Here is a 57,671-nt window from a genome sequence, read left to right as displayed (position 1 = left end):
TTTGCAAGTGGTCTGGTTTAAATACACCAAGAGGCGCTACGGCGCGGGTCAGCGTTTACTCAAGATGGCGCCGCTCCATCATCATTTTGAATTGTCTGGTTGGCGCGAAACTCAGGTCGTAGTGCGTTTTTGGATTATTACGTTGATGCTGATTTTAATCGGCCTCTCTACGCTCAAATTGCGGTAAAGAAAGGGTAACAATGTTTGGCGATTTTCGACAACCGGCGGTATTGGTGCTAGGGCTGGGCGCTTCGGGCTTGGCCTTGGCGCGCTGGTGCGCGCGCTATGGTTGCCGGGTACGGATCGCTGATACCCGGGCCGCGCCGCCTAAACTCGCGGCGCTCAAAGAAGAGCAGATCGAGGCGGAATTGATTTGCGGCGAAGTCACGCCGGCCTTACTCGATGGCATTGAATTAATTGCGCTTAGCCCAGGAATTTCACCCTCGCATGCGGAGTTTGCAACGCTACTTGAGGCGGCGCGGGCGCGTGGTCTGCCGCTGTGGGGCGAGCTCGAATTTTTTGCGCAGGCGCTGCGCGCGCTGACGACAGAGGCTTATCGCCCGAAAATCATCGCCATTACCGGCACCAATGGCAAAACCACGACGACCGCGCTTACAGGTTTATTGTGCGAACGAGCTGGCCGCAACGTGAGCCTGGCCGGCAATATTGGCCCACCGTTGCTTGAGCGATTAGCGGCTGCTCTCAACGCTGATCTATTACCCGAAATTTGGGTGCTGGAACTCTCAAGTTTTCAGTTAACCAGCGCTTACACATTTGCGCCAGATGCCGCTGCAATACTCAATATCACGCAAGATCACCTGGATTGGCATCCGAGCTTTGAGCACTATGCTGCCGCTAAAGGCCGTATCTTTGGCGCTCATACAGTGCGTATTTTGAATCGTGACGATGCGAGCACGATGGCGCTAGCGCAAAGTTCTGGCTGGATAAGCGAAGAGACTGAGAAAAATCGGTGTAGCGCAAAGCCCCAAACTGCTGGCGTGCTGACCTTTGGACTAGATGCGCCGCATAGCAGTGGCGATTATGGCCTACTGCACGAGAGCGGCATGACTTGGTTGGCGGTGGCTGAATCTACGGCGGAGCATGGCGCGCCGAGATCTGCACGGGCGCGCCGCGCGGAGCTCGAAACTGAGATTGTGGTCAAAAAATTAATGCCGGTTGAAGCGCTGCGGATTCGCGGTTTTCATAATGCAGCGAATGCACTGGCTGCGCTGGCTTTATGTCGCGCGCTTGAGCTGCCTCTCGCAAGCCTGATGCACGGCCTGCGTGAATATCGCGGCGAGCCGCATCGGGTTGAGGCGATTTGCGCTTTAAACGGAGTTGAGTTTATTGACGACAGTAAGGGAACGAATGTCGGCGCTACAGTGGCTGCGCTCAATGGTTTAGCGCGCCAGGTTGTATTAATTCTAGGTGGGGATGGCAAAGGACAAGATTTTGCGCCGCTGGCGGCCCCCGTTGCGCGTTGGTGCCGGGCCGTGATGTTGATTGGTCGCGATGCGCCGCGTCTACGTCAGGCGTTGGCTGAGACAGGTGTGCCACTTACCGAATATGCAACTCTAATCGAGGCCACGCAGGCTGCCGCTAGCGTGGCGCAAACGGGTGAGATCGTCCTACTGTCGCCCGCTTGCGCCAGTTTTGATATGTTTCGCGACTACCGCCATAGGGCCCAAGTATTTCGGCAAGCCGTCGCAGAGTTAGCCGGCGCTTGCGGAGTCGCTCTATGAAGATGCTTGAATATGATGCGCCGTTAATGTGGGTCGTGATTGCGCTACTGGGGCTGGGATTGGTGATGGTGTACTCGGCGTCGATTGTGATGCCAGATGCGCCGAAATACGCGTCTTATCAAGCGAGTCATTTCTTATTGCGGCATGTCATATCGTTGTTGTTGGGGGGAATCGCTGCATTTTGCGTATTTTGGGCACCGCTTAAACTTTGGGATCGGTTTGCCTCTAAGTTGTTTTTGCTCGCCTTGTTTTTGCTCGTGATTGTGCTGATTCCTCCGTTTGGCAAGGGCGTGAACGGTGCACATCGCTGGCTTGCGCTGGGGCCACTCAATCTCCAACCGTCCGAGATTATGAAGCTCGCGGTGACGGTCTATGCCGCGAATTACACGGTGCGCAAACAAGAGTTAATGCATAGCTTAGGCCAGGGATTTTTGCCTATGGCGTTGGCGGTGAGCTGTATCGGAGCGTTGTTGTTGCTTGAGCCGGATATGGGTGCTTTTATGGTCATCGCGGTGATTGCGATGGGAGTGCTTTTTCTGGGCGGGGTGAATGGTAAGTGGTTTGGCGGGATTGCGTTAACCGTAGTGGGCACTTTTACGTTGTTGATTTGGCTATCGCCTTGGCGGCGTGAACGCATTTTTGCCTACCTGAATCCATGGGATGACCGATATGTGCAGGGTAAAGCTTACCAATTGACACATTCGTTGATTGCTTTCGGCCGTGGCGAATGGTTTGGCGTTGGGTTAGGTGGCAGCGTTGAAAAGCTCAATTACTTACCCGAAGCCCATACGGATTTTATCCTTGCGGTGATTGGCGAGGAGTTTGGTTTTCTGGGTGTATTGATCGTGATTGCACTGTTTTATTGGATGGTGCGGCGCGCTTTTGAAATAGGCCGTCAAGCGTTGGTGCTAGATCGAGTATTTGCGGGGTTAACCGCCAAAGGCATTGGCTTATGGCTAGGGGCCCAAGCTTTTATCAATATGGGAGTGAATTTGGGTTTACTGCCAACTAAAGGCTTAACGCTGCCTCTCGTGAGCTATGGCGGCTCAGGTATTTTGCTAAATTGTATTGCGCTTGCGTTACTGATGCGAGTCGACTATGAAAATCGTTTCTTAATGCGCGGAGGAAAAATATGAGTAATACGCGCACCCTGCTGATTGTGGCGGGAGGCACTGGGGGGCATGTGTTTCCAGGGCTAGCTGTGGCCCATCGGATGCGCCGTCATGGTTGGCATGTTATCTGGCTTGGCAATCCAGCGGGGATGGAGGCAGCGCTGGTGCCTAAACACGGTATTCCAATTGAATTCGTGCACTTTAGCGGACTACGCGGCAAGGGTTTGCTCACCAAACTCACGTTGCCTTTTAATTTGCTGCGCGCGGCTTGGCAAAGTTTGCGCGTGTTAACCAAAGTAAAACCGACGGTAGTGCTTGGGATGGGCGGCTACATTAGCTTTCCAGCGGGCATGATGGCTGTGCTTAGCGGCCGTCCGTTTATTTTGCATGAACAAAACTCAATTCCTGGCTTGGCTAATCGTATGCTCGCCAAGATTGCGCGGCGGGTGTTAGTGGCGTTTCCAGAGGTCTTGCCGCGCGCCGAATGGACCGGCAATCCGCTGCGCGATGCGCTGATTGGCTTGCCTGAGCCAGCGCAACGTTACGCGCAGCGTAGCGGGCCTTTGCGTTTGCTCGTGGTAGGCGGCAGCTTAGGCGCGGCGGCGTTGAATGAGGTTGTGCCGCGTGCCTTAAGCGCTTTAGCGCCACACGAGAGGCCGCATGTTGTGCATCAAGCCGGCGTGCGGCAGATTGAAGCTTTGCGGGCTAATTATGCCGCCGCAGGCTTGCATGATCAGGCGCAAATTGAGTTGATGCCGTTTATTGAGGATATGGCGCAAGCTTATGCCCAAGCCGATTTAGTCATTTGCCGCGCCGGCGCGATGACGATTGCTGAAATTGCGGCGGTAGGAGTTGCCGCACTGTTGGTGCCGTTTCCACATGCAGTCGATGATCACCAAACAACGAATGCGGCTTTCTTAGCCAACCGTGAGGCGGCTCTAATGATCCAGCAGCGCGACTTGTCGGCCGCCAAGCTGGCGCTTTGGCTTAAAACCCAAACCCGTGAAGCGCTCTGTCAAATGGCGGGGCGTGCGCGTTTGCTGGCTAAGTCAGATGCGGCTGAGCAAGTGAGCCAAATTTGTTTAGCGGTGGCTGAGCGCAAGCGAGGGCAGCCATGAAGCATGTCGTCAAAAATCTGCATTTTGTTGGCATCGGTGGTTCGGGCATGAGCGGTATTGCCGAAGTGCTGTTAAATCTAGGGTATTGCGTTAGTGGTTCAGACTTAAACCAAACTGCGGTCACGGATCGGTTGGCGGCTTTGGGGGCGCACATCGTCTTCGGCCATCAGGAGGCCCATATTGGAGACGCTAACGCGGTAGTAGTGTCAAGCGCGGTGCGAGCCGATAACCCGGAAGTGCTGGCGGCCCGTCAACGGGGCATTCCAGTGGTGCCACGCGCCGCGATGCTGGCCGAATTGATGCGCTTAAAGCAAGGCATCGCGATCGCTGGCACGCATGGCAAAACCACCACCACGAGTTTAGTTGCAAGCGTCTTGGCGCAAGGTGGGCTTGACCCAACCTTTGTGATTGGCGGGCGTTTAAATAGCGCGGGCGCGAATGCGCGGCTTGGGAGCGGAGATTTTATTGTAGCTGAGGCGGATGAATCAGACGCTTCTTTCTTGAATCTGTTTCCGGTGATTGAAGTGATCACCAATATTGACGCAGACCATATGGAAGCATATGGGCATGATTTTGTGAACCTGAAGCAAGCTTTTATCGAATTTACACAGCGTTTGCCATTTTACGGGATTGCGGTGGTATGTATTGACGATCTGCATGTGCGTGACATTCTGCCGGCGGTGACGAAGCCTGTGGTGCGTTATGGGTTGTCGGAGCAAGCGCAGATCCGTGCGGTGGATATTTGCGCCGATGCGGGCCGCATGCGCTTTACGGTGTTGCGTGAAGACGCAGCGCCATTGGCGATCGAGTTGAATCTGCCGGGTATACATAATGTGCGCAACGCTTTAGCGGCGATTGCAATCGCTACCGAGTTGGAGGTCGCCGATGAGGCGATTTGCCAAGCGCTGGCGCAGTTTTCTGGCGTAGACCGCCGCTTTCAGCGCTACGGAGAAATACCGCTGAGCAGCGGCGGCAGTTATACCTTGATTGACGATTATGGTCACCATCCGGTCGAAATGGCGGCCACGCTTGAGGCGGCCCGTAACGCTTTTGTTGGGCGACGGCTCGTGCTGGCCTTTCAGCCGCACCGTTTTACACGTACCCGCGATTGCTTTGATGATTTCGTGCAAGTGTTGTGCAGCGTGGATGCGCTGATTCTAAGTGAAGTTTATCCAGCGGGCGAAGCGCCTATTGCTGCTGCCGATGGGCAGGCGTTGGTGCGCGCGATTCGCGCGCGAAGCAAGCTGGAACCTGTATTTACCACGGCCGTCGAAGCGTTGCCCGAGGCGATTACCCGCCTGGCGCAAAACGGCGATGTCGTGATTACGATGGGCGCTGGCTCAATGGGCCGCGTTCCGGTGTGGCTGACGCAGTCGCGTACTGAAATTGAATGCATGGGATAGGGTAACAATGGATCCGAAAATATTTGGCAAAGTCGCCGTGTTATATGGTGGCACGTCCGCAGAACGTGACGTGTCATTGAATTCTGGTGGGGCCGTATTGGCTGCGCTGCGCGCGCGCGGCGTCGATGCTTGGCCCTTCGATCCTCGCGAGCGGTCGCTGTTTGCTCTCAAAGAAGAGGGCTTTACACGCGTGGTCAACATGCTGCATGGGGGCGATGGCGAGAATGGTGCGCTCCAAGGCGCGCTGCAATATCTAGGCATTCCATATACCGGCTCCGGGGTGCTGGGTTGCGCATTAGCCATGGATAAAGTGCGCAGCAAATCGATCTGGCGGGACAACGGCATTCCTACGCCACCGTTTGCAGTTGTGATGCGCGGCGAAAACTATGCAGTGCGGGCGCAAGAAATCGTTACCCAACTGGGTTTGCCGATTTTCGTGAAAGCCGCTCATGAGGGTTCAAGCATTGCTATTGTTAAAGTAAAAACAGCAGATCGCTTGGCGGCGGCCTTGGAAGAAGTGGCGCGCCATGAGTCCGTTGTCTTGGCTGAAAAAGGTATCGAAGGGGGCGGGGAATATACGGTATCGATTGTCGAAGGTCTTGATTTGCCGATCATAAAAATCATACCTGCTGGAGAATTTTATGATTACCACGCCAAATATATTGCTGAAGACACTCAATATATTATTCCTTGCGGGCTCGCCGGCGCTGAGGAAAAACGTTTGCAAAAACTTGCCCTACATGCTTTCAAAGTGCTCGGCTGCAACGGTTGGGGACGCCTGGACTTCATGCTTGACGCCAATCGCCAAGCTTGGTTTTTAGAGGTGAATACGGCCCCAGGTATGACGAGCCATTCGCTGGTGCCCAAATCTGCCGCTGCGCTCGGGCTCAGTTATGAAGACTTGGTGTGGCGCATCCTCTCTTTGACGTTGGCTTAAAGAGACCTGCTCAGGATGTGGCACAACCTTCGTCAACTTAACTTACTGGCTAACTTGCTTGGCGCATGTGGAGTGTTGATATTGTTGGTGAGTCTAGCGTCTTGGTTAAATCGGCAGCCGGTTTTTGCGCTGCGCGCTTTGCGGATTGAAGGTGCGACTAGCCACTTCAATCTGCAAGGGGCGCGCGCCATTATGAGTCAATTGCGGGGCAATTTTTTTACCCTGGATTTGGATACTACGCGCGCCGCTTTTGAGTCTATGCCCTGGGTGCGTCACGCCAGCGTGCGGCGGATTTGGCCTAACCAGCTAACCGTCACGCTCGATGAATATACGCCGCTTGGCACGTGGGGCAATGATTGGCTGGTCAGTACGCAAGGTGAGCGTTTCAGCGCTAATCTGGCAGAAGCTGGCGACGATTTACCGGTCTTTAATGGGCCACCAGGCAGTGAACGACAAGTGGTTGCGCGCTATCACGATTTCAAGCGTTGGCTGGCGCCGCTGGGGACACGCGTGCAAGAGGTCACCTTATCGCCCCGCTATGCGTGGAGCGTTGAACTGACGAATGGCATGCGCATTGAATTGGGGCGTGAGCTTAGTGAAAATTTGCATGAGGACACGCTGGCTCAACGCTGCAACCGTTTGGTGGCTGCTTGGCAATACCTCACCCAACAATGGGGCACGCAGATTGAATATGTTGACTTGCGCTATCCAAATGGCTTTGCGGTGCGTGTGGCGGGGCTGCAATTTGCGCCGCCTGGGGAATAATCGTGCTGCTTAAATCGGCTGGATCTTTGATTATTACTGCTTTAATTTGACTTTATGAAAGATTATCAAGACCTATTAGTTGCACTCGATATTGGCACCTCGAAGGTGGTTGCCGTGGTTGCTGAGCAAAAGGGCGAGGGCCGCTACGAAGTGATTGGTCTTGGCCAAAGCGACTCGAAAGGGCTTAAAAAAGGCGTCGTAGTCAATATTGAAGCTACCGTACAGTCTATTCAGCGCGCCCTAGAAGAAGCCGAACTCATGGCTGATTGCAAAATCACGAATGTGTTCACAGGTATTGCCGGCAGCCATATCCGCAGTTTTAATTCAAGCGGAATGGTGGCGATTAAAGATAAGGAAGTGACGCCGGCCGATGTTTCGCGCGTGATCGAAACCGCGAAAGCCATCAATATCCCGACCGATCAGCAAGTACTGCATATCCTCACCCAGGAATTCATTATCGATGGGCAAGAAGATGTGCGAGAACCCATTGGCATGAGCGGGATTCGGTTAGAGGTCAAGGTGCATATCGTGACAGGCGCGGTCTCAGCGGCGCAAAACATCGTCAAATGCGTGCGCCGTTGCGGGCTTGAAGTGAATGATCTGGTACTGCAACCTTTAGCGTCAAGCCTTGCCGTGCTGACTGAGGATGAGAGAGAGCTAGGCGTAGCGTTAGTGGATATTGGCGGTGGCACGACGGATATCGCTATTTTTGCGGAAGGCGCAATCCGGCACACAGCGGTGATTCCAATTGCGGGCGACCAAATCACCAGCGATATTGCTATGGCTTTACGCACGCCTACGCCAGATGCAGAAGACATTAAGGTGCATCACGGTATTGCTAAGCAAGTATTGGCGGATCCAAATGAAATGCTTGAAGTGCCTGGGCTTGGTGAACGTGGTCCGCGCATGTTGTCGCGACAGGCGCTAGCGGCAGTCATCGAGCCGCGCATTGAAGAGCTTTTTTCACTTGTGCAGCAGGTCGTGCGCGAGTCGGGTTATGAAGAATTATTGTCTTCCGGCGTGGTGTTAACCGGTGGCGCAGCGCTGATGCCTGGCATGATCGAATTGGGCGAGGATATTTTCTTAAAACCGGTCAGAGTGGGCGTTCCGCACTATATAGGTGGGTTGGCTGATGTCGTGCGCAGCCCACGTTACGCAACCGCGATGGGGCTTTTGCTCGAAGGCCATGCCCAGCGCAGTAGGGGTCGTAAGGCTGCGGTGCGCGCCGGCTCGGCGGCGCAAATTTGGGCACGCATGAAAGAATGGTTTTTACGCAGTTTTTAAAAAATGAACAGGGAAGAGTGGGGATGTAGATGCAACAGCGAGGCGGTGGTTTGAACTACTTTTAAGCATCGAAAAGCCAGTAGGAATTTAAGGTTTAAATTAATTTAATTTTGTTGGAGAGTTACCATGGAATTTGAAATGCTGGAAACAGAAACCAGTGGCACCATCATTAAGGTGGTTGGCGTTGGCGGGGCTGGCGGCAATGCGGTACAGCACATGATTAATCGCGGTGTGCAAGGAGTCGATTTTTTGTGCATGAACACAGACGCGCAAGCTCTGATGCGCTCACAAGCTGCGCATGTGATTCAACTGGGTAAAACAGGCTTAGGCGCTGGAGCTAAACCTGAAGTCGGACAAGCTTCCGCCGAAGAAGCGCGCGAGCGCATCGTCGATTGTTTGCGCGGCGCCCATATGGTGTTTATTACCGCTGGCATGGGCGGGGGTACGGGCACAGGCGCGGCGCCAGTGGTGGCGCAAATCGCTAAAGAAATGGGGATTTTGACAGTCGGTGTAGTCTCGAAGCCCTTTGAGTTTGAAGGGGGCAAACGGATGCGAATTGCTGAAGCAGGCTCGCAAGCCCTTGAAGCGGCAGTCGATTCATTAATCGTCGTGCTGAATGACAAATTATTTGAAGTCATGGGCGATGAAGCTGAAATGGATAAATGCTTTCAATGCGCGGATGACGTACTGCATAACGCTGTCGCGGGCATTGCTGAAATCATCAATGTCGAAGGCTTAGTCAACGTTGACTTTGAAGATGTAAAAACCGTCATGGGCGAACAAGGCAAGGCGATGATGGGCACCGCTACGGTAACTGGCATCGATCGCGCCCGCGTGGCGGCGGAACAGGCTGTGGCGAGTCCATTGCTAGAAGGGGTCGATTTGTCGGGCGCGCGCGGCGTGCTCGTCAATATCACGGCGAGCCGTTCATTACGCTTGTCTGAAACGCGCGAAGTCATGAATACAATCAAAAGCTATGCGGCTGAAGATGCAACGGTCATTTTTGGCACGGTTTATGATGACGCAATGGGCGACGCGCTGCGCGTAACCGTAGTGGCGACGGGCTTAGGTCGGGCGCACAAAAAAGTGCAAGCGGTACCCATGGCCCTATTAAGAACCGGAACGGATAATGCGCCAATGAACTCGGTGCATACTCCATTGTCGAACACCACCGATTATGGCGCATTGGATACCCCGGCTGTTTGGCGCAGCTCGCGTGAAACGGCATCTGCGCATGTCAGCGCGCTAGAGAAAAAAGGTGTGGATCGATACGATATTCCAGCCTTTTTGCGTAATCAAGCGGATTGACGCGCGGCGCTGACGCTTATCACGCTGTTCGCCCTAGCTACACAAAAAGCCAACTAGCGCCCGCACTAGTTTGCTTTTTGTAACAGGGCGCAACAGTTTGATAAAAGTAAATGAGCTGAATTGAGTATAATTCAGTCTATTGGTTCAATGTTTTCGATTATAAATATTAAATATGCTCAAGCAGCGCACAATCAAATCAATTGTCAAAACCGTTGGCATCGGATTGCATTCTGGTCGGAAGGTCGAGCTTACGCTCCGTCCTGCTGCAGCTCATACGGGTATCGTGTTTACGCGCATTGATCTGACGCCGCCAGTTGAAATCCAAGCCTCTGCATCTAGTATCGGCGATACCAGACTTGCCTCCGTGCTGCAAAAAGAGGGTGCGCGCATCTCAACTATTGAGCATCTGATGTCTGCTTGTGCCGGGCTTGGCATTGATAATCTTTACGTAGACGTGACCGCCGAAGAAATTCCAATTATGGATGGCAGCGCTGCTTCTTTTATCTTTTTATTGCAGTCCGCTGGTATTGAAGAGCAAAACGCGGCCAAGAAATTTATCAAAATTAAACGGCGCGTTGAGGTGCGCGACGGCGATAAATTTGCCTGTTTCGATCCATACTTTGGTTTTAAGCTCAAATTTACGATCGATTTTCACCATCCTGCCGTTGACAAAACAGGCCAGGAACTCGTGGTTGATTTTGCTGACACCTCCTATGTGCGCGAAATAGCGCGCGCGCGGACTTTTGGCTTTGCACATGAAGTTGAAGCGATGCGCGAATTAGGTTTAGCGCGAGGCGGTAGTATGGATAACGCGATTGTGCTCGATGAATATCGCATCTTAAATAACGATGGATTACGTTATGAAGACGAATTCGTGAAGCACAAAATGCTGGATGCGATTGGGGATTTATACGTAGCGGGCCACCCATTGTTGGCCTCTTATGCGGCGTATAAGTCAGGGCACAAGCTTAACAATGCATTATTGCGCGAACTCTTCGCGCATGAAGATGCTTATGAGATTGTGACCTTTGAGGATTCCCGCAAAGCGCCGCGCGGTTTTGCCTTTGATGTGCAAACGGCTTATGCGTGATTTCTGATAGCGCATAAGCCCTGACTGTGACACCAACGCGTGCGTCAAAGCTTGCTTCCCCGGGGCTGATTGGCGATTAACAGAGAATCAAATATTTCATCTCGATTCATCTGCTGCGCGAGCTCGCGTGCAGTTAAACCGTTCTTATCCTTAATAGTTTTGTCTGCACCCTTTGCCAGCAGTAGTTGAACTACTTTGCTAACGAAGAACTATCAAGAAAAACGTAGGAAATAGGGAGGTAAGCCATCAATCGCGGATTTCCCTAATTGAGGTCGTGCACATACAGATAAGTTAACGGCTGGCAATTAGTTCCTGCTGCTCAATGACTGCGGGAAGCCGCTTAGGGGCTTTAATACGCAATTGCTTGTTGACACTCATGCGGCCAAACACGACTTCGATGTTTGAGATAGGCGCGCCGAATTCTCTCGCAAGGAAGCGCACTATATGATCGGTCGCCTTGCCGTCGCAGGGCGTAGCCGTGACGCTGACTTTGAGCTGATGCCCTTTAATTTTGCCAATAGCATCCTGTTTGGCGTTTGGCTTGCCGAGAATATTGAGAATGAGTGTATCGCCCTCCCAGGAAAAAACCGAGCGCTGAACTGAGCGCTGAGTTTTGCTGGCTCCTGGGTTTACTTTGTTACGTTTCATGGTTTGAGAGAGTGATTTAAATTACTCTAGCCGTTAACCATTTTCTGTCTGGCGTGAAAGTCAAATTCTGGGCGCGCTAACACAATCTTTAAATGTGCGTCACAAATTAGAAATATCGGCGTTGGCTTCACGCGCCCATAATTTAACGGTATCCCCTTGACTGCCTGAAGTTAGCCACTCGTCATCTTGCAAAAAAGCGACGCTCTTCACTTCTTGAGAATGATTTTCAAGTTCACCCAAAGGCTCGAGTTCATCGGTTTCAGTAAAGCGGTATATTCTGACCGAGCAATCTTCGCTTCTCACCGCCAAACGGCCATTTGGCATGAATGCAATCGCATGCGCCGGGTCATTAAGTGGTAAGCACGAGCGCGCTGGTTTATCAGCAGTGGTTGACCAGATGCTAACGTTCCCATTGCAGCCTAGAAGCCATTTGCCGTCTGGTGAGAATGCGACATGGTTCGTGGTGGACGACCCATTCAGAGCCTGTCTATGCGTGGGCACATAAGAAAATGTCTTAAATGTAGGTGCCGCCGTTTGGGTTGACCACATTTGGGCGGAACCATCAGCCTTACCTGCGGTTAGCCATTTACTGTCTGGAGAAAGCGCCACAGATGTTACGTTTTCAAAATTCCCGGAAAACACTCGCAAGAGTTTAGGTGTTTCAGTTTCTGGAGAGTCAATTGACCAAAGCTCAATCTTGCGGCCAAAGTGAGCAGCAAGCCACGGCTTATTGGGCGAAGGCGCAATATTTTCCACCGTGCGGGAAGGTCCCGACGTATACATATGCTGTAAAGTCTTAGCGATGTCAGACCTCTCTTCAGCTACCGCCTGCCCAGTAGCATGAGGCGAATAACAACTGGCTAAAGGCTCGGTTTTAAGCGGAATTTGAGCGGCCAGCGTCGACTGCCGCCAGGGGCCATTTGCCCGCCTCGCAGACTCTACTTGATTTCCAGTCTCATGCCGAATTTCAAGGGAGGAGCCTAAACCAGAAGCGCGTTCAGGATGAGGCGCCGCTTTATGGTTAAACGCATAAGCGCGCAGGGTAGAATAGGTCGACTGAAATAAGCTTGAAATATGCAATGACATAAATAATTTTTGAATAAAAGATCGTTAATTTAGATTGCTTTGCTTTATTGTGATGCTTGATAAAGCAGCGGGAATTTAGGCTATTATAATTGAGACAAATGCATAGAGCGGAGAGTCTTAGTATTTGATTTTACCGTATTCTCAATAGTCATTGCTATGGTAGGAAGCTTATCTTAATGTGATGTCCAGTGCAAAGAGAGGCCATGGGTTTCTACCTGCCGCAAGTTTATAGCACGGTTTAATCCCCGAGTTAACAACAATGGATTTTGACTCAGCTTAGGTTGCCAAATAATGGATAATAAGTCTTCGCTACAGGTTTGAAGGACGGCTGGAGATTGCTCAGAATCTAGGGACCGTATGCCAAAAGTATTATCAACACTGGTTGAAGCGAGTTGCTTGCTATCTTCTGAAAAAGCGATGCAGTTGATGGCCGCGGTATGCTCTTCAAACGTATATCGTAGGCTAGGCTTTGTGGTTTGGTTCGCTAATGACCAAAGCCTGATGACGCCATCAGTGCTACCCGAAGCCAACCAAAGATTATCGCGTGAAAAAGTAACGCAAGTCGCATCAAAAAATTTTTTATTCTCATCAGTCAGTTCGAATTTATCGATTACGTTATTACCGACTGGGTCATACACATTAACATTAATAAAATTATCGCTACTTGAGGCTAGCCACTGGCCATCACCGGAAAATGCGAGCTGATAGATCGGGCCAGGAACAGATAATGGCTTGACAAATTCTGGCTTTGATAGATTGTTGAGTGACCATATAGAAATCTTTCCATCGATCGTGCCTACGGCTAGCTGGGTGACCTGTCCATTTTGTAAAAACGCCATGCTACTTATGCTCATTTCACCACAGCTTAATTTGTGGTGGAGTTTAGCCGGCTGGTTATTTTTGATTTGTTGTAAGTGAATCGTGCCATTGTAGCTGCCTGAAGCCAACCACTGGTTATCTTCAGAAAACGCTATGCTGCTGATCCAATCGCTATGACTTTTAAGCGTGTACTGTGATGCGGGAGCACGCGACCATAATTGAATTTGGTTAGCGCTCGACAAAGCCAGCCATTTACCATCATGTGAGGCGGCAGTACTGTATACGGTTCGAGTCTCTTCAGCCGAATTCTGTGGTGCCGTAAGCGAGGCGGTATTGCCTCGCGGAGGTTCGGAGTTTGGCGAAGTGCGCTGTGAGGAAAGAGGTTTGGTGTTGAGTGTTTGTGCGCGTGGGAGAAAGCAAGATGACTTAGAACAAAGAGAAATATTTGACAGCATAACCAACTTAGTAAAAACATTATTCAATTTATTTATTAGATTGTAATATCTAATATATTTATATTATCACAACTTGAGTAAAGAATAGAAGGGATTTCCCGTCTGGAGCGTGGTTGGATATTGAAGCAGGATAAAGCGGATGGTGTTTTATTTTAGGCGAACGAGTGTCATTTTCTTCTTATAAAATACATGACATCGATTAAGACGTTTGATTTTTTAAAGACGGTTTGATGCCTTTTTCAGAATATGCGATAGGGCTGAGTGAAATAGGTTCAGCCCCAAACGTGAGGAAGAAATAAGTAAAGGGTATTAAAAAAGCGGGCCTACTTTCTGCCCGTACTGCCAAAACCGCCTTCTCCGCGTGTGCTTTGCACAAAGTCATCGACAAAATTAAATGCAACCTGCATTACAGGCACGACTACGAGTTGAGCCAAACGCTCAAAGGGCGCGAGCGTAAAGCGAGTTTGCCCTCGATTCCAGGTGGAAATCATTAACTGCCCTTGATAGTCGGAATCAATTAATCCCACCAAGTTGCCAAGCACAATCCCGTGTTTATGCCCAAGCCCTGAACGTGGCAAGATAAGTGCGGCATAGCCTGGATCCTGTAAATGAATCGCTAATCCTGTGGGCACCAAGGCAGTGGCGCCAGGTTCAAGCGTTAGCGGCGCTTCAAGGCACGCGCGCAGATCGAGGCCAGCGCTGCCGGCGCTTGCATAATGCGGTAATTGATCGCGCATCCGTGGATCGAGGATTTTAATATCGATTTTCATGTTTAATTTGTGAGGGCTAGACGTTGGGCAATTTCGGCGATGAGCGTGCGCGCAAGCATTTGTTTATCCATGCGCGGTAGCGGGGTGACGCCTTTTGCATCAAACAATGTGACTTCGTTATCCTCGCAGCCAAAAGCTTTAGGACCAAGGTTGCCGACTAAAAGCGGCACATTTTTGCGGATGCGTTTTTCCTGCCCATGTTTTTCAAGCTCGTTACTTTCTGCGGCAAACCCGACGCAAAAGGGGGGCTTGGGCAGATGGGCGACCTGCTGCAAAATATCTGGATTTTCAACAAAAGTGAGATGCGGCGCGACAAACTCGCTATTTTTCTTAATTTTTTCGGCGCTAGTCTGGTCAACGCGCCAGTCGGAAACGGCTGCGACTGCAATAAAAATATCGGTTTCAGCGATTTTCGCTAGCACGGCATCCAGCATTTGCTGAGCAGTTTGTACGTCGTGACGGATGACATCGGCTGGCGTCGCGAGGGGGGTAGGGCCGGCAACGAGGTGGACTTGCGCGCCACTTTGCGCCGCTGCGCGGGCTAGCGCAAAGCCCATCTTGCCACTTGAGCGGTTGGTCAGACCGCGCACCGGATCGATTGGTTCATAGGTCGGGCCGGCTGTAATGAGTACGCGCTTGCCGGTAAGCAGTTTCGGTTGAAAAAATCCAACCATGGCTTCCATAATGGCTGCTGGCTCAAGCATTCGACCCGCGCCGGTTTCGCCGCATGCTTGGGGCCCTGCATCGGGGCCAAGCACCCTAATGTTATCGGCGCGGAGTTGAGCAAGGTTGCGCTGGGTCGCTGGGTTTTGCCACATCTGTTGATTCATTGCCGGAGCGACTAGAAGTGGGCAGGTGCGTCCAAGCGCTAAAGTGGATAAAAGATCATCGGCGCGTCCATGGGCAAGCTTTGCCATAAAATCAGCGGAAGCAGGCGCAATCAGGATGGCATCCGCGGCGCGTGAGAGATCAATGTGCGCCATATTGTTACTCATGCGCGGATCCCATTGGCTGATATACACCGGACGACCTGATAAAGCTTGCAGGGTGAGCGGCGTGATGAATTGAGTCGCCGCATCGGTCATGACCACTTGTACCTTCGCACCAGCTTGGCTCAGAAGACGGGTTAGCTGCGCTGATTTATAGCAGGCAATGCCGCCAGTAAGGCCCAGCACCAAATGTTTGTTGAGTAGATCCATGTTAACGTGTGCGGCGTACGCGGCGCAGTTCATCTATAACCAGCAAAATAGCCCCGCAGGTAATTGCACTATCGGCTACATTGAAAGCTGGCCAATGCCAGCCCCGTAAATGGAAATCGAGAAAATCAATCACATGTCCATATAAGAGCCGGTCAATCACATTGCCTAGCGCCCCGCCCAAAATCAAAGATAACGCGGTACAGAAAAGTTTCTGGCTGCCGTGTCGCTTAAGCAAATAGCTGATAAAAAGCGCGGCGGCTACGCCCAGCGCGCTCAGAGCCCAACGCTGCCACCCACCGGCATGCGCTAAAAAGCTGAAAGCCGCGCCTTTGTTATAAACCAGCACGAGGTTAAAAAATGAGGTGATTGGATGTGAATCGCCATAAGAGTAAAGATTCAAAATGGACAGTTTGCTTAGCTGGTCGCTCAAAATAATGAGGAGCGCTAGCCCCAGCCAACGCACGAAGGTTTCGCTATTCTGTTGATTAGCCATTATGCAGCCCTCCGCGTAGGCTCGCCGGCGCCAAATAGATTGTTAAAACACCTCATGCATAAAGTGGGATGCTCTGGCTCGGCGCCTACATCGCTAGAGTAGTGCCAACAGCGCTCGCACTTTACATGGGTTGAAGGAGTTACCTGAATGCCTTCGTCATTTTCATGAGCGACTTTTTCAAGCGTTGCCGTTGACGTGATCAAGATAAATTTTAGATCGTCGCCTAGGCTAGCCAGTACCTCATAGCGCGCGCCGGTCATTTTGAGTTCGACTTCTGCTTGCAGCGATGAACCAATCTGGCCGGTAGTGCGCGCAGCTTCAAGCGCTTTAGTGACTTCGCTGCGGATGGAGCGGAGCAATTGCCATTTAGCAAGGAGGGTTTCAGCCTCGGCTATGGCGGGATAAGTATGATGAGTCTCGGTGAAAATCGTCACTGCTTCTGGCTGAAGTATGCGCCATGCTTCTTCGGCGGTAAATGACAAAAAAGGCGCAATCATGCGCAATAGGCTGTGGGTAATATGATAAAGCGCCGTTTGCGCTGCGCGCCGCGCTGGCGCATCGGGCGCAGATGTATAGAGGCGGTCTTTAAGAATATCCAGATAAAAGCTGCCTAGATCTTCTGAGCAAAAGGTTTGCAGTTTAGCGGCCGCTGGATGAAACTCATATTGCGCATAATGTGCCAAAATGTCTTGTTGCAGTGTCGCGGATAACGCGAGCGCGTAGCGATCCATCTCAAGCCAATTCTCTATCGGCTGTGCATGTTGCGCATAGTTAAAATCAGACAAATTCGCTAATAAAAAGCGCAATGTATTGCGGATACGCCGGTAGCTCTCGACCACCCGTTTTAAAATTTCATCGGAAATCGAAAGTTCGCCTGAGTAGTCAGTGGAAGCCACCCAAAGTCGAATCACCTCAGCGCCAAGGGTATCTGTGATTTTCTGTGGCGCCATCACATTGCCCAGGGATTTTGACATCTTGCGGCCTTGTCCATCGACGGTAAAGCCGTGCGTGAGCAGAGCTTTGTAAGGGGGCTGCCCATCGAGCATAGAGGCGGTCAAAAGCGATGAATGGAACCAGCCGCGATGCTGATCTGATCCTTCTAAATACAAATCAGCCGGAAACTGGGTGACATCTTTATGGGAGTGGCGTAATACGTGCCAATGGGTGGTGCCAGAATCGAACCAGACATCGAGCGTATCGCGGTTTTTCTCGTAAAGATCGGCGTCTGCGCCCAGTAATTCACGCGGATCGAGCGTCTGCCATGCTTCAATCCCGTTTTGTTCAACGCGCTTGGCCACTTCTTCCAAGAGGGCAAGCGTATTTGGATGCAGCTCGCCGGTTTCTTTGTGCACAAAAAAAGCAATCGGTACGCCCCATTGACGTTGCCGCGATACAGTCCAGTCAGGGCGATTGGCGATCATGCCAAACAAGCGTTGCTTACCCCAGGCTGGATAGAAGTGAGTCGCCTCAATGCCTTCTAATGCGGTAGTGCGTAGGGTTTGACCGCCTTCCTTCGGCATCAGATCCATGCCAACGAACCATTGCGAGGTCGCGCGATAGATAATCGGCGTTTTATGCCGCCAACAATGCATATAGCTATGCGTATAAAGCTCGCTTCTAAATAAGCTGTTGGCTTGCTCGAGGGCTTCAACGATTTTAGTATTGGCTTGCCAAATCGAAAGCCCGCCAAACAGCCCAAGCGATGCGGCGTAACAGCCATTGCCCAGCACTGGGTTAATAATTTGCGCATCATCGAGCTGATGCGCTTTACACGAAATAAAATCTTCCACGCCATAAGCGGGTGCTGAATGGACAACACCGGTGCCGGTATCTAGAGTGACATAATCGCCAAGATAGATGGGCGCAGTGCGTTGATAATCAGCATGTAGGGTGGCTAGCGGATGATGGAAGCGTAGTCCCGCGAGCGCTTGGCCCGGCGCTGACGCAATAATCTTGCCGTCTAATTGATAGGCTTGCAGGCACGCCTCAGCGCGCTCCGTCGCCAATATGAGCAAGCCGCGTGGCGTATCCACCAAACTATAGCTAAATTCGGGATGCAGATTAAGCGCCTGATTGGCGGGAATCGTCCACGGGGTTGTGGTCCAGATAACGATCCAGCCCTTGAGTTGCGGCAGCGTGGCTAAGCCAAATGCTTGAGCGATTTTTTCCGGTTCTGCGAACGCAAAACCTACATCAATCGTAGGATCGGTTTTATCTTTGTATTCCACTTCAGCTTCAGCTAAGGCTGAGCCGCAGTCAAAGCACCAATTCACGGGTTTTAAACCACGAAAGACATAGCCTTTTTCAAAAATCTTGGCGAAGGCGCGAATTTCATTGGCCTCATTCGCAAAAGCCATCGTGCGATAGGGATCATCCCAATCGCCGAGTATGCCTAGGCGTTGAAAAGCTGCTTTTTGTCGTTCAATCTGTTCGTTTGCATAAGCGCGCGCTTTGCGTTGCACTTCGGTGGTGGGCAGCGCTTTGCCAAATTTTTTCTCAATTTGAATTTCAATTGGCATGCCATGACAATCCCAGCCTGGCACATAGGCAGCGTCAAAGCCCGCCAGCGTGCGCGCTTTCACAATCATGTCTTTCAGAATTTTATTCACGGCATGACCAAGATGAATATCGCCATTGGCATAAGGCGGGCCGTCATGCAAAACGAATTTGGGGCGGCCCTGGCAAACCTGGCGAATTTTTTGGTAAACCTTTTTCTGTTGCCACTCTTTAATCCATTGCGGCTCGCGCTTCGGCAGCTCAGCGCGCATTGGAAAAGGTGTGTTTAGAAGGTTAACCGGATATTTTGCGGCCGGTTTTGCATCAGTTTTCGGGTTGCTCATAGTGATAATCAGAGGAGATAAAAAATGCCCGCGCGTTTTCTACGTCGCGCGCAATTGCAGTGCGTAACGTGGCGAGGTCATTATATTTCTCCTCGCCGCGCAGTTTTTTTAGAAATTCAATGCGTAGTAGTTTGCCATAAGCGTCGCCCTGCCAATCGAGTATATGCGTTTCAAGCAAAATCCGGCCTGAATTGTCGACCGTAGGCCGGATGCCAAGGCTGGCGACGGCGGGCAATGGATTTTGGGCTAGCCCATGCACCGCCACCGCAAAAATCCCGGAAAGCGCTAGGTGTTGCGGCGCTACCCTGAGATTCAGGGTCGGAAAACCCAGCTCGCGGCCCAGTTTATTGCCATGTATGACATGGCCGCTCATCATATAAGAACGGCCCAGCAAAACGCGAGCCAGGGCCAGATCTCCAGCGAGCAAAGCCGCGCGTATGGCGGAACTAGAGATGCGCTGGCTGCCATTGGTCAGGGTAGCGATTTGCTCAACCTCAAAACGATATTGTTTGCTGGCCGTCTGTAAGGCGGCAAAATCGCCCGCCCGTTTTGCGCCATAGCGAAAATCATCACCTACCAAAAGCCAGCGCGTATTTAGACCTTGCACGATGATCTGCTGGATAAACGCATCGGCGGTTTGGCTGGCGAAGGTTGCATTAAAGGGCTCAACCAGCACTTGGTCCACGCCATAGAGACTTAACGCTTCAAGTTTGTCGCGCAAAAGGGCAATACGTGGCGGTGCGCTTGCCGGATTAAAAAATTCGCGCGGATGGGGCTCGAAGGTCATCACGCACACGGGCAAGCCGCGCTGCTTAGCTTGCTCGCGCAGGCGCGCAAGCAACATTTGGTGCCCGCGGTGCACGCCATCAAAATTGCCAATGGTTAAGGCGCAAGGCGCTGGATTGCGCGCGTTAGAAAGACCTCTAAAAACTCTCACGTTCAGTCTCGATGCCGTTGTGCGCAGCCATGGGTCTGCTGTGATCGATGATGATACTCAGAGTGAATGAGGCGCTCTCGATTGCGCGAATGGTTTGACACTTTCCGATGCGATACCGCCATAAGCTCAAGTTCCGCCTATTTTAACTGCTTGCTGTGCTGGGTAAATAGTTCTTAGAGCTAGGTCATTTCCTTTTTAACTAGCTCGGATATGGGAGCTAGCAAGTATAGCACTAGGGGCTAATTACGAAGAGCGAATGCGTCGGTCGTCTCTAATGTTAAAATCCGTCAATGAAAAAAATTGTAATTCTAATTTCTGGGCGTGGCAGCAATATGGAAGCCATTGTACGCGCCTGTGAAGTTCAGCGTTGGCCTGCGCGCATTGTGGCTGTGATTGCAAGTCGGGCGGATGCAAAAGGTTTGCTATTTGCCCGCGCGCAAGGGATTGCGACCGTTGCGGTTGAGGCAAAAAACTATCCTGAGCGCGAGTCGTTTGAAGCAGCGTTAGTGGCGGCGCTGGATTCATTTACGCCAGATTTGATTGTATTAGCTGGTTTTATGCGAGTGCTTACGGCGCCTTTTATTGAGCGCTATGAAAACCGTATACTCAACATTCATCCCTCTTTGCTACCGAGCTTCCGTGGCCTAAATACGCACCAGCGCGCGTTAGACGCTGGGATTAAAGTGCATGGCGCGACGGTGCATTTCGTGAACGCGCAGCTCGATGGTGGGCCAATTATCGCGCAGTCGGTAGTCCCAGTATTGGCGGACGATGATGAAGCCACCCTCTCGGCGCGTGTCCTAGCGAGCGAACATATTCTCTATCCGCGTGTCGTCCGCTGGTTTATCGAAGACCGGCTGACACTTAACGCCACGCGCGTGGCGCTGACCCCCCCTGAACCCCAATGCCTGATTACTGGCGCAGATCTAATATGAAAAAACTAGCCCCTTGGCTAATTGAGCAAAGTGAGGCTTTGCTCAACGAATTATTAAAGTTTACTGGACCGGCAGATGCTGTGACACGTCGCTTTTTCCGTTCTCAACCGAAATTGGGCCATGCAGAGCGGGGCATTATCGCGGAAGCCGTATTTGCCGTCTTGCGCCGCAAACTTGAGTGTGCGCATTTAGCTGAAAGCGGTAGCAGTCGGCCTAATCGGCGGCTTGCGCTGCTTGGATTGATGCAAACGGTGGGGCGTCAAAGCTTGCTGCCCTCGGTCTCTGCCGCTGAGGTGGAATGGCTTGAGCGGGTTTCAAAAATCGATCCGGCCAGCTTGCCTGCGCGCATTCGCATGAATCTACCGGATTGGCTGGCCACAGCCCTCAGTCAGCAAATATCTGGGAAAAATTTGAGCGTTGACGAAGGCGAGAGTCTGGCCGCTGCTCTCAACCACCCAGCGCCGCTCGATTTGCGCGTGAATTCACTTAAGGCAAACCGGGCAGACGTACTCGCCCTGTTAGCTGAGGCTGGCATCGAGGCGCAGCCCACGCCATTCGCGCCTTTAGGCGTGCGCGTGACGGGTAAGCCAGCATTAAATCGCTTGTCCGCGTTTGAGCAGGGGCATTTTGAAGTGCAGGATGAAGGCAGCCAATTGCTGTGCTATCTTGTCGCCCCCAAACGAGGTGAAATGGTGGTTGATTTTTGCGCCGGAGCAGGCGGCAAAACGCTTGCACTAGGCGCGCAAATGCGCTCCAGCGGGCGCTTATATGCGTTTGATGTGGCTGATAGGCGCCTTGCTAAACTTAAGCCACGGCTTGCAAAAAGCGGTTTATCTAACGTGCATCCGGTACGCATTGATAGTGAACATGATGCAAAAATCAAGCGCTTGGCTGGCAAGATTGATCGTGTTCTGATTGATGCGCCCTGTAGCGGTTTAGGTACGCTGCGGCGTAACCCGGATCTTAAATGGCGGCAAACGCCAGCGTCAGTGGCTGAATTAGCGGTGAAGCAAGCCTCGATTCTCGCTAGCGCCGCGCGTCTGGTTAAGCCAGGCGGACGGTTAGTTTATGCTACCTGTAGCTTACTCGCAGCAGAAAACGAAGCGGTGGTTGAGGCTTTTATGGCCGCGCATCCAGAGTTTCAATTAGTGCCGGCTCATAAAGTATTAGCTGAGCAGCAGATTGATCTTGATACCGGGGATTATCTATCTCTATGGCCGCATCAACACATGACCGATGGTTTTTTTGCAGCAGTGCTTGAGCGCTGTGTTTAAAGTTCAAATTAGGCGGATCCCCAAAGACAGGATATAGGCGCCGCAAAGAGACGATCTCCGCATGGAATAATGTTTTCCCCATTATAAAAACAATTCCCAGCTTAAATTCGTCTTGGCAGATCTGCGCCAGTTTGCGTAGCTCTTTATAGAAGGCACTCAATCGAAAAGCGCGGAAAAAGCATTGCGTCGGGGTCGACTATTTTGGATTTAAACGCCGTCTAATATGGATTTAACTTACGTCTAATCTGAATTATAGTTTCGTCCAATTCGGATTAAAAGCTTTTGTTATGGACTCATGAAACTCTTTTTCAGTTTAAGCGGACTGCTTGTTTTAGTGGCATCCTTAGTGACTGCAAGCGATGCCCGCGGACCAGTTGCTTATACGCCGCCTCTCGTATTAAAGGCGCAAGGCACGATGCAGGCTGCTTTTGTGCCGCGTGATGATGTTGAAGGACTTATCGTAGACGCTTTGCAAGGTGCGCGCAAACAAGTACTTGTGCAAGCGTATCTGTTATCCAATAAACGCATTATCCAAGCTTTAATGAAGGCCCATGAGCGCGGCGTTGAGGTGCGGATATTAGTGGATGCTGGGCGGCTAGAAGAAGGGCGTGATGCGCGCATAACCGCACTGGCCAAGGCAGGTATTTGGGTGCGCCGCGAAGTGAAGTATCGTAACGCGCATAACAAAATTATCATTATTGATGCTAACAGCGCGCATTCAGTGCTGATTACCGGCAGTTTTAATTTTACGCATGCAGCGCAACGAAAAAATGCAGAGAATATGCTGATTATTCGAGATTTTCCGGCGCTTGTGCATGAATATGCAAAGAATTGGCAGCGGCATGCAGATAGCGCTTTGACGTACTAATTTTCGAAAGGGTTTTATTCCTATCAACCAGGGCCCGGTTCTATTAACGGCTTCGCTTATACAGTTGATACGACACGGCGACGTTGCAGAAAGAACGAGACCCGCATAGATTGGAGGATCTATGCGGGTAAGAGATTTTGCGTAAGCCCACTACTTCGCTTGGCTTTACATTTTTCTAAATTGCAGCAAGACAATATGCAGGTACCTTCTATAGTGCGTTTAAGTACTGCATACGTAGGGGAAGGTAATGTTAAATGTAAAATTTCATTCGAATTTGACGCTACCTGATAGTAAGATTCATCAGAAAAACACTCCGACGAGCACACCAAACACTCCACAGAGAACACCATCAGGGTTTGCATTCAAGGATCATTCTGATTTAAAGGGCTTGGGCGGCAAACCAAAATCTCTCCAAGTAAATTTTTTCAATGCTGGCATTAAACCCAAACAATCAAAACTATTAGCCTCCTCAGGGGCACAAGCAAAATATGGTCAGCCGCCACCCGCTTATCTTGCTACGGGCATGTCTGGTGCATCTCATTCTGAGAAGAAATTTTCCACTCAGGATATGAACGCCTCTTCCTCTTTAACTACTCATCATGGAGATCCAGTAAAAACGGAGGAACTGACTAATGCATTAAGTGGTATGCAAACAAGAAATCTAACTCTTGCACAAGCTATGCCGTTGTATATAAAACTCGCAAACCAAAAAGACCTTACTAAAGGACAGATGGCAGCTAAAACAAAGTTGGGGATGATGCTGCAGAAGCAGCTTCAAAACCCTAATGTCAGCTGGAAAGATGTCGTAGGCAATTTAGCCGATTCCCCACTTAATTTAGCTTCGCTAAAAGATTTGAAGGGCGCTATTGAAGCTGAACCAAATAAGTACGGAGCACTCACACCCGCAATACTTTTAAAGGTGGATAAGGGTATTGCAGAGGAACGATCAAAAAATACATTTTTTGAAGAAGGCAGTCAGTCTGAACAACCGCCACCATCTTATCAGGCTACTCAGTCTCAGCAAGCGCCACCGTCTTATCAGGCTTCTCAGTCTCAGCAAGCGCCGCCATCTTATCAGGCTGTTCAGTCGCAACAATCGCCACCACCTTATCAGGCTACGGGCACATCTAACGCTTCTCATTCTAAGAAGTCTTCCACTCAGAATACGAAAGCCTCTTCCTCTTCAACTATTAGTCATGGAGGCCAAGAAAAAGCGGAGAAACTGATTTTTGCATTAGGTGGTATGCGAACAAAAAGTTTAACTCTTGCAGAAGCTATGCCCTTATATGTAGAACTCGTAAACCAAAAAGGCCTTACTCAAGGGCAGATAAAAGCTAAAACAAAGTTGGGGACTATGTTGCACGGGCTGCTGCAGGAGCGGATTCAAGACCGTCGTGCCAGATGGACACATGTCGTCGGCGATTTAGCCGGTACCCCACCTAATTTAGCTTCGCTAAAAAAATTGAAGAGTGCTATTGAAGCTGAACCAAATAAGTACGGAGCACTCACACCCACAATACTTTTAAATGTGGAGAAGGGTATTGCTGAGAAACGCTCAATAAATGCATTTATTGAGAAAGCCAGCGCCTTAACTTCTGAAAAAGATTATGCCTCTCTCACAAAAGAATATGCCTCTTTAATGAGAACCCTGACGAATGAAAATTCGAAAAACAAAGTCAACGAAGCAATGGCGACAGTAAAAGAAAAATTAGGTAAGGATTATCCTAAAATTGGGTTAAATTTAGTTCGTTAAGCCAAATTGCATGGTACGCGTAATCGCGTGGTTAATCACCTCGATGACGGTTAACTTGCAAGTTTTACGGAAAGTCTTCCGGATCTGGTCGGAAATTACCGCTGATTCATTCACTGAATAGCTTAGTGCGGCGAGCATTGCCGCCAGGGCTGAGAGTGAAAATTCCCATTGAAAAAATGTAAAGAAGCCGAGAATAATGTTTACATCGTGCCAATTGGCACGGGTGCGTGCGATGGCATATTTCCACTCGAAGCGAAATGACAGATAAACAATAATACCGAGCACCACGCAGAGTAAGGTCAGCAACCCATGCACCGCCAATTTTTTGCCGACTTGCGGACCGACAAACTTCAGGCTTTAATGAAGGCCCATGCGTGCGGCCCAGCGAAAAAATGCAGAGAATATGCTGATTATTCGGGATTTTCTGGTGCTTATGCATGAATATGCAAAGAATTGGCAAAGGCATGCGGATAGCGCTTTGATGTACTGATTCAAGGTGCGCTATCTAGTTTTCTGTTCAGTTATCCCCTGAGCCGAGATTCCACATCCTCAAGTAGTCGTCATGCTCTTTTTTTAAGACCGCTTGCCCATTCGTCTGAACTGCAATAGGAGTGCTTTCGGCTTTTGTTGGCGCTTCTTTACGTGAAAAAATTCCTTCTTGAGAAGTGCTGGTATAGGTCACCAATTTAAAGAATCTTTTGCGTTCCTCTAAATTCGGATATGCCCCTGCTTTTAACATCATTGCTCTAGCTTCAAACGCATGGAGTTTGCCTTGGGTGGATAGGGTTGCTATTTGCACATTTCCCTCTTCGTTTAGATAAGGGATTGTTTTTGTTAATGTAAGCATTTGCAAATAAGAATTATTTGCCTGCTGCACAGGAATCGTAAATCCATTTGAAGGTGCATTTACGGCATATTGATAATAAGTGGTATTGGCATACAATTTTTGATTAAATGCGATGGCCTCCCCAGGTTGATTATTATGCAGATATATCGTTAAACATTCTCGATAAGCACGACTACTTGTTTCTGGATTTTGATCTGTTTCTGAGCCGTGCATTCCAGTTCCTATATGGTAAACAAAACCGAGATAGGTTTTATCGACGTTATGTGCTGTTAAGACTTCTTGATAGGCTGGTGCAAAATTTTCAATGTCCCGGATTGTCTCTTTCAATTTTTCAAGGTCGGCTTTCCAATTTAATGGATTATTTTGCTTGGCTAGTTGAGTCCACTTTCCATTCTCACTAAATTCCTGCTTAAATCTTGGAGTGCCATATCGCGGTAGACCAGCAAGAAGTACGTTGCATCCAATAGGGTGTTCAGACTGGTGTGTTTTACCCGATACTAATACATGATATTTGTTTTTGAGACGCATTTGTTCTGCTTTCTTTTTACCATGAGTGCCATTATGAAACTCAAAATTCATATTGCCGATATTTTTTGTTTTTTGTATTTTTTTAGAAGATGAATTTATTTTTAAATCAGGCTTATAAGTAAGCTTTGCATTTTTTAAAATCCCTGAAGATTTTCCAGGGTTGCTAGATTTAGTTTCTGACGAGCTAGCCAATCCCTTGGTAGGTAACCATGTTGTTTTCATGCGCCTCTCCTGTTCATTAGTAAATGGATAAGTACATGATTGTCCAAAGGGTAAGTTGTTTTTTTCGAAAAAACCAAAAAGCTATTGTTTTTTTACCTACATTCCGCTCTCGGCTATGTATCACCGATTAATTTTGAAAGGAAATATTTGCAAAAAACGACACGCAACCTAATGATTCTCTACATGAGTTGGACTGCTTCAAGTTTGGCAGGATGGATTCCGTTTCGCCTTGTGGGCATGCCAAATTACACAAAATTTCACATCTATTTCCAATTAATTAATCGAAAACATTTGCTGTCCGTGAAAGGAAGTTAACTGCACGCTGTTTAGATCATAGAAATTCGCCAATAACCTCATTAAAAAAATAAACTCCCTTATTTTCATTTCGTTAAATTTCATTTTTTATCCCAATTGATCGTATAGCCCCAATAAATTAAATTTTTAGAATAAAATTGAGAGGCATTGCAAATCGCATTGATCGGATTATCTGCATAAATTGGGAAAGATTTTTCTATAAGTGGTAACTCCACATGGCAAGCATAGCTTCCTATTAATGGGCCCTCCGTAGTTCGCAATGTATCTGATTTTTATGAGTTAAGACGCATAGTTGATAGTCATCTGCTGTTTCCAGAATCCAGCGGGCTGGCTGTTTATGAAGTCCCACCTGGTAGGATGAATGAGTAACACTCATACCCTCACCCGATTAAATATCGGAGAGGAGTAAGCATAAAGATGGAAATAAAGTTTTGGCCAGGCCCTGTGTGGATAAAGAGATTGTGCTGCGCAAAGAATAAAAATAAAATTGGATGACAGCAATTTACTCGATTGATGAGCCAATGAAAAATTTCGCGCAATGGATTCAGAGCAAGGCAGTATCATGCAAGTCTATCGGGATTATCCCGCTTCCACTTTATCTGCTTCTGACGGCATGTTTGTTCATTCTGCTGCGGACACATCAGTTGCCCCATGACATATGTTCGATGATTGCTGTGCTAGTAATAGGTGGTTTTACGTGTTCTGAAATAGGTAGATCGGTCCCACTTCTCAAGCATATTGGTGGCTCAGTGATACTGGCAACGTTTGTTCCTTCTTATCTAGTTGCACACCATTATCTTCCATATGAATTAGTCGCTCCAATCCAAGCCTTTTGGAAGAATGACCATCCGCTTTACCTATTTATTGCAACAGTCTTAGTAGGTAGCGTTCTAAGTATGGATCGCCTTACGCTTATCCAAGGCTTCGCAAAAATTTTTGTGCCGTTAGTTTGTGGCTCGATCGTTGCTGCATTCACAGGTATGTTGGTCGGTTGGATGTTTGGCTTGGATGTTTTTCATACATTTTTCTTTATTATCGTGCCAATTATGGCGGGTGGCTTTGGCGAAGGCGCGATTCCGTTATCAATTGGCTATGCGAAAATTCTTGAGCAGCCCCAAGGGGATGTACTGGCTCAAATTTTACCGGTCATCATGTTTGCTAATCTTTGCGCTATCACCTTATCGGCCGTATTGCATTTGCTAGGGCGGCGCTTCAACCATTATTCGGGCGATGGGCGTCTGCAAAAAAATCAAAATGTTGGCGAACATATAGAGAAAAACGAGACCTCGCACTTGGATAGCAGACAATTTTTAATAAATATCGCAGTTGCTGGCGTTACTGCTATTACTTTTTATTTGATCGGAGTATTAGCGCACCAATTATTTGCATGGCCGGCGCCCATTGTTATGTTGGTGATTGCGATACTCATGAAGCTTTTTAATTTTGTCACTCCTTCAATGCATCAGGGGGCGGCAGGGTTGCATTATTTCTTTACAACTACAGCGACTTATCCTCTTCTTTTTGCAATTGGGGTGGCGGTTACGCCATGGGATAAGCTGGTTGCTGTGTTTACTGTGCCGCTTATGGCTACGGTGTTTGCAACGGTAACATCGCTCATGGCGACAGGTTTTATGGTGGGTCGAAGAATTGGACTATTTCCGATAGAGGCAGCAATTGTAACGGGCTGTCATAGCGGTATGGGGGGCGGTGGCGATGTGGCTATTTTAACGGCGTCGAATCGTATGATGCTAATGCCGTTTGCCCAAATTTCTACTCGTATTGGCGGTGCGGCGACTGTTATTATTGCTTTATCAGTTATTTATCTTTTTCGCTAAAGTACCTGCGGCATTTTTGTGTTTTACGATTAAGGCACGTTTCTAAATATTCTCAGTAATTGAGACATAACAATCTCGGTGCCTATAAATTTTTCTGTCGAAAATTATTTAATTAATAGAAAAATACTATATCTTTTTTGCGAATAATTTATTTTTATCTATTCAGGATTTGCTGGTTAAAGGTTCCTCTCTTTAAGCAAATACACAGGATATTTGTGCTTGATATAAATAAATTGCATAACCATAAAAAATAATCTATACCTATAAAAAAGAGGGCTTTTAAATGGATGCTTCATCAATACGAGACAAATCATTCTGTTTGCGTTGGCAAGCTATTTGGTGGCAACTCATGGATAAAAGTATTGGTATTGTTCCCTTGCCGATATATTGCATTATCGTTGCTTGCTTGGGTGCTTTGCTTGCTTGGCACAAAATTCCCAACGATATTTCGGTCATGATTGCGATACTCACCGCGTTCGGCTTTACGTGTGCCGAACTAGGCGCTCGCATTCCGGTACTGCGCCAAATCGGCGGCCCCGTGATTGTCACCACCTTTCTGCCCTCCTGCCTGGTCTATTACCAACTTCTGCCCAACCAATTAGTCAGCTCAATTAATGATTTCTGGCAAACGACTAATATACTTTACCTATTCATCGCCTCCGTGGTGGTGGGCAGCATCCTCGGCATGCACCGCCTGACGATTTTAAGAGGCTTCGCTAAAATCTTTATTCCTCTCGCGGTTGGCTCCGTCGCCGCGGCTATTGTGGGTACCCTCACGGGCATGGCCTTGGGCTTGGGCGCACATCATACGTTCTTTTATATCGTGATTCCTATCATGGCTGGCGGTATCGGTGAAGGCGCAGTTCCTCTCTCGCTCGGTTATGCCGATATTATGAACCTGCCACAAAAGCAGCTATTCGCCCAAATTTTACCGGCCGTTATGCTCGGCAATTTAACCGCGATTATCTGCGCAGGTTTATTGAACCAACTCGGTAAACACTACACTCATTTAACGGGCAATGGGCGCTTACATACTGACGATGATGGCTTATTATTAAAAACCGACAACGCCGCCGCGGCTCCGGTTGAAAGTATTGCCGCTGCTGGGTTGATCTCGATTACGCTCTATATTTTGGGGATTCTGGCACATAAATTGATTGGCTTGCCAGCGCCTGTTAGCATGCTTTTTCTTGCTGTGCTCGCCAAGCTCACTTACGCGGTTTCACCTAAATTAGAAGATGGCGCGCGCACCGTTTATCGCTTCTTCTCAACCGCGGTGACCTATCCCTTGCTCTTCGCAATTGGCATCACTATCACCCCTTGGAACGATCTGTTAGCTGCTTTCCATTTAGCCAATATTGTCACCATTGTTGCAACCGTGCTGACGTTGACAACAGTCGGCTTTTTTGTCGGGCGTTGGGTCGGCTTGTATCCGATTGAAGGCGCGATTATTAATGCTTGCCATAGTGGTATGGGAGGGATTGGCGACTTGGCGATCCTCACTTCTTCTAATCGCCTACAACTTATGCCATTTGCCCAAATAGCGACTCGCCTAGGAGGTGCGCTCACCATTACTGTAGCGATTATTTTACTCGGGTCTATATAGGTGATTGGGTTTTTAAGAAAATGTTGGTAACAAATTAGAGGCAAGTTCTGTGAGAACTTCAATTGCTGCGTGAGCCGCCGGCGTAACGGGCGATGCACGGGATGGGCAAATTGCCACTGTCCGTTCAATATAGGGTGTAATAGTAGATGAGTGGAGGGGAAGATCAGGCCGTAATACTAATGCTGTTGAAGACAAAATAGTGTTAGCTATGCCTGTATTCACAATACTGAGTAATCCAGATAATGAATCAATGTCTGCAAGTATATTTAACTTAATATTTTCGCGTTCTGCAGCTTTTTCTATCAAGCGCCGTAAGGCTTGATCTGCGCTTGGCAGTACTAGAGGCAGATTCTCTAACGATTTGAATTCAGTGGTTAAAGCTGTTTGCTGTGAGGCTTGTTTTCCACGCACTAAGCATAAACGTTCTTTAGCAAGTGGTATTGATAGGGCGTTAGAGTCCGCTTCATTGCGCGGCAACATTGCTAGATCCAGTCGCCCGTTGATTAAAAGTTCATCAAGATAGCCACTGACGCTTGGAAAAATGCGCAGTTTGACTTCGGGATAACGTTTTCGCATTTCCAGAAAAAACGGTAACTCAAAAACTGCCGCTAGCGGGGGGGTAAAACCAATCGCTACTGTACCGGTGATACCTTCAGAGGTTCGATGAATTTCTGAGCGCATTTCCTCTAATTGCAGCAGTATCGAACGTGCGTGTCGATATAGCACTCTGCCAGCGCCAGTCATTTCCACGCCTTGAGGGCTACGCAATAATAAGGGAACTCCAAGCTCGCTTTCGATAGCATGCATGCGCTGACTCAAGGCTGGCTGAGCCACTCCAAGCCGACGGGCAGCTAATGACAGGCTTCCACAATCAACTACTGTCACAAAATAGTGTAGAAAGCGGCTTTGCATTTGAATGGCGTCAAGTTAGAAAAATTTAAGGTTTTAACATCCCTAGAATATTTTTGGTTTGCCAACTTCAATTCTTAAGAGCTCTTTTGAGCAACGCCAAAATGCAAAATCGTAACTCTATCAGAGCAGAGAGTTATCTAAGTTGCGCGAGCTTAGATTTTTCTCTGTGCATAGGCAAAGCTACTTTAATCCAGACAAACCCTAAACCTGCGCCCCAGCATTCGGATCATTACGATCATATTTCGGCTTAAGCGGTTTAATCAAATCCTCGCGCTTGACTCCAAGCCACATGGCAATCGCTGCTGCAACAAAAACGGATGAATAAATGCCGAACAGAATTCCGATGGTGAGCGCTAACGAGAAAAAATGTAGCGTCGGTCCGCCAAATAATAACATCGCTAACACCATCATCTGGGTGCTGCCATGCGTAATAATCGTGCGCGAGATAGTGCTAGTAATCGCGTGGTTAATCACCTCGATGACCGTCAACTTGCGGGCTTTACGAAAAGTTTCCCGGATTCGGTCGAAAATCACCACCGATTCATTCACTGAATAGCCCAGCACCGCGAGCACTGCCGCCAGGACTGAGAGTGAAAATTCCCACTGAAAAAATGCAAAGAAGCCGAGAATAATGATTACATCATGTAAATTCGCGACGATGCCGGCGATGGCATATTTCCACTCAAAGCGAAATGATAGGTAAATACTAATTCCGAGTACAACACAGAGTAAGGCAAGCAGTCCATGCACAGCTAGTTCTTTACCGATTTGCGGGCCGACAAATTCAACTCGTTGCAGGCGGGCTTGCGGGGTATCCGCGTTGACCGCGTTTATTACGTACTCGCTTTGCTGCGCAGATGACATTCCGGCTTTTAATGGCAGCCGGATCAATACGTCGCGTGAGGTGCCAAAAGTTTGCACTTGCGCATCGCTATAGCCGAGCTTGCCCAGTGTGGCGCGCAGCGGCTCAAGCTGAGCTTGCTGGGGGTAATTGACTTCAAGCACCGTTCCCCCCGTAAACTCAACGGATAAATGCAGTCCGCGAGTGAGCAAAAAGAATACCGCAGCAACGAAGGTCAACAATGAAATTGCATTGAAAATCAACGCTCGCTGCATAAATGGGATGTCTTTGTGAATACGGAAAAACTCCATTCTGTGCTCCAGATCAGCGTGACATATTTTGACTGTCCGGCGTTGCCGGACGCCATATTTGGCCAATTGACAAAGACTTCAGCTTGCGCCGTCCGCCGTACCATAGGTTGACTACACCACGGGCAAAGAAGACCGCCGAGAACATTGAAGTCAAAATGCCAATGCAATGCACAACCGCAAAGCCGCGGATTGGCCCTGAACCAAATGCAAGCAAGGCAAGGCCCGCAATTAAGGTGGTTACGTTTGAATCTAAAATGGTGGCCCACGCATGTTGGAAGCCGGATGAAATTGCGGTTTGCGGCGGCGCACCATGGCGCAGCTCTTCACGGATGCGCTCGTTGATTAATACGTTAGCGTCGATGGCCATGCCAAGAGTGAGTGCAATCGCAGCGATGCCGGGCAAAGTCAGCGTGGCTTGCAACATTGAAAGAACAGCAATCAATAGCAGCAAATTAAGCGATAGGGCCAAGACTGAAATCAGGCCAAATAGCATGTAGTACGCCAACATAAAAAGAGCGATTGCGGCAAAGCCGTATAACACTGAGTCAAAGCCTTTTTTAATGTTGTCGGCGCCTAAGCTGGGTCCAATCGTGCGTTCTTCAATGATTTCCATGGGCGCGGCCAGTGAGCCTGCGCGTAAGAGCAAGGCAAGATCATTGGCGGCGGCAGTAGAGGCGGAGCCCGTGATTTGAAAACTCTCGCCCAGTTCGGATTGGATCGTGGCGACGGTCAGGACTTCGCCTTTGCCTTTTTCAAACAGCACAATCGCCATGGGCTTGCCGATATTGTCGCGCGAAACGCTGCGCAGCACACGGCCACCCGCGGCATCTAAGCGGATTTTGACAACTGCTTGCTGGTGTTCATCAAAGCCTGCTGCGGCATCGGCGATACGGTCACCGGTAAAGATAATCTGTTTTTTGAGGAGTACAGGGGCGCTATTGCCCTCAGTGAAAAGTTCATCGCCAGCCGGGACGGGGTCGTTTGCATTAGGATAGCGCGGTGCATTTGCATCGACTAGGCGCGCCTCAAGGGTTGCTGTGCGGCCAATAATATCTTTAGCTTTAGCGGTGTCTTGTACGCCAGGCAACTCTACAATGATGCGATCTACGCCTTGTTGTTGAATCACGGGTTCAGCCACTCCGAGTTCATTGACGCGATTATGTAGCGTTGCGATATTTTGCTTGAGCGCATTTTCTTGCGTGATGCGCAGTGCGTCTGGAGTAAACGCGCCAATCACTTGATAGCCGTCGGCGGTGGTTTGCACGCTCCACTGCAATTCATTGAATTTGTCTAGGAGTAAGGCGCGTGTAGCTTTGGCTGGCTCCTCAGCGATAAAATTGATGCGTATCGTGTGGGCAACGCGACTGACTCCGCCGCTACGAATCGCGCGCTCACGGAGCAGTGTGCGAATATCGGTTGCGCTGGTATCAAGTTTTTTAGCCAGCGCGCCGGCCATATCGACCTGTAATAGGAAATGCACGCCGCCACGCAAATCTAAACCAAGGTACATGGGTAGCGCATGCAGCGCAGTCAGCCATTTAGGCGAGGCGCTTTGCAGGTTTAAAGCAACGATATAAGCAGGATTGGCGGGGGTCTGATTGAGTGCTTTGGCAAGTAAATCCTTGGCCCGCAACTGAGTATCTGTATCGGCAAACCGTACGCGTATGCTAGCGTTATTTACGTTGTTATCAAAAATAGCGCTAAGCGCTGTAATTTGGTTTAAGGCTAGCGTGTCTTCTACTTTTTTTAATATAGCTTGATCGATTTTCACGGTGGCCCGGCCGCTCGAAATCTGCACTGCGGGCGTTTCGCCAAAAAAGTTAGGCAATGTATATAACAGGCCGATGGCGAGCGCCATCAACATCACGATATATTTCCACAGAGGATAGCGGTTCATTGGCGGGCGTAGTGAAAACAGAGAAAAACAAAATACGCAGCCATATGCCTAGCGCTGCTTTTACTTGCAGGGTTGTCACAAAACGACCGCATATTCGCGCGCGGTTTGTGACAGCCTTTCGCAGAGAGGGTTTTTATAGCGCCTTGATGGTGCCTTTAGGCAAGGTCGCAGTTACAGCATTTTTTTGCACGGTCATTTCAACGCCATCAGCAATTTCAACGCTGATATAAGCCTCGTTGACTTTAGTCACTTTACCGACAATCCCGCCATTGGTGACGACTTCATCACCTTTTGCCATAGCGGCGAGTAAGCTGCGGTGTTCTTTTTGCCGCTTCATTTGTGGGCGGATCATAATGAAATACAGGACCGCGAACATCCCGAGTAGGGGTAAAAAGCTCATCCAGTTAGGTTGAGCACTAGCAGCAGCACCAGCGCCTTGCGCAAGAGCATGGGTAATAAACATGCTAAATCTCCATTAGTGGGTAGTCAAAACGGTTGGGCATTCTACCACCGAGTAGGTATTTTATATATATTTGCAATATGAAGTTGCGTATCCGCGTATAACGGCATGGCTTATCCTACACCGCGGGCGCGCTCAGCCTTAAATTTTTGCACAAACGTACCAAATCTGCGTGCGCTGATCGCGCTGCGCATTTCGCGCATTAATTCAAGATAATAATACAGATTATGGAGTGTGTTGAGGCGCGCGCCAAGGATTTCGCCAATGCGATGTAAATGATGCAAATAGGCGCGCGAAAAATGACTACAGGTATAACAAGGACACGTTTCGTCGAGCGGGCGGGGATCTTTACGGTGCACCGCATTCTTGATTTTTAAATCGCCAAAGCGCGTGAAGAGCCAGCCATTACGAGCATTGCGGGTTGGCATCACACAATCGAACATATCAATCCCTGCCGCCACGCCAGCGACTAAATCTTCTGGCGTGCCTACGCCCATTAGGTAATGGGGTTTATCAGCGGGTAAGCGGGGGGCGACATGATTCAAGATGCGCATCATGTCTTCTTTAGGTTCGCCTACCGAAAGGCCACCAATCGCATAGCCAGCAAAATCAAGTTCCATTAATCCTGCTAGCGATTCGTCGCGCAAGCTTTCGTGCATTCCGCCCTGCACAATGCCAAATAACGCATTAGGGTTGCTGAGTTGATTAAATTCATTGATTGAACGACGCGCCCAACGTAAAGACAAATGCATCGAGTCAGCCGCTTGCGAGAGCGTGGTAGGGATGCCAGCGGTGGTGTAGGGGGTGCACTCATCGAATTGCATCACAATATCTGAATTCAATTGGTGTTGTATCTGCATCGATACTTCAGGGGATAAAAAAAGGCGATCGCCATTAAGCGGCGAGGCAAAGGCGACGCCTTCTTCGGTAATTTTGCGCAGCGCACCGAGACTAAATACCTGGAAGCCACCCGAGTCGGTCAGAATCGGCTTTTGCCAGCCGATAAAGCGATGTAAGCCGCCATGGGCGGCAATTGCGTCCAGTCCTGGGCGCAGCCATAAATGAAAAGTGTTGCCAAGAATAATCTGCGCTTCAATCTGCGCCAGTTCAACGGGCGCCATGGCCTTGACAGCGCCATAGGTGCCCACAGGCATAAAAACGGGCGTTTCAATTACGCCGTGATTTAATTTGAGACGGCCGCGGCGCGCCTGGCCGTCGACATTGAGTAAGTCAAAAGTTAACATGGTCGGTGAGTTAAAAACATAGCATCGCCATAGCTGAAAAAGCGATATTTCTGTGAGATCGCATATTGATAGGCAGTGTGGATGACGTCAAAACCAGCAAAGGCGCAAACCAGCATTAACAAAGTCGATTTTGGCAAATGAAAATTTGTGATTAATTGATCGACTACGCGAAAACGATAGCCTGGAGTGATAAATATATCGGTTTCGCCACTGCCTGCGCACAGCAGGTCGGTGTCGGTTCCTTGGGCTGCGCTGGACTGTGCTGCGGCCTCCAGAGCGCGCAACGAGGTTGTGCCTACGGCGATGACGCGCCGTCCAGCGGCGCGCGTGCGCGCAATTGCCGCAACCAGTGAGGGCGATATTTGATACCATTCACTATGCATGCGGTGTTGCGCAAGATTCTCTGTGCGCACCGGCTGAAAAGTGCCGGCGCCAACATGTAAGGTGAGGGTTGCGCGCTGCACGCCGCGCGCGTCAAGCTGCGCCAGTAACGCTTGATCAAAATGCAGTCCGGCAGTCGGTGCGGCGACCGCCCCGGGGTTGGCGGCATAGACTGTCTGGTAACGGGCTTCATCGGTTGCATCGGGCGCGTGCGTGATATAAGGTGGCAGCGGCAAACGCCCGTAACGTTCGATTAGGCTTAGACAATCTTCTGGAAAGTGCAGCGTGTAAAAAGATGCAGGAGCATCAGCTTGCTGCGGCTCGCCGATGGTGACCTCAAAGGCATCCGCCAAGCGTAGCGTGCTGCCGACGGCAGGGCGCTTACTGGCGCGTATTTGCGCGAGCGCCGTGCGCGTGCCGATAATCCGCTCGATCAGCACCTCGATCTTGCCGCCGCTGGCTTTGTTGCCAAAAAAGCGTGCCTTCAGCACCTGTGTATCATTAAACACCAGGAGATCGCCTGCCGCGATGCATGCCGGCAATTCTGCAAAGCGCCGATCAATCAGGTGTGCTGGCGCGCGCGCGTTGTCGACTTCAAGTAAGCGGCTTGCGCTGCGGTTAGCGAGGGCCGTTTGCGCAATTAATTCGGCCGGCAGTTTAAAATCAAAGTCAGAAAGTGTATACATGCAAGGGGCCTATAGCTAAAGGCCAGCGTAAATAACGCGTAAAACCCAATATTGTACTTGTATCTGGTTAAAGCTCTATAGAAAGGCTGCGATGCCGGCATCTAAAATTTTATTATCTGAACCCCTGACTGAAATTCCGCCCGCGGTAACGCCGGCTGATCAGCCTAAGCCAAATTCTGGGCGGCAAGCAGATAAGCTGGCTAAGCTCGGATTGACGCGCAAGCTGGATCTGGTCTTGCATTTGCCGCTACGCTATGAAGACGAAACCACCGTCACGGCAATTTGCGATCTGCTGGCTGGCGTAACGTCTCAGGTTGAGGGCGTGATTACACATCATGAAGTCACCTATCGGGGGCGACGCCAATTATGCATTACGCTCACCGATGAAAAAGGCGATACGCTGGTGCTGCGCTTTTTGAATTTTTACGGTTCGCAAGTCAAGCAACTTGCAGTGGGTGTGCGTCTCCGCGCGCGTGGCGAAGTACGGGATGGATTTTTTGGCATGGAAATAGTGCATCCGGCGTATCGGCTGGTCGCCCAAGGTGAGCCCTTGCCCCAGGCGCTGACGCCTATCTATTCAACTTGCGCAGGCTTGAGTCAAGCGTACTTGCGTCGTGCGATCGACAATGCACTGACTTCGACTCCGCTGCCGGAATTGTTGCCGGATGCCCTGAATGCCGAGATCATTGCGCCACTGCAATTGCCGCCGCTTGCGGCTGCGGTGCGCACGCTGCATCATCCACCGCTTGGGGTGGAGGCCGATGCACTGCTTGAGCGCACGCATCCTGCATGGCTTCGCATCAAATTTGAAGAGCTCCTGGCGCAGCAGTTGTCATTAAAGCAGTCGCATCTACAACGGCGTACTCGTTTAGCACCAGCGCTTATAGGTTGTGCGCAGAGCGCGGCGCACACGTTGCTTGAGGGTTTATTATCTGCGCTGCCGTTCGCGTTAACGGCAGCGCAACAGCGGGTACAAAAAGAAATTAGCGCGGACTTAGCGCTGCCTCACCCAATGCAGCGGCTTTTGCAAGGCGATGTGGGAAGCGGTAAAACGGTCCTGGCTGCGCTTGCTGCGGCGCAGGCTATCGATGCGGGTTACCAAGTTGCGCTGATGGTGCCTACCGAGCTGCTTGCCGAGCAGCATGTGCGTAAGTTGCAAGGTTGGTTTGCGCCGCTTGGCATAAATGTCGTCTGGCTTACCGCAAGCCTCAAGGCCAAAGTAAAGCGCGCCGCCTTGGCGGCAACGGTGACTGGGCAGGCGCAGTTGATCGTTGGTACGCACGCTATTATTCAAGATAAAGTCGAATTTGCTCGCCTTGGACTTGTCATTATTGATGAGCAGCATCGTTTTGGCGTGGCGCAGCGCCTGGCGTTGCGGGCCAAGGCCCAGGGCGCGACCGATCAGGCAAACTGGCAGCCGCATCAGTTAATGATGAGCGCGACCCCTATCCCGCGTACGCTGGCGATGAGCTATTATGCGGATCTCGATGTTTCCACGCTGGATGAGCTACCGCCCGGCCGTACGCCAGTGTTGACGAAGTTGGTGTCACAGGCGCGTCGTGATGAAGTGATTGAACGGGTGCGGCAAGTTGCGCTAGCTGGCCGGCAAATATATTGGGTGTGCCCATTAATAGAAGAAAGCGAGACGTTGCAATTGCAAACGGCGGAGGATACCTTCGCTAAGTTATCTGCGGTGTTGCCTGAATTACAGATCGGTCTAGTTCATGGCCGGCTTAAATCAGCAGATAAAGCTGAGGTTATGGCTGCGTTCACGCGCCATGAGATTCAATTATTAGTGGCCACTACGGTGATCGAAGTAGGAGTTGATATACCCAATGCGTCGCTGATGGTGATTGAACATGCGGAACGTTTTGGTTTGTCGCAATTACATCAATTGCGCGGCCGTATTGGACGGGGCAGCGCGGCTTCCGCCTGTGTCTTGTTATATGCTGGGCCCTTGTCATACGCGGCGCGGGCGCGCTTAAATACATTGCGCGCTACCAATGACGGTTTTGAAATTGCGCGGAGCGACCTTGAAATTCGTGGTCCTGGTGAGTTTCTTGGAGCGCGCCAGTCTGGCGCTGCAATGCTACGTTTTGCCGATTTGCAACAAGATGCTTGGCTGATTGAGCCCGCCCAACGCGCGGCTGATTATTTACTGAGCAAGCATCCAGAGATTGTGGCGCAACACTTGACGCGTTGGCTAGCAGGCCGAGAAAATTATTTAGAAGTATGATAGATGCGCTTGAAAAAAGTAACCTAAGAACAGCGCGGCGCCTACTCTCTTTTTCGGGAGATTTTTTTAAATGCAAAAATCCTTTATAATCTTGGGTTTTCCGTTTACGCCTCCGCGGAAAACAATAGGGAGAGCCTGCGAATAAAACACAAGCAGGAAAAATAAGGGGTGGTTTATTTTGGATCAATCATGAAAACATTTTCTGCTAAACCTGCTGAGGTTACGCACAAATGGTATGTGGTTGACGTGAAGGATAAGGTTCTCGGACGTGTCGCCAGTGAAGTGGCGCGCCGTTTGCGCGGTAAGCACAAACCCGAGTTCACCCCCCACGTCGATACCGGCGATTTTATCGTTGTCGTCAACGCTGCTCAGTTGAGAGTTACTGGCAATAAAGCCACTGACAGAAAGTATTTCCGTCACTCGGGTTATCCGGGTGGTATTTATGAAACGACTTTCAGTAAAATGCAAGAGCGTTTCCCAGGGCGCGCGCTAGAAAAGGCCGTTAAAGGCATGCTGCCTAAAGGCCCGCTAGGGTATGCAATGATCAAGAAGCTTAAGATCTATGCAAACGATTCCCACCCGCATACGGCACAGCAGCCGCAAGCCCTAGAAATCTAAAGAGACCCGTTATGATTGGAAACTGGAACTATGGCACAGGCCGCCGCAAAAGTGCGGTTGCGCGCGTTTTTATCAAGCAGGGTAGCGGCAATATCATTGTTAATGACAAACCAATTGCTGACTACTTCTCGCGTGAAACATCGCTGATGATTGTGCGTCAGCCGCTTGAGCTAACGCAACATGGCCAAACGTTTGATATTAAAGTCAACGTAACTGGTGGTGGCGAGACTGGACAAGCGGGAGCGGTGCGTCATGGCGTGACGCGCGCCTTAATCGATTATGATTTGACACTGAAGCCTGCTTTGTCGAAAGCTGGCTTTGTGACTCGTGACGCCCGAGAAGTTGAACGTAAGAAGGTTGGCTTTCATAAAGCTCGCCGCAGGAAGCAATTCTCGAAGCGTTAATCGATTGCGCTGCTGCGCAATGGCAAGTAGATTTTTGCTTGAAAAAAGCCGCTTATGCGGCTTTTTTCAAATCATAAAATAGTAGAGTTTTTTACCTATTTGAACGGAAGTTAGCAACCTTAAAGCGCTTTCTAATGTCATTAGCGTTGGGATTCGACTTAAGCCATCGATCGGCTCTATAATATCGAAACCCTGTTTTTTGGAGAAAATAATGAGCGCGGCAATTGAAGTTTCTGCAGCGAACGCCCCCTCAACGCCATTGATTTTTACTGATAGCGCAGCGAGTAAGGTGAAGCAATTAATCGATGAAGAAGGCAACCCAGCGTTAAAATTGCGCGTCTTTGTGCAAGGCGGCGGTTGCTCGGGCTTTCAGTACGGCTTTACTTTTGATGAAGAAATTGGTGAAGATGATACGGTGATGGATAAAAATGGCGTTCAGCTACTCGTTGATGCGATGAGCTATCAATATCTGGTAGGCGCTGAAATTGATTATAAAGATGACCTAAGTGGCGCGCAATTTGTTATCAAAAATCCAAATGCAAGCACCTCTTGCGGCTGTGGCTCGTCATTTTCTGTTTGATGCTTATTCAGTGTTCAGTGTTGTTCTCAATTTAAAAAAATAATGTCGTCAATCTCTCCAACCGCACGGATGGCGAATGCCATCCGTGCGTTAGCTATAGATGCTGTGCAGCAAGCGAATTCTGGACATCCTGGCATGCCAATGGGCATGGCTGAAATTGCCCTAGCTCTTTGGCAGCGTCATTTGAAACATAACCCCAATAACCCGAATTGGCCTGACCGTGACCGCTTTGTATTGTCAAATGGGCATGGTTCAATGTTATTGTATGCACTGCTACATTTGACCGGCTATGAGGGTTTGCCAATTGAAGAACTTAAGCGTTTTAGGCAATTGCATAGCAAAACTCCGGGGCACCCTGAAGTCGGTATAACGCCAGGGGTGGAAACCACCACCGGTCCACTCGGACAAGGTCTGGCGAACGCCGTTGGGATGGCGCTAGCTGAGGCGTTGCTGGCGCAAGAATTTAATCGAGACGAACTCAAAATCGTCGACCACTATACGTATGCTTTTGTGGGTGATGGCTGCCTGATGGAGGGCATTTCGCATGAAGCATGTTCATTGGCGGGCACGCTAAAGCTAGCCAAATTGATCGTATTGTATGACGACAATGGAATTTCAATTGACGGTGACGTCAAACATTGGTTTGCTGACAATACTGCGCAGCGTTTTGAAGCTTATGGCTGGCATGTGATTCGCCAAGTGGATGGACATGATGTCGAAGCAGTCGATGCGGCGATTGTTGCCGCGAAAAAAGCCGATAAGCCAACCTTGATTTGCTGCCGAACCGTGATTGGCAAAGGCGCTCCAACTAAAGCGGGGGGGCATGATGTGCATGGCTCTCCGTTGGGTGCTGCCGAGGTCGCTGCCACCCGCATTGCGCTCGATTGGCCTTTTGCGCCTTTTGTCATACCTGATGAAGTCTATGCGGCTTGGAGCATGCGTGAAACCGGCGCGCGCGCTGAGGCTGACTGGCGCGCACGCTTTGACGCCTATCGCGCTAAGTACCCGCAGCAAGCTGCTGAGTTTATGCGTCGCATGAAGGGCGAGCTGCCTGCGCATTGGTCTGAGACCACGCGTGCCTTTATCGCTGGCGCGCATGCAAAAGCTGAAACGATCGCTACCCGTAAGGCTTCGCAACAGACGATTGACGGTTTGGCTGCGATCCTGCCTGAATTACTCGGTGGTTCAGCAGATCTGACGGGGTCAAACCTGACCAACTGGAAAACCGCAAAACCCGTGCGCGCTACGGAAGCTGGCTTGCAATTCGGTAATTATATCAATTACGGAGTGCGTGAGTTTGGCATGAGCGCGGTGCTTAATGGGATTGCCTTGCATGGAGGTTATCGACCTTTTGGCGGGACTTTTTTAACGTTTTCTGACTATAGTCGCAATGCGCTAAGAGTCGCGGCTTTAATGAAAGCGCGCTCGATCTTCGTGTTTACGCATGACTCAATCGGTTTAGGCGAGGACGGCCCGACGCATCAGCCAGTAGAACATCTCGCGAGTTTACGCTTGATTCCGCAGCTCGATGTATGGCGCGCGGCGGATACGGTTGAAACTGCGGTGGCGTGGGTGCAAGCAGTTGCACGGCAAGGGCCTAGTTGCCTAGTATTTAGCCGCCAGAATCTGCTGTTTATCCAGCGTAGCGAGACACAGATCGAGCATATCGCTAAGGGTGGCTATGTGCTGCGTGACTGGAATGAAGAGGTTGTGGCGCACAAATTGATTGTGCTGGCTACCGGCTCCGAAGTCGAGTTGGCATTGGCGGCGATTGAGCCGCTAGCACGCGTAGGTATCGCAGCGCGGGTTGTATCCATGCCCTCAACTACGGTATTTGACCGGCAGGAGGCGGACTGGCGCGAATATGTATTGCCCAAAGGGGTCATGCGGCTTGCGCTTGAGGCAGGCGTGAGCGATTACTGGCGCAAATATGTTGGGCTCGAAGGCGGCGTAATTGGCATTGATACATTTGGCGAGTCGGCTCCGGCGGCCACCTTGTTCGAGCATTTCGGCTTTACCGTGGAAAATATTGTCGAGCAGGCGCGCGCCCTTTTTATATAGCATCGATTGATGCAAGGTTTGTGCGCGTCGTAGCTCTACTTGATGCAACCGCTCGCTGCAAGGCGCGGCAATTTATCTAGTAGGCGATGGCGTGCGCGTTCATGACTCAGTTAGGTAATCAGGAGAGAAAAAATGACGGTTCGCGTCGCAATTAATGGCTACGGTCGGATTGGCCGCAATACGCTGCGAGCATTTTATGAAGCAGGCAAAACACATGATCTGGAAATTGTAGCGATCAATGATTTGGGTGATGCCAAAACCAATGCGCATTTGACACAATACGATACGACCCACCGTCAATTCCCCGGTACGGTAGAAGTGCAGGGCGAAGAGCTGGTGGTGAATGGTGACCGGATTCGAGTGCTGGCGCAGCGTGATCCGGCGGCTTTGCCATGGGGCGAACTCGGGGTGGATGTGGTGTTGGAATGCACCGGTTTTTTTACCAGCAAAGCAAAGGCCAGCGCTCATTTGCAAGGCGGCGCGAAGAAAGTCATTATTTCAGCGCCAGGCGGTAAAGATGTCGACGCCACGATTGTTTATGGCGTGAACCATCAAACGTTAAAAAAAGAGCACACCGTCATTTCAAATGCCTCATGCACGACTAACTGCCTGGTTCCTCTGGTTAAACCTTTGCATGACAAACTCGGCGTCGTCAATGGTTTGATGACGACCGTCCACGCCTATACCAATGACCAGGTGCTGACGGACGTTTATCATGAAGATCTACGTCGTGCTCGCTCGGCAACGCAAAACATGATCCCAGCTAAAACGGGCGCTGCTTCAGCAGTTGGCTTGGTATTGCCCGAGCTCAATGGCAAGCTAGATGGCTTTGCCATCCGCGTGCCAACCATCAATGTCTCGCTGGTTGATTTATCCTTTGTGGCGGCGCGTGATACGACTGTGGATGAAGTTAACGCAATCCTAAAAGAAGCGGCTGACGGTCCGTTAAAAGGTATCCTCGCCTATAACACCCTACCGCTGGTTTCGACTGATTTTAATCACCATTCAGCTTCATCAATTTTTGATGCGACCCTAACTAAAGTATCGGGCCGGTTGGTTAAGGTCTCAAGCTGGTACGATAATGAATGGGGCTTCTCAAATCGAATGCTAGATACAGCAGTGGCGTTTGCAAAAGCGAAGTAAACCCGTTTAAATCTCAAATATCCTCAATAAGTTGGTCCGTAGGGGCCAACTTAGTCATAAGATGAGAATAGTTCTTATTTAAGTGATTGAGGATATTGATGGGAAACTCTGCGCGTAGTGATTTTAGTGCACGTCCAAACTCAAATAGTGCGCGATATATTGCGCAAGAGCTGGCCTCTGAAGAGGAAAAAACTTATTGTCCGTCGTTATCATCGAGCCGATCAAGATACTCGGTAGGTATAGACCAGACGGCTAGCCTGTCTGAGAGGGTGATAGGAAATAGACAGAAACGTAATTTTCCGTGGTCAGGACAAGGCCCCAAAGCTAAAAGACCCTTATCTGCGCTGAGCGCACAGTCTATGAGCGGAGTCTCTGTAAAAGAGGCGGAAGATAGCCATGAGCACGGCCACGGCGCGGTTATGGTTGATTTGGACGAAGCCGTACACGCGATTTATATTCTGCTTAAAAAATCGATCGAAGCGGGGCGTGGGGGCGGTGATGAAACTTTGACGTGGATTCACGAGCTGCAGGAAGAAGCAGAATTATTAAAAAATGCACCCCTTGAGCATACGGCGCATCAAGTGAGTCCTACCGGCGGAGCGGATTTTGGCGTGTCAATGGGGACCTCCGGCTTGATTTTTGTCTTGGCGCTGTTCGCCATCAGAGAGGGGCTGCATGCACGAAAAGCAGCCGCTGCCGAGCATGGCGAAAAAAGTGAGCAGGCTCGTAAACTCAGAAAAGAGATCAAGCAGCTAGACCGCCTCGTTGAAGGAATAGAAAAATTGTTGAAAACCGCAGAAATGCAAGATGCATTGGGGGCAGTCTGCGCGTTGGCTAAACAAACTAAGTTGTGTAAAAATCAGAAACTGCAAGACACGCAGTTTTCACTTGAGATGAAACGTCTTGACAAAAAAATTGGCGAAGCCTCGCTTGCTTCAGGCAGCACGATTCTCGCTAAAGCGCTAGCAGAAAGTACCACGCAAATTGGCTTAGCTGCCAGTGCCCATCAGCTTGATGTGGCCCAATTGATGGCGCAAGGTTTAATAACCAGTTCAGCCGCAACTACGGCAACCGTGGTTGGAACTGCTTCAGCGTTGGTGTTGGGGCCTGCCGCCGCGCTTGGAGCGACTGCGCTTGGCGCCTATTTTGTTAAAAAATCACGCAAGCAAAAGCAGCAGATCCAGCAAGGCAAGGCGAGCGTCGAGGCTGCGTGGGCACAATTGCGAAAAGTGAGTGAAGATGGCACAGCCCAGCTATCAATAATCGACGACTATTTAAAATTTTTAGGTGTCAAATTAGCTCAGCGCGAAGAGTTTGCAAAATCCTTTTTGAAATGGAATAGTGGTTTTCTAACGGGCAGTACAGTTTATGCCGGCAGTACATTGGCGAAAATGGGTATCACAGTGGCTTCCTTAGCCGGTGCGGGCGCTGCTGCTAACCCAGTTGGCTTGGGCGTGCTACTGGCCGCCACCATCGCCGGTGGTTTAACTATGACGGTTTGCTCGCAACAATTCTTACATAGCCATGATAAACAGAAACGCTATGATGATTATCTAATTGAGGATGACCTTGAACTAGATCGAGAGTCTTTAGCTGCTGTGGATATTACGCACCCGCAGGGCGCCAAAACAGGTCCTGAATTGCGGTCTCGTTTTTATCATCAGGCTCAGGCGCGAGAAACTTTACGGCAGAATTTGCTTGCACAGGCCGCATTGGAAAGCAAAAAACGTTATCGATGGATTCCGTATTCAACAGATCGAGAAAAAACGACTGAATCTAGAAAACAACCCATCTCAAAATTCTCTTCCTTTAAAAAGAACTTATATGCACGTTGGCAAGCAAGCGCAGGATTTACGAAAAAGCTAGCAACCAGTCTTGATTACAAAGCAGCCCGAGAAACCTATAAACAGGTTTGTGCGGAAAAACGCAGCGGCCTTGGCAAGCGCACATTGAAGAAGTGGCTGGACCAGCCGAAAAATGCCTCCGCCCAGATTGATTTCATGCGGCAGGCGCTTGGTTTACAGCTCACTTATCTGGAGCAAAAATATAAGGTACAACTCGAGTTACGGTCGGCGTATCAGAAGGAAAAAGACGCTTTATTGAATAGCGTCGATACTCCCTTAAACGTGAGCGCCATCAAAAATTTTCTTGAAGATGAAAATATTCAGTTAGATTTTGAAGTTGATGTTCTATTGCGTGACAAGTTGAGGAAAGAATTTAAAAATCTAAAAGATGAGAGGTTAAATATTCCTGAGCAGCTAAGTAAGCAGCTCGCTTATTTTGAGCGTAAATGCGACTTACAGCTAGATTTTCAGTTGGCATATTTGAACCAGAGCGATGCTCGCGTAAACGCGGAAACCATCAAAACTTATGTTGAAGATGAAGCGATTCAGTTAGGTTTTGAAGCTAATTTCTTAGTGCGTGATGACTTAAGGAGCGCAGTTAAATCTCTAAAAGAGAATAGGCAAGATATTCCTGAGCAGCTAAGTCAGCAACTCGTTTCTCTGGAGCGTATATGTGATTTGCAATTAGATTTACAGTTGGCGTATCTAAATTCAAAACCCATCAATACCTCTCTTAAAGGTATTGAAACCCGCTCAGGATTTGAAAATGGTATCAACTTACGTAACGAAGTAAGAAGCATACTAGAAGAACTAGAGGATAGTGGGTTTAAAGAGCAGGAAAAGTCACCGGCATCTGAATCACAAAACATGTCAGCGGAAAAGTTACTAAGACTCAAAGAAGCTTTCATGCTTTTACAACAAGGGCGGAGTTCTATACAAAAGCTGCAAACTAAAACTGCTCAGCCAACAATCGACTGTAACCAGCGCTTTGCTGAATATTTATTGGCAATAGCGCCAAAACGCTATCGTGATTTACGAGGCAAGCTGATTGGAACCGAAATTCAAGCTGCGCGATTACGCGAGCTTGCCGGCCAAAAATTGAATACCGGCTCACAAAAAAATGGGGGCGTTCAAGCCAAGGCCACGTTATTGGATTCAACCAAGCCTCAAGTAGCAAGAACAGAAACGTCAAGTACGACCGTCGTTCAAAGTAGGCGAAGCTCGTTAACAGCAAGCTCTAATACATCTAAAACGATAGATGACGCTTCATCAGTACTCAATAAATCTGAGGCTGAGCTAACTTTGCCAGAGTTCGCGCAATTGCATCAGCAGTATTACCAGCCTTGGATTGATTCTAAATCAACCTAATTAAACTTTCTTATGCGGACAGTTTTCCTTACGGCAGGAACCATATAAAGCCAGCGAATGCTCATGCAGGACAAAGCCCCGGCTTTCGGCGATCATCTGCTGACGTCGTTCGATTTCGGGGTCGTAAAATTCCTCGACTAAACCGCAGTCAACGCACAGCAAATGATCGTGATGCGTGCCTTCATTGAGCTCAAATACAGCCTTGCCCGATTCGAAGTTGCTGCGGGTTAGCAAACCCGCCTGTTCAAACTGCGTGAGCACTCGGTAAACTGTAGCCAAGCCAATATCGAGTTCTTCGGTAAGGAGCGTGCGGTACACATCTTCGGCGCTCAAATGCCGGATTGTGCTATTTTGAAAAATCTCGAGGATTTTCAGCCGTGGCAGCGTCGCTTTGAGGCCAATGCTTTTTAAATCGGAATGATTGCTCATGGTTAGCTACGAGTCACAAGTAAAGGGTACAATGCATATCTTTATGAATAGGGGGTGGCTGGGCCAAGTCATAATGTCTGGCGCGGTAAAGAATCCTCTTTTCAAACGGATAAGTTGTTCATAGTTTTCGGTAGGTTATTCGTTCCAGCAACCTATTTAGTCAAAATTTTTAAGATGAAATTGTTTTTTTTCACGTTTAGCCGCCTCAATCGATTGGCTTTACCGCAAACCATAAGGCGGCCGCTGGCGCTAGCGTGCGCTATGCTGTTGGCGGCTTGTTCGACCTATAACGACACAACTCAACGGATTGCTCAGCACATTACACCCTACCAGATTACTGTGGTACAGGGCAACTTTATTTCCCGTGAAGCCGTCGCTAAACTGCAAGTCGGCATGCCGCGAGAGCACGTGCGCGCAGTGCTGGGCACGCCGCTTTTAATCGATATTTTTCACCCAAATCAGTGGGATTATATTTTTTACTTCAAGCGTGGCGCAACTGAAGTGGTGCAGCGCCGCCATTTGGCGGTTTATTTTGAGCGCGATCAGTTATCGCGCTGGACAGGTGGCGAAGATTTGCCGTCTGAAAATGAATTATTAGCTGAAATTGACGGCGACCGGCGTGCTAACACGCGTCGTAAACAAAGCGCATCTGCACGTGCGTCAAGTGCCGAGAGCCAATGAGCGCGCTTAAAATTGCGCTAGCGGGCGCTTCTGGCCGCATGGGGCGGATGTTGATTGAGACGGTGCTTGCTACGCCCAGCGTGCAGTTGGTTGGGGTTTATGAGCGCGCGAATAGTGCGCTGATAGGGCAAGACGCAGGGGCATTTTTAGGCCAACGCACAGGGGTAAGCGTTTCTAATGAAATGCACGCGGTGCTAGCGGCGGCCGACTGTTTGATCGACTTTACGCGCCCGGAGGGTACGCTGGCCCATTTGCAAGCAGCATCTGAACATGGCGTGAAATTAGTGATTGGAACCACTGGTTTTACGCCGGCGCAGCGCGCCGAGATTGAAGCGGCTGCGAGTAGAGTGCCGATTGTGTTGGCGCCGAATATGAGTGTTGGCGTGAATGTGACTTTTAAGCTGCTTGAGCTTGCTGCGCGTTTGTTGGCGAGCGATTACGATATTGAAATTATTGAGGCGCATCATCGGCATAAAGTCGATGCGCCATCAGGCACGGCCCTTAAAATGGGCGAGATCGTCGCGCAGGCGGTAGGCCGTGATTTAGCGGAAGTGGCGGTATATGGCCGTGAAGGCGTTACCGGAGAACGTAAGCCTTCAACCATCGGTTTCGCCACAGTGCGTGGCGGCGATATTGTGGGCGACCATACGGTCCTTTTTGCGGGTGCGGGCGAGCGCATTGAAATTACTCATAAATCGGCCAGCCGCGTAAGTTATGCGCAAGGCGCGCTACGGGCCGCGCATTTTTTGGCCGATAAGCCCAATGGCCTATTTGATATGCAAGATGTGCTGGGTCTGCGTTAACTAAGCTGTAACCCATATCAGCATTGCTTACCCTGCTGGTGCAGCGGCTATGCTATTTCATGCAATTTCCCATTTACTTTATTGAAAATTTTATCCCCTATGCAAGAAAAGTATATTCCTGCCGAGGTTGAATCGGCGATGCAGCGTCATTGGGCGCAACACAATGTATATCAGGTAAACGAAGCCGCGCCCCGGGACAAGAAGTTTTATTGCGTATCAATGCTGCCTTACCCTTCTGGCAAGCTGCATATGGGGCATGTGCGCAACTATACAATCAATGATGTGATGGCCCGCCATCTGCGGATGAAGGGCTTTAATGTATTAATGCCGATGGGCTGGGATGCTTTTGGCATGCCGGCGGAAAACGCCGCAATGGCGAATGGCGTGGCGCCTGCGCAATGGACCTATGACAACATTGCTTATATGAAAAAGCAAATGCAGGCGATCGGACTAGCCATAGATTGGTCGCGCGAAATTGCGACCTGCGAGCCAGACTACTACAAATGGAACCAGTGGCTGTTTTTAAAGATGTTAGAGGCGGGGATTGTTTATAAAAAAACCGGTACAGTGAATTGGGACCCCGTTGACCAAACCGTATTGGCAAATGAACAAGTCATCGATGGCCGTGGCTGGCGCTCAGGCGCGTTGGTTGAAAAACGCGAAATTCCAATGTACTACATGCGGATCACACAATATGCGCAAGAGTTATTAGATGCGCTTGATGATCTGGGCTGGCCTGAGCGGGTTAAGCTGATGCAACAAAATTGGCTGGGTAAGAGTGTCGGCGCCACGATCAGCTTCCCCTATCAACTCGATGGGGAGCATAAGCAGTTACGGGTTTTCACAACCCGCGCTGATACCCTAATGGGTGTTACGTTTTGCGCGATAGCTGCGGAACATCCGTTAGCGTTGCGTTTGGCGCAAAAACGCCCAGAATTACAGGCTTTTATAGAAACCTGCAAATTAGGAGGCAGCGCAGAAGCTGACTTGGCGACGCTCGAGAAAAAAGGGATCGCCACGGGGTTTTTTGTTCAGCATCCACTGACTGGCGAAGAAATTGAAGTATGGCTTGGTAATTATGTATTAATGAGCTACGGTGAAGGCGCGGTTATGGGCGTGCCGGCCCACGATGAACGCGATTTCGCCTTTGCGCTTAAGTATGGGTTGCCGATTAAGCAAGTCATTGCAGTCAACCAACAACCTTACTCGGATACCCATTGGGCCGCTTGGTATGCAGAGAAAGAAAATAGCATCTGCGTGAATAGCGGAAAATACGATGGTTTGGCTTATGAGCCGGCGGTTCAAGCGATTGTCGCCGATTTAAGCGAGCGCGGCCTGGGTGAGCAACGTGTGGTGTGGCGTTTGCGTGATTGGGGCATTTCTCGGCAGCGTTATTGGGGTACGCCGATTCCTCTGATTCATTGTGCGGCATGTGGCGAGGTGCCAGTGCCTGAAGCGGATTTGCCAGTTGTATTGCCGGAGGATCTAGTGCCAGATGGCAGCGGTAACCCGCTGGCCAAATCAGCCGCCTTTGTTAACTGTAGCTGCCCTAAATGTGGTGCGCCCGCACGCCGTGAAACCGACACGCTGGACACCTTCGTTGATTCATCGTGGTATTTCTTGCGCTATACCTGTCCGGCGGCGCAAATAGATGGCAAACCGTCGATGATTGATGCGCGCACTGAGTATTGGATGCCGATGGATCAATATATCGGTGGCATTGAACATGCGATTTTGCATCTGTTGTATTCGCGTTTTTGGACCAAAGTGATGCAGGATCTTGGTTTGGTGACGTTTTCTGAACCGATCAAAAATTTGCTGACGCAAGGCATGGTGCTAAACGAAACTTTTTATCGTGACAATGCTGGTGGCAAGCGGGTTTGGTTTAATCCGACTGAAGTCACTTTGCAGCGTGATAGCAAAGGCCGAGCTTGTGGTGCGACGCTCAATGCGGATGGACTACCGGTTGAGATTGGGGGCATTGAGAAAATGTCTAAATCAAAACATAACGGCGTTGACCCACAGTCCCTGATCGATCAATATGGCGCAGATACTGCGCGCTTATTTACAATGTTTGCTGCTCCGCCTGAGCAACAGCTTGAATGGTCAAATGCAGGGGTGGACGGAGCGAGCCGCTTTTTGCGTAGGCTGTGGGCATTTGGCTATGCGCAGGCTGAGTCAATGGCGCGCGCCGCCGCTGTGCATTCCGGCGCGCTAACGGCTAGCCCATACTTAAGCCATTTAACTGAGCCACAAAAAGCGTTGCGCCGCGACATTCAGCGCATTTTGAAGCAAGCTGAATTTGATTATCAGCGCGTTCAGTACAATACGGTTGTCTCAGCGGCGATGAAAATGCTGAAGGCGCTTGAAGCCGCGGTAGAGGCCCAGGCGCATGAAAACACAGAAATGTGGAGCCTTGTGGTGCGTGAGGGATATGGGATTTTGTTGCGCATACTATACCCAGTGGTGCCGCATATTGGTTGTGCCTTGTGGGATGAACTCGAGTTTAAAGCTGAATTTGGCTGTGCTCTATTAGATGCGCCGTGGCCCGAAGTTGATGAAAGCGCACTGGAGGCGGCGCAAAGTGAGTTAGTGTTGCAGATCAATGGCAAGGTGCGAGGCGCGTTGACGGTTGCAAAAGAGGCGTCCCGCGCTGAAATTGAGCAAGCGGCGCTTGCCCATGAGATATTTAAGCGCTTTAGCAATGGACAGATGCCAAAGAAGATTGTGTTAGTGCCTGGGCGTCTTGTCAACCTAGTGATTTAAGGAGGCTTTTATGATGAGCGTCCGCTTGGCCGCGCCGATTGTCTTGGCAATGATTTTGCTAGCTGCTTGCGGCTTTCAGCTTAAGGGGCGGCAGGATTATGCGTTTAAGCGCCTTTATATCGAGCCTTCTGGCATGGTGAGCTCGGCCATGACCGCACGGTTAAAACGCATGATTCAGGCCGGCAGCGATACGCTTGTAGTGAATGAAGTGCGTGATGCTGAGGTGATTTTCTCTATCTCGACTTCGCGCAATCAGCGCGCTTTAAGTTTGACTGCCCAAGGGGTGGTTGAAGAGTATGAGCTGGTTAGCACCGTGACTTATGCATTAACGAGTGCGGATGGCATGGTATTGATTCCATCCAGTATGATGCGCCTGAATCGGTCAATGACCTATAGTGACCGCTACACGCTAGCCAAGCAAACTGAATCCGAATTGCTGTATCGAGACATGGAAAATGACGCCATTGATCAATTAATGCGGCGCTTGGCTTTAGTGAACAAATTTAAGCCTGTCAACGAGTCTGTGCCAGTAGTGCAGCCGCGCGCTCCATTACCGCCGCCGCCGCTGTAAATCACTGAGAAATAATCGATTGCGCTTAAGGCAAAAAACTTATGCAACTGCGTGCTGATTCTCTTGCTCGCCATTTACGTAAGGAGCTTGCAAGGCTCTACATCGTGTATGGCGATGAGCATCTTCTGGTGCAGGAGGCGCTGGACGAAATGCGCGCTGCGGCCCGCGCTGCGGCTTACACCCAGCGCTCTATCTTCACAGTAGAGCGTGGTTTTGATTGGAGCCAAGTGCTTGGCGTAAGTCAATCCATGTCGCTTTTTGGCGAGCGTCAATTGCTTGAGTTACGCATTCCGAGCGGTAAGCCAGGCAAAGAGGGAGCCGAAGTTCTAAAAAGACTGGCTGCCGAGCCTCAGCCAGAGAGGGTGATCTTAATCATTTTGCCTAGACTAGATGCTGCCACGCAAAAAGCTGCGTGGTTTACAGCTTTGCTTCAAGCTGGTGTAGCGCTGCGGATTGATCGTATTGAGCGAGCGGCGCTGCCAGCATGGATCGGTCAGCGTTTGGCTGCCCAGGGCCAAAATGTGGCGCCTGGCGAGGCCGGTCAGCGGACCCTGCAGTTGATTGTAGAGCGGGTCGAAGGCAATTTACTAGCAGCGCATCAAGAAATTCAAAAGCTTGGGTTGATCTATCCGCGAGGCGAACTGAGTGCTGAGCAAATTCGCGATGCGCTATTAAACGTTGCGCGTTACGATGTTTTTAAACTGAGTGAAGCCATGCTTGCTGGCGATGTGCGCCGGCTATCCAGCATACTAGATGGTTTACGTGGCGAAGGCGAAGCGTCTATGCTGGTATTATGGGCTTTAGTTGAGGAGCTACGGATGCTTTTACTGCTTAAACGTGGCATCGCGGCTGGCCGACCGCTGCCGTTACTATTGCGTGAGCAGCGCGTATGGGGTCCGCGCGAAAAACTCATCGGCGCTGCGTTAACGCGGCTGAACGAAGCGGCATTGCTCGCGGGTTTAGCTTTTGCAGCGCGCCTAGATCGCCAACTCAAAGGGCTGGCGCAGCTTTGGGCAACTGAGTCGCGTAGCGCTTTGCTGCCAGCAGATCCGTGGCACGGCCTGTTTGAGTTAGCGATGACCGTAGCGCAGCCCAATCAATCAAAAAAATGGTGTCTATGAATCTTGATCACTATATGACCGATCTCGGTCAACGCGCGCGCGCTGCCTCACGGGTGATGGCGCGAGCGACAACCGCAGCTAAGAATAATGCGTTGGAAACGATTGCCTCTGTGCTTGAACAAGACATAGCACGCTTAAAAGAAGCCAATCAACGTGATTGCGCACTGGCTCAAGAAAAGGGCTTGGATGCAGCCTTTATTGATCGCCTCACGCTATCTGATGCAGCGCTGCGCACAATGATTGCTGGCTTGCGGCAGGTCCTTTCATTACCGGATCCAGTGGGCGAAATCAGCGAACTTAAATCCCGCCCGACGGGGATTCAGGTAGGTCGAATGCGAGTACCGCTAGGTGTGATTGGGATAATTTATGAAGCGCGTCCTAACGTTACCATTGATGCCGCAGCGCTGTGCCTAAAGGCGGGTAATGCGGTGATTTTACGGGGTGGCTCAGAGGCGCTACAAAGCAATTTGGCGCTCGCTCGCTCAATCAGCGCTGGCTTGGCGGCAGCGGACTTACCCGCCGATGCAGTGCAATTGGTCGCCACGGCGGATCGCGCCGCAGTAGGCAAGTTGGCGACCATGACTGAATATATCGACGTGCTTGTGCCGCGTGGCGGCAAGGGTTTGATTGAGCGCCTCATGCGTGAAGCACGCGTGCCAATGATTAAACATCTAGACGGCGTTTGTCATGTATATATCGATAACGCTGCGGATCTGAGCAAAGCGTTGCGGGTTTGTGACAATGCCAAGACGCAGCGCTACGGTACGTGTAATACGATGGAAACCTTACTAGTTGCAGCTAGCATTGCGCCGCAAATCTTGCCGCCACTGTGTCGTTTATATCAGGATAAGGCCGTCGCATTACGCGTCTGTGCCCGCAGTCGGGCCGTGCTTGAGCAAGCCGGGATTGGCTCTCTGACTGACGCAACTGAGGCAGATTGGCGCGCCGAATACCTGGCGCCAATTCTTGCGATTCGGATGGTTGACGATCTAGATGCTGCAATTGACCATATTAATACTTATGGTTCAGCGCACACCGATGCAATTGTGACCGAGCATTATGATCATGCCCAACGCTTTTTGCGTGAAGTAGACTCGGCAAGCGTTATCGTGAATGCTTCAACGCGCTTTGCTGATGGCTTTGAATACGGACTAGGCGCGGAAATTGGCATCTCAAATGACAAGCTGCACGCGCGTGGGCCGGTTGGCTTAGAAGGTCTAACTTCATTGAAATATATTGTCTTAGGCCATGGCGAAGGACGGGGTTAGAAAGCGGGGAAATAGGGTGAAACGTATGCTATTTTGTCCTTTTGAGCTGAAAAATTCCACGATCTGAAAATGCCTACAAAACTAATGCACCGTTGTGGGCAAGGTCTGGCATAATATTCGGCCTGATTATCTCCGCTACTTATTGTGTGGCAATTTATATCTGACAGTCTGTGGTTGTCGTAAGGCCTGTCAGTTGACATCTTTTTCTAAAAAATACTCATGCTTTGGATTAAATCGTTCCATATTGTTTTTGTCGCATCCTGGTTTGCGGGCTTGGCTTATCTGCCACGGATTTATATGAACCTGGCGCAAGAAACCGAGCCGGCAGCAATCAAACGTCTGCTGCTGATGGCGCGTAAGCTCTTTCGCTTTATGACGATTATTGCGGTGCCTGCGCTTGGCTGCGGACTTTGGTTATGGTTGGTGGTTGGGATTGGCCTTGAGGGTCCAGGCAATGGTTGGATGCACGCGAAGCTAAGTATCGTTGCGCTTTTGATCGCTTACCATATTACTTGCGGTAAGTTGCTGACCGCCTTCGAACAGGGGCGCAATAAGCGTAACCCATGCTGGTACCGCGGATTGAGTGAATTGCCGGTGTTAGGGTTGTTGGCCGCCGTACTTTTAGTGATTTTTAAACCATTTTAAAGCGTATTGCATGTGACAAGCGGTGTTGCGCTGAAAAATAAGCTAGCGATTGCGCAGTTTAATCAGAATGATTTTAAAAAATATTCAGCGCACTGCAACGAACGGGCTTTAAAAAACTCCCATTCACTTTTTTGATCTCAAAAGAGTGAATGAGAGTCATTCCATTGCTGATTAGAACTACTTTTAATCCATTATCTTAAATGGCATCTAAGATGCTTTGCGTAGTTCACGCGGGGCAAATTTGATCACCGAATGGGTGGCGTTGCTTGGGTTTGACCTAATGTCTGTTGGGGTTCTCCCATCTTTCTCAAAGAAAAATTGTTTCTCGCCAAAAGCTGGAACCAAATCATCTAACCAAGTCGCACTTGGATCGAATTTGGCATAAAATGGCCGGCGCACCCAATCTGGGTTGCGAGCTTGTAGAAACTGTAGGGCAAACACTTTTTCGTTATGAATATTAACGATGCCATCTATCACCACTTTACCCGGGAAAGCGCTCATGGACGGTCCGCGCACAGTACGGGCTAGGCCAGAGACGTTTTGATAGGCGGCTTGAAAAATCTCATAAGCTTTGGCGAGCGGTAGTTGAAAATATTCATGCGGCCCCGTATCGCGCTCAACAAACATATAGTATGGAATCGCCCCTAGACGAACGCCTAAAGTCCATAATTCGGCCCATGCTTTAGCATCATCATTGATGTGGCGGATCAGCGGAGATTGCATGCGCACTGTTGCGCCAGTTGACAAAATACGCTTCAGGGCTGTTTGAGCGATCTCTTGACGTAATTCAATAGGGTGATTGTAATGCCCCATCAATGCCAAATTTTTGCCTGCTTTTACAACTTTCTCGAAAAGTCGCAATAAATCGTCAGCGTCTTTATCGGTCACAAAGCGATGTGGCCAATAGGCAACAGATTTGGTGCCAATCCGAATATTTTGAATATGATCAAGCTCTGCATCAAGGAGCGGTTCAATATACTCGGTGAGCGAGCGAGTATTCATAATCAGGGGATCGCCCCCAGTAATTAACACATCGGTCACTTCTTTATGCTGCTTTAGATAAGCGGTAAGCTCGTTTGATTCTCTGGCATCGAACTTAAGCCCTTCCATGCCAACAAATTGTGGCCAACGAAAGCAGAAGGTGCAATAAGCATGGCACGTTTGCCCGGCGCTGGGGAAAAACAACACGGTCTCTTTATATTTATGTTGTAGACCTTGCACCGGAGCGCCATCTAGCAGGGGGACGTTATGCGTCATTTGACCGGCTGGATGCGGATTCATCTGCAAGCGAATTTTTTTCACTTGCGCTTCAATCGCCACCTCGTCTTTTTTAATCAGCACTAAGTCTCTGAGCTGAGCATACTCTGCGGGCGGCAACATCGCTTGATGCGGGAAAGTGAGGCGATAAATTGGGTCATCTGGCACGCGCTCCCAATCTATTAGTTCGCTCATCACGTATTGATTTGTGCGGAAGGGAAGTACACGCGAAACAACAAGCACCGCTTCGCGCAGCTCAAGCGGAATTTTCTCCCACTGCGGCGATTGCTGGATCGATTGACGAGTATAGGGTTTAAATTTTGGCGGAGTTAAAACCTCTTGAGACATGATATACACCCCTATTTGGTTCGATTTTTTTAAACATTGTGCTTAAATTTAGCTCAATCTTGTGGAAGCTTGGGCGCCTCGTGGTTACGGTTGATGACTAAACCCGTAAGCGCCACAACGACCGCTAATGCTGCAGTAATAATCATTTCCATGCGGTGATTCGGCTGGATAAACATGGCAATTAAAATAATCGTGATCGCAACAATAACAATCCAAGTAAGCCATGGAAAGAGCCACATCTTAAGTTTTAACTCTTTGCCACTGGCGAGTAAGCGCGCGCGCAAACGTAGTTGAGAAATGGCAATCACTAAATAAACCAGCAATCCGATGGCGCCTGAAGTCGCCAGCAAGAAAGTAAATACTTGCTTGGGCATCAAATAATTTGCAATTACTGTTAAGAAAGCCACTGCGGTGGAGGCTAATACGGCTAACGCTGGCACGCCGCTGCGCGTGGTGCGTTGAATTGCGGCCGGGGCGTCACCACGCTGGCTAAGCGAAAAAATCATCCTGGATGCGGTGTATAAAGCGGAATTGAGGCAACTAATTAATGCGATGAAGACAATCACATCCACTAACGCTTTGGCGTAGGGGATATTAATTAACTCAA

47 protein-coding genes and 3 pseudogenes (2 of these 50 running past the window's edge) are annotated in these 57,671 nt (G+C 49.7%); 30 read left to right on the top strand and 20 right to left on the bottom strand.

Annotated features, from left to right (window positions below; genetic code table 11):
- The 10 genes and pseudogenes from mraY to lpxC form a co-directional block, all read left to right on the top strand.
- Window positions 1-187, top strand: partial view of a phospho-N-acetylmuramoyl-pentapeptide-transferase gene (gene mraY / locus MCB1EB_RS10470; RefSeq protein ID WP_045364488.1) — the end only. 983 nt of this gene lie to the left of the window's left edge; the window shows 187 of its 1,170 coding nt (coding positions 984-1,170); its start codon lies off the left edge, out of view; its stop codon occupies window positions 185-187.
- A 13-nt stretch (window positions 188-200) separates the two neighbouring features.
- Window positions 201-1,742, top strand: a complete 1,542-nt coding sequence (gene murD, locus MCB1EB_RS10465; RefSeq protein WP_045364491.1) for a UDP-N-acetylmuramoyl-L-alanine--D-glutamate ligase — start codon at window positions 201-203, stop codon at window positions 1,740-1,742.
- Window positions 1,743-1,762: 20 nt separating this feature from the next.
- Window positions 1,763-2,878 (top strand): annotated as a pseudogene (gene ftsW / locus MCB1EB_RS10460) (putative lipid II flippase FtsW); the annotation flags it as partial.
- Window positions 2,875-3,972: an undecaprenyldiphospho-muramoylpentapeptide beta-N-acetylglucosaminyltransferase gene (murG, locus tag MCB1EB_RS10455; RefSeq protein WP_026921487.1), complete on the top strand. Its 1,098-nt coding sequence runs from the start codon at window positions 2,875-2,877 to the stop codon at window positions 3,970-3,972. The pseudogene ftsW and the gene murG, both read left to right, overlap by 4 nt.
- Window positions 3,969-5,375 carry a UDP-N-acetylmuramate--L-alanine ligase gene (gene murC, locus MCB1EB_RS10450; RefSeq protein WP_045364494.1) on the top strand — a complete coding sequence of 469 codons (1,407 nt, stop codon included), beginning with the start codon at window positions 3,969-3,971 and terminating at the stop codon, window positions 5,373-5,375. The genes murG and murC overlap by 4 nt, the downstream gene beginning before the upstream one ends.
- Before the next feature lie 7 nt (window positions 5,376-5,382).
- Window positions 5,383-6,312 carry a D-alanine--D-alanine ligase gene (locus MCB1EB_RS10445; protein WP_045364497.1) on the top strand — a complete coding sequence of 310 codons (930 nt, stop codon included), beginning with the start codon at window positions 5,383-5,385 and terminating at the stop codon, window positions 6,310-6,312.
- A gap of 15 nt (window positions 6,313-6,327) precedes the next feature.
- Window positions 6,328-7,077: a cell division protein FtsQ/DivIB gene (locus MCB1EB_RS10440; RefSeq protein ID WP_026921484.1), complete on the top strand. Its 750-nt coding sequence runs from the start codon at window positions 6,328-6,330 to the stop codon at window positions 7,075-7,077.
- 54 nt (window positions 7,078-7,131) lie between these two features.
- Window positions 7,132-8,361, top strand: a complete 1,230-nt coding sequence (gene ftsA / locus MCB1EB_RS10435) for a cell division protein FtsA (protein WP_026921483.1) — start codon at window positions 7,132-7,134, stop codon at window positions 8,359-8,361.
- Between the two features lie 126 nt (window positions 8,362-8,487).
- Window positions 8,488-9,669, top strand: a complete 1,182-nt coding sequence (gene ftsZ, locus MCB1EB_RS10430; RefSeq protein ID WP_045364501.1) for a cell division protein FtsZ — start codon at window positions 8,488-8,490, stop codon at window positions 9,667-9,669.
- Between the two features lie 172 nt (window positions 9,670-9,841).
- Window positions 9,842-10,759 carry a UDP-3-O-acyl-N-acetylglucosamine deacetylase gene (gene lpxC, locus MCB1EB_RS10425; RefSeq protein ID WP_026921481.1) on the top strand — a complete coding sequence of 306 codons (918 nt, stop codon included), beginning with the start codon at window positions 9,842-9,844 and terminating at the stop codon, window positions 10,757-10,759.
- Between the two features lie 291 nt (window positions 10,760-11,050).
- Here the strand turns inward: lpxC and MCB1EB_RS10420 are convergent, their stop codons facing one another.
- The 8 genes from MCB1EB_RS10420 to MCB1EB_RS10385 all read right to left on the bottom strand — a co-directional run bounded on the left by MCB1EB_RS10420 (window position 11,051) and on the right by MCB1EB_RS10385 (window position 20,006).
- Window positions 11,051-11,407: a DUF167 domain-containing protein gene (locus MCB1EB_RS10420; RefSeq protein WP_045364504.1), complete on the bottom strand. Its 357-nt coding sequence runs from the start codon at window positions 11,405-11,407 to the stop codon at window positions 11,051-11,053.
- Window positions 11,408-11,506: 99 nt separating this feature from the next.
- Window positions 11,507-12,493, bottom strand: a complete 987-nt coding sequence (locus MCB1EB_RS10415; RefSeq protein ID WP_045364507.1) for a WD40 repeat domain-containing protein — start codon at window positions 12,491-12,493, stop codon at window positions 11,507-11,509.
- 173 nt (window positions 12,494-12,666) lie between these two features.
- Window positions 12,667-13,794 (bottom strand): WD40 repeat domain-containing protein, encoded by a 1,128-nt coding sequence (locus MCB1EB_RS10410; protein WP_152034325.1) that lies wholly within the window; start codon window positions 13,792-13,794, stop codon window positions 12,667-12,669.
- A 296-nt stretch (window positions 13,795-14,090) separates the two neighbouring features.
- Window positions 14,091-14,537, bottom strand: coding sequence for a dUTP diphosphatase (gene dut, locus MCB1EB_RS10405; protein ID WP_026921477.1), 447 nt, complete (start codon window positions 14,535-14,537; stop codon window positions 14,091-14,093).
- 2 nt (window positions 14,538-14,539) lie between these two features.
- Window positions 14,540-15,736: a bifunctional phosphopantothenoylcysteine decarboxylase/phosphopantothenate--cysteine ligase CoaBC gene (gene coaBC / locus MCB1EB_RS10400; protein WP_045364513.1), complete on the bottom strand. Its 1,197-nt coding sequence runs from the start codon at window positions 15,734-15,736 to the stop codon at window positions 14,540-14,542.
- Between the two features lies 1 nt (window position 15,737).
- On the bottom strand, window positions 15,738-16,229 hold the full coding sequence (lspA, locus tag MCB1EB_RS10395; protein ID WP_045364516.1) for a signal peptidase II: 492 nt from the start codon (window positions 16,227-16,229) through the stop codon (window positions 15,738-15,740).
- Window positions 16,229-19,069, bottom strand: a complete 2,841-nt coding sequence (gene ileS / locus MCB1EB_RS10390) for an isoleucine--tRNA ligase (protein WP_045364520.1) — start codon at window positions 19,067-19,069, stop codon at window positions 16,229-16,231. The genes lspA and ileS overlap by 1 nt, the downstream gene beginning before the upstream one ends.
- A complete protein-coding gene (locus tag MCB1EB_RS10385; RefSeq protein WP_045364523.1) occupies window positions 19,050-20,006 on the bottom strand; it encodes a bifunctional riboflavin kinase/FAD synthetase in 957 nt (318 codons plus the stop codon). The genes ileS and MCB1EB_RS10385 overlap by 20 nt, the downstream gene beginning before the upstream one ends.
- 290 nt (window positions 20,007-20,296) lie before the next feature.
- Between MCB1EB_RS10385 and purN the strand changes: the two genes are divergently transcribed.
- The 4 genes from purN to MCB1EB_RS10365 all read left to right on the top strand — a co-directional run bounded on the left by purN (window position 20,297) and on the right by MCB1EB_RS10365 (window position 24,836).
- A complete protein-coding gene (purN, locus tag MCB1EB_RS10380; RefSeq protein WP_045364526.1) occupies window positions 20,297-20,941 on the top strand; it encodes a phosphoribosylglycinamide formyltransferase in 645 nt (214 codons plus the stop codon).
- Window positions 20,938-22,215 carry an RsmB/NOP family class I SAM-dependent RNA methyltransferase gene (locus tag MCB1EB_RS10375; protein ID WP_045364528.1) on the top strand — a complete coding sequence of 426 codons (1,278 nt, stop codon included), beginning with the start codon at window positions 20,938-20,940 and terminating at the stop codon, window positions 22,213-22,215. The genes purN and MCB1EB_RS10375 overlap by 4 nt, the downstream gene beginning before the upstream one ends.
- Window positions 22,216-22,510: 295 nt before the next feature.
- The gene (locus tag MCB1EB_RS10370; protein ID WP_045364530.1) at window positions 22,511-23,083 is read left to right on the top strand and encodes a phospholipase D family nuclease; all 573 of its coding nucleotides are present in this window, start codon (window positions 22,511-22,513) and stop codon (window positions 23,081-23,083) included.
- A 247-nt stretch (window positions 23,084-23,330) separates the two neighbouring features.
- Complete coding sequence (locus MCB1EB_RS10365; RefSeq protein WP_045364532.1) at window positions 23,331-24,836, top strand: hypothetical protein; 1,506 nt, start codon at window positions 23,331-23,333, stop codon at window positions 24,834-24,836.
- Window positions 24,837-24,845: 9 nt separating this feature from the next.
- Here the strand turns inward: MCB1EB_RS10365 and MCB1EB_RS10360 are convergent.
- A pseudogene (locus MCB1EB_RS10360) lies at window positions 24,846-25,190 on the bottom strand (protein translocase subunit SecF); the annotation flags it as partial.
- 163 nt (window positions 25,191-25,353) lie between these two features.
- Complete coding sequence (locus tag MCB1EB_RS10355) at window positions 25,354-26,433, bottom strand: hypothetical protein (RefSeq protein WP_045364534.1); 1,080 nt, start codon at window positions 26,431-26,433, stop codon at window positions 25,354-25,356.
- Between the two features lie 806 nt (window positions 26,434-27,239).
- Between MCB1EB_RS10355 and MCB1EB_RS10350 the strand changes: the two genes are divergently transcribed.
- Both MCB1EB_RS10350 and MCB1EB_RS10345 read left to right on the top strand, forming a co-directional pair.
- Window positions 27,240-28,583 (top strand): 2-hydroxycarboxylate transporter family protein, encoded by a 1,344-nt coding sequence (locus tag MCB1EB_RS10350; RefSeq protein ID WP_045364537.1) that lies wholly within the window; start codon window positions 27,240-27,242, stop codon window positions 28,581-28,583.
- A 283-nt stretch (window positions 28,584-28,866) separates the two neighbouring features.
- Entirely contained in the window at window positions 28,867-30,189 is a 1,323-nt protein-coding gene (locus MCB1EB_RS10345) for a 2-hydroxycarboxylate transporter family protein (RefSeq protein ID WP_045364540.1), read from the top strand.
- 12 nt (window positions 30,190-30,201) lie between these two features.
- Here MCB1EB_RS10345 and MCB1EB_RS10340 read toward each other — a convergent pair whose 3' ends face one another.
- The 7 genes and pseudogenes from MCB1EB_RS10340 to queA form a co-directional block, all read right to left on the bottom strand.
- Window positions 30,202-30,870, bottom strand: coding sequence for a LysR substrate-binding domain-containing protein (locus tag MCB1EB_RS10340; protein ID WP_232034109.1), 669 nt, complete (start codon window positions 30,868-30,870; stop codon window positions 30,202-30,204).
- A gap of 57 nt (window positions 30,871-30,927) precedes the next feature.
- A pseudogene (locus MCB1EB_RS12665) lies at window positions 30,928-31,101 on the bottom strand (helix-turn-helix domain-containing protein); the annotation flags it as partial.
- Window positions 31,102-31,302: 201 nt separating this feature from the next.
- Complete coding sequence (gene secF, locus MCB1EB_RS10335; protein ID WP_045364546.1) at window positions 31,303-32,253, bottom strand: protein translocase subunit SecF; 951 nt, start codon at window positions 32,251-32,253, stop codon at window positions 31,303-31,305.
- Between the two features lie 13 nt (window positions 32,254-32,266).
- The gene (secD, locus tag MCB1EB_RS10330) at window positions 32,267-34,150 is read right to left on the bottom strand and encodes a protein translocase subunit SecD (protein WP_081953550.1); all 1,884 of its coding nucleotides are present in this window, start codon (window positions 34,148-34,150) and stop codon (window positions 32,267-32,269) included.
- Between the two features lie 133 nt (window positions 34,151-34,283).
- Complete coding sequence (gene yajC, locus MCB1EB_RS10325) at window positions 34,284-34,613, bottom strand: preprotein translocase subunit YajC (protein WP_026921467.1); 330 nt, start codon at window positions 34,611-34,613, stop codon at window positions 34,284-34,286.
- Window positions 34,614-34,723: 110 nt separating this feature from the next.
- Window positions 34,724-35,854 (bottom strand): tRNA guanosine(34) transglycosylase Tgt, encoded by a 1,131-nt coding sequence (gene tgt, locus MCB1EB_RS10320; protein WP_045364550.1) that lies wholly within the window; start codon window positions 35,852-35,854, stop codon window positions 34,724-34,726.
- Window positions 35,848-36,921, bottom strand: a complete 1,074-nt coding sequence (queA, locus tag MCB1EB_RS10315) for a tRNA preQ1(34) S-adenosylmethionine ribosyltransferase-isomerase QueA (RefSeq protein WP_045364552.1) — start codon at window positions 36,919-36,921, stop codon at window positions 35,848-35,850. Before queA ends, tgt begins: the two co-directional genes overlap by 7 nt.
- Before the next feature lie 91 nt (window positions 36,922-37,012).
- Here queA and recG point away from each other — a divergent pair, with 91 nt between their 5' ends.
- From recG to MCB1EB_RS10280, 7 genes are all read left to right on the top strand, one after another.
- Window positions 37,013-39,157, top strand: a complete 2,145-nt coding sequence (recG, locus tag MCB1EB_RS10310) for an ATP-dependent DNA helicase RecG (protein WP_045364555.1) — start codon at window positions 37,013-37,015, stop codon at window positions 39,155-39,157.
- A gap of 189 nt (window positions 39,158-39,346) precedes the next feature.
- Entirely contained in the window at window positions 39,347-39,775 is a 429-nt protein-coding gene (gene rplM, locus MCB1EB_RS10305; protein WP_026921464.1) for a 50S ribosomal protein L13, read from the top strand.
- Window positions 39,776-39,786: 11 nt separating this feature from the next.
- Window positions 39,787-40,179 (top strand): 30S ribosomal protein S9, encoded by a 393-nt coding sequence (rpsI, locus tag MCB1EB_RS10300; RefSeq protein WP_026921463.1) that lies wholly within the window; start codon window positions 39,787-39,789, stop codon window positions 40,177-40,179.
- Between the two features lie 211 nt (window positions 40,180-40,390).
- On the top strand, window positions 40,391-40,759 hold the full coding sequence (gene erpA / locus MCB1EB_RS10295; RefSeq protein WP_045364558.1) for an iron-sulfur cluster insertion protein ErpA: 369 nt from the start codon (window positions 40,391-40,393) through the stop codon (window positions 40,757-40,759).
- A 69-nt stretch (window positions 40,760-40,828) separates the two neighbouring features.
- Window positions 40,829-42,820: a transketolase gene (gene tkt, locus MCB1EB_RS10290; RefSeq protein ID WP_081953551.1), complete on the top strand. Its 1,992-nt coding sequence runs from the start codon at window positions 40,829-40,831 to the stop codon at window positions 42,818-42,820.
- Between the two features lie 132 nt (window positions 42,821-42,952).
- Window positions 42,953-43,963, top strand: coding sequence for a type I glyceraldehyde-3-phosphate dehydrogenase (gap, locus tag MCB1EB_RS10285; protein WP_045364564.1), 1,011 nt, complete (start codon window positions 42,953-42,955; stop codon window positions 43,961-43,963).
- 98 nt (window positions 43,964-44,061) lie between these two features.
- The gene (locus MCB1EB_RS10280) at window positions 44,062-47,175 is read left to right on the top strand and encodes a hypothetical protein (protein WP_126354024.1); all 3,114 of its coding nucleotides are present in this window, start codon (window positions 44,062-44,064) and stop codon (window positions 47,173-47,175) included.
- On the opposite strand, the gene fur is transcribed toward MCB1EB_RS10280, so the two are convergent.
- Window positions 47,176-47,604, bottom strand: a complete 429-nt coding sequence (fur, locus tag MCB1EB_RS10275) for a ferric iron uptake transcriptional regulator (RefSeq protein WP_045364570.1) — start codon at window positions 47,602-47,604, stop codon at window positions 47,176-47,178.
- 174 nt (window positions 47,605-47,778) lie between these two features.
- On the opposite strand from fur, the gene MCB1EB_RS10270 reads away from it, so the two are divergent.
- From MCB1EB_RS10270 to MCB1EB_RS10240, 7 genes are all read left to right on the top strand, one after another.
- Window positions 47,779-48,285: an outer membrane protein assembly factor BamE gene (locus MCB1EB_RS10270; protein WP_126354023.1), complete on the top strand. Its 507-nt coding sequence runs from the start codon at window positions 47,779-47,781 to the stop codon at window positions 48,283-48,285.
- Window positions 48,282-49,088: a 4-hydroxy-tetrahydrodipicolinate reductase gene (gene dapB / locus MCB1EB_RS10265; protein WP_045364572.1), complete on the top strand. Its 807-nt coding sequence runs from the start codon at window positions 48,282-48,284 to the stop codon at window positions 49,086-49,088. The genes MCB1EB_RS10270 and dapB overlap by 4 nt, the downstream gene beginning before the upstream one ends.
- 99 nt (window positions 49,089-49,187) lie before the next feature.
- Window positions 49,188-51,854, top strand: a complete 2,667-nt coding sequence (gene leuS, locus MCB1EB_RS10260) for a leucine--tRNA ligase (RefSeq protein WP_045364575.1) — start codon at window positions 49,188-49,190, stop codon at window positions 51,852-51,854.
- A gap of 13 nt (window positions 51,855-51,867) precedes the next feature.
- Window positions 51,868-52,425, top strand: a complete 558-nt coding sequence (locus tag MCB1EB_RS10255) for an LPS-assembly lipoprotein LptE (RefSeq protein WP_026921458.1) — start codon at window positions 51,868-51,870, stop codon at window positions 52,423-52,425.
- 41 nt (window positions 52,426-52,466) lie between these two features.
- A complete protein-coding gene (holA, locus tag MCB1EB_RS10250; RefSeq protein WP_045364578.1) occupies window positions 52,467-53,546 on the top strand; it encodes a DNA polymerase III subunit delta in 1,080 nt (359 codons plus the stop codon).
- Entirely contained in the window at window positions 53,543-54,814 is a 1,272-nt protein-coding gene (locus MCB1EB_RS10245; RefSeq protein ID WP_045364581.1) for a glutamate-5-semialdehyde dehydrogenase, read from the top strand. Before holA ends, MCB1EB_RS10245 begins: the two co-directional genes overlap by 4 nt.
- 219 nt (window positions 54,815-55,033) lie before the next feature.
- Window positions 55,034-55,459: a CopD family protein gene (locus MCB1EB_RS10240; protein ID WP_034956937.1), complete on the top strand. Its 426-nt coding sequence runs from the start codon at window positions 55,034-55,036 to the stop codon at window positions 55,457-55,459.
- A gap of 207 nt (window positions 55,460-55,666) precedes the next feature.
- Here MCB1EB_RS10240 and MCB1EB_RS10235 read toward each other — a convergent pair whose 3' ends face one another.
- Window positions 55,667-57,064 (bottom strand): KamA family radical SAM protein, encoded by a 1,398-nt coding sequence (locus MCB1EB_RS10235; RefSeq protein WP_045364584.1) that lies wholly within the window; start codon window positions 57,062-57,064, stop codon window positions 55,667-55,669.
- Window positions 57,065-57,117: 53 nt separating this feature from the next.
- Window positions 57,118-57,671: the final stretch of an amino acid permease gene (locus MCB1EB_RS10230; RefSeq protein ID WP_045366254.1), read on the bottom strand. The gene runs 856 nt beyond the window's last position; the window shows 554 of its 1,410 coding nt (coding positions 857-1,410); its start codon lies off the right edge, out of view; its stop codon occupies window positions 57,118-57,120.

This window comes from Mycoavidus cysteinexigens (genome assembly GCF_003966915.1).
In the GTDB taxonomy this organism is placed as follows: domain Bacteria; phylum Pseudomonadota; class Gammaproteobacteria; order Burkholderiales; family Burkholderiaceae; genus Mycoavidus; species Mycoavidus cysteinexigens.
This window is presented reverse-complemented; position numbering and strand designations above follow the sequence as displayed.

What these genes read in the sequence shown, in the direction of transcription:
- murD (WP_045364491.1), top strand. Translation starts at nt 201, where the DNA reads ATGTTTGGCGATTTTCGACAACCGGCGGTATTGGTGCTAGGGCTGGGC.
- murG (WP_026921487.1), top strand. Translation starts at nt 2,875, where the DNA reads ATGAGTAATACGCGCACCCTGCTGATTGTGGCGGGAGGCACTGGGGGG.
- murC (WP_045364494.1), top strand. Translation starts at nt 3,969, where the DNA reads ATGAAGCATGTCGTCAAAAATCTGCATTTTGTTGGCATCGGTGGTTCG.
- MCB1EB_RS10445 (WP_045364497.1), top strand. Translation starts at nt 5,383, where the DNA reads ATGGATCCGAAAATATTTGGCAAAGTCGCCGTGTTATATGGTGGCACG.
- MCB1EB_RS10440 (WP_026921484.1), top strand. Translation starts at nt 6,328, where the DNA reads ATGTGGCACAACCTTCGTCAACTTAACTTACTGGCTAACTTGCTTGGC.
- ftsA (WP_026921483.1), top strand. Translation starts at nt 7,132, where the DNA reads ATGAAAGATTATCAAGACCTATTAGTTGCACTCGATATTGGCACCTCG.
- ftsZ (WP_045364501.1), top strand. Translation starts at nt 8,488, where the DNA reads ATGGAATTTGAAATGCTGGAAACAGAAACCAGTGGCACCATCATTAAG.
- lpxC (WP_026921481.1), top strand. Translation starts at nt 9,842, where the DNA reads ATGCTCAAGCAGCGCACAATCAAATCAATTGTCAAAACCGTTGGCATC.
- MCB1EB_RS10420 (WP_045364504.1), bottom strand. Translation starts at nt 11,407, where the DNA reads ATGAAACGTAACAAAGTAAACCCAGGAGCCAGCAAAACTCAGCGCTCA.
- MCB1EB_RS10415 (WP_045364507.1), bottom strand. Translation starts at nt 12,493, where the DNA reads ATGTCATTGCATATTTCAAGCTTATTTCAGTCGACCTATTCTACCCTG.
- dut (WP_026921477.1), bottom strand. Translation starts at nt 14,537, where the DNA reads ATGAAAATCGATATTAAAATCCTCGATCCACGGATGCGCGATCAATTA.
- coaBC (WP_045364513.1), bottom strand. Translation starts at nt 15,736, where the DNA reads ATGGATCTACTCAACAAACATTTGGTGCTGGGCCTTACTGGCGGCATT.
- lspA (WP_045364516.1), bottom strand. Translation starts at nt 16,229, where the DNA reads ATGGCTAATCAACAGAATAGCGAAACCTTCGTGCGTTGGCTGGGGCTA.
- ileS (WP_045364520.1), bottom strand. Translation starts at nt 19,069, where the DNA reads ATGAGCAACCCGAAAACTGATGCAAAACCGGCCGCAAAATATCCGGTT.
- purN (WP_045364526.1), top strand. Translation starts at nt 20,297, where the DNA reads ATGAAAAAAATTGTAATTCTAATTTCTGGGCGTGGCAGCAATATGGAA.
- MCB1EB_RS10375 (WP_045364528.1), top strand. Translation starts at nt 20,938, where the DNA reads ATGAAAAAACTAGCCCCTTGGCTAATTGAGCAAAGTGAGGCTTTGCTC.
- MCB1EB_RS10370 (WP_045364530.1), top strand. Translation starts at nt 22,511, where the DNA reads ATGAAACTCTTTTTCAGTTTAAGCGGACTGCTTGTTTTAGTGGCATCC.
- MCB1EB_RS10365 (WP_045364532.1), top strand. Translation starts at nt 23,331, where the DNA reads ATGTTAAATGTAAAATTTCATTCGAATTTGACGCTACCTGATAGTAAG.
- MCB1EB_RS10355 (WP_045364534.1), bottom strand. Translation starts at nt 26,433, where the DNA reads ATGAAAACAACATGGTTACCTACCAAGGGATTGGCTAGCTCGTCAGAA.
- MCB1EB_RS10350 (WP_045364537.1), top strand. Translation starts at nt 27,240, where the DNA reads ATGACAGCAATTTACTCGATTGATGAGCCAATGAAAAATTTCGCGCAA.
- MCB1EB_RS10345 (WP_045364540.1), top strand. Translation starts at nt 28,867, where the DNA reads ATGGATGCTTCATCAATACGAGACAAATCATTCTGTTTGCGTTGGCAA.
- MCB1EB_RS10340 (WP_232034109.1), bottom strand. Translation starts at nt 30,870, where the DNA reads ATGCGCTCAGAAATTCATCGAACCTCTGAAGGTATCACCGGTACAGTA.
- secF (WP_045364546.1), bottom strand. Translation starts at nt 32,253, where the DNA reads ATGGAGTTTTTCCGTATTCACAAAGACATCCCATTTATGCAGCGAGCG.
- secD (WP_081953550.1), bottom strand. Translation starts at nt 34,150, where the DNA reads ATGAACCGCTATCCTCTGTGGAAATATATCGTGATGTTGATGGCGCTC.
- yajC (WP_026921467.1), bottom strand. Translation starts at nt 34,613, where the DNA reads ATGTTTATTACCCATGCTCTTGCGCAAGGCGCTGGTGCTGCTGCTAGT.
- tgt (WP_045364550.1), bottom strand. Translation starts at nt 35,854, where the DNA reads ATGTTAACTTTTGACTTACTCAATGTCGACGGCCAGGCGCGCCGCGGC.
- queA (WP_045364552.1), bottom strand. Translation starts at nt 36,921, where the DNA reads ATGTATACACTTTCTGACTTTGATTTTAAACTGCCGGCCGAATTAATT.
- recG (WP_045364555.1), top strand. Translation starts at nt 37,013, where the DNA reads ATGCCGGCATCTAAAATTTTATTATCTGAACCCCTGACTGAAATTCCG.
- rplM (WP_026921464.1), top strand. Translation starts at nt 39,347, where the DNA reads ATGAAAACATTTTCTGCTAAACCTGCTGAGGTTACGCACAAATGGTAT.
- rpsI (WP_026921463.1), top strand. Translation starts at nt 39,787, where the DNA reads ATGATTGGAAACTGGAACTATGGCACAGGCCGCCGCAAAAGTGCGGTT.
- erpA (WP_045364558.1), top strand. Translation starts at nt 40,391, where the DNA reads ATGAGCGCGGCAATTGAAGTTTCTGCAGCGAACGCCCCCTCAACGCCA.
- tkt (WP_081953551.1), top strand. Translation starts at nt 40,829, where the DNA reads ATGGCGAATGCCATCCGTGCGTTAGCTATAGATGCTGTGCAGCAAGCG.
- gap (WP_045364564.1), top strand. Translation starts at nt 42,953, where the DNA reads ATGACGGTTCGCGTCGCAATTAATGGCTACGGTCGGATTGGCCGCAAT.
- MCB1EB_RS10280 (WP_126354024.1), top strand. Translation starts at nt 44,062, where the DNA reads ATGGGAAACTCTGCGCGTAGTGATTTTAGTGCACGTCCAAACTCAAAT.
- fur (WP_045364570.1), bottom strand. Translation starts at nt 47,604, where the DNA reads ATGAGCAATCATTCCGATTTAAAAAGCATTGGCCTCAAAGCGACGCTG.
- MCB1EB_RS10270 (WP_126354023.1), top strand. Translation starts at nt 47,779, where the DNA reads ATGAAATTGTTTTTTTTCACGTTTAGCCGCCTCAATCGATTGGCTTTA.
- dapB (WP_045364572.1), top strand. Translation starts at nt 48,282, where the DNA reads ATGAGCGCGCTTAAAATTGCGCTAGCGGGCGCTTCTGGCCGCATGGGG.
- leuS (WP_045364575.1), top strand. Translation starts at nt 49,188, where the DNA reads ATGCAAGAAAAGTATATTCCTGCCGAGGTTGAATCGGCGATGCAGCGT.
- MCB1EB_RS10255 (WP_026921458.1), top strand. Translation starts at nt 51,868, where the DNA reads ATGAGCGTCCGCTTGGCCGCGCCGATTGTCTTGGCAATGATTTTGCTA.
- holA (WP_045364578.1), top strand. Translation starts at nt 52,467, where the DNA reads ATGCAACTGCGTGCTGATTCTCTTGCTCGCCATTTACGTAAGGAGCTT.
- MCB1EB_RS10245 (WP_045364581.1), top strand. Translation starts at nt 53,543, where the DNA reads ATGAATCTTGATCACTATATGACCGATCTCGGTCAACGCGCGCGCGCT.
- MCB1EB_RS10240 (WP_034956937.1), top strand. Translation starts at nt 55,034, where the DNA reads ATGCTTTGGATTAAATCGTTCCATATTGTTTTTGTCGCATCCTGGTTT.
- MCB1EB_RS10235 (WP_045364584.1), bottom strand. Translation starts at nt 57,064, where the DNA reads ATGTCTCAAGAGGTTTTAACTCCGCCAAAATTTAAACCCTATACTCGT.